Below are 54,559 nucleotides of genomic sequence, written 5' to 3' on the forward strand. Positions count from 1 at the left end.
AATCTCCGCAGCCATTGCAACGGTTGCCCTTCTGCTGGCCATCATTGGCTTGCAGCGGCTGTGGTCGGTGGGCGCAAAAGGCGGGCTATGGTCGCTTTCCGCGCTGCTGCTCTGCGCCATACCGCTTGGAACGATTGCATTCGGCGCGTTTCTCTATTGGCAAAAACCGCAGCTCTATGACGTTTCCACCGATATCGTCGATGCACCCAATTGGCTGTCCATTCCCACCGCCAATCAGCAATGGCTGCCGCGCCCGGCTATCGTTTCCAAAGCAGACCGCGATATGCAGGCTGCGGCCTATCCAAGCCTTGCCGGTCACCGCTACGAAGGTGCGATCGACCGGGTTTATACGGCAGCCCGCAAGGTCGCCAAGGCACAGCGCATCCGCATCGCCCACACGCAAGGCCTGATAGGCTCGCTGCCGGACGTGCAGCCCGGCATGCCGCGTCAGGATCAAACCGAAGGCGCGACGGACACGCCGATCGAGGAGTTGCCCACCAATGTGCCCGTGCCACTGGCACGACCAGCGGACGCCCCCGCGCCGACCTTCTTCGATGGCAGCGGCGTAGTGATGCTACAGGGCGAGACGCGCACGCTGATCTGGGGCCTGCGTTTCGACGTCATCATCCGCCTGCGCGAAGACACGGAGACCACCTTGGTGGACGTCCGCGTCGCGTCTCGCTTCGGTCCGAATGATTTGGGCATGGGTGCCGAAATCGCGGAAGCCTATCTCGACGCACTGGATGCTGAAATGCAGGGTCTCAACGACAATTGAGCCACCAGCACGTTCCCGTTGAGGAAATTGATTGAGTGCACTATATTGCCTTCGATGCTGGATGGAGAAGCGTGATGGCAAGCATGACGATCCCAAACATGGACGAAGTGTTAACGCGACGACTGGTCGTTCGTGCCGCTTCTCATGGGCGCTCGATTGAGGAAGAGGCGCGTGACATCTTGTCGGCGGCCCTTTCTGTCAATGAGCCACACTCCATGAATCTCGCAGAAACTATACGTGCGCGTTTGCCAAAAAACGGCGTAGAGTTTGAGGCTCAACCTCGCGAAGCTATCCGTTCAGCACCTGATTTCGGTGATACGTGATTGTCCTCGACACGAATGTAATCTCAGAAATTTTGAGACCTCATCCTGCCCGCTCCGTTCTTGATTGGTTTGCAAGGCGGTCTTCCTCCTCGCTTTTTACAACAACTGTGACAGAGGCGGAAATCCTTTATGGATTGCGTTTACTTACAGAGGGTCGCCGTCGAAAAGAACTGGAGATCGCGATATTGCCGATATTTTCAGAGGATTTTAGAGGGAGAGTTTTGCCGTTCGATAGTGAGGCTGCGAATGTCTACGCAAACATCGCGGCCGATCGTCGTATGCTCGGCAGACCCATCAGCCAGTTCGATGCGCAGATTGCCGCCATTGCTATTTCACGCGGTGCCATGCTTGCAACGCGAAATATAGGCGATTTCGAAATGCTTCCGATTGAGATCATCAATCCTTGGGATGTAGACTGAGAGTCACATCTGGCTGGGAAAATAAAGCCCACCAAGGAATGGCGGGCCATCAGTCTGCACTTCGCCTTTCTCGATCAGGTCTTCGATATGGGCAAGAACGGAAAGGGCAGCGGCTCCGTGCAGACGCGGGTCGGTGCTGCGATAGATGACTTTCACCATATCAGCGATGGTTCTGTCTCCGGCCTTGATGCGGGCCAGCACAGCTTTTTCCCGCATGCGCCGGTGGGCGCGAAGCCCGCGCATGAAGGCGGTCGGATCGTTCACCGGTCCGCCGTGACCGGGTAGAAACAACCGGTCTTCACGGCGCAGAAGTTTTGCAAGCGAGGCCATGTAATCGCTCATCGAACCATCCGGTGGTGCGACGATTGTCGTCGCCCACGCCATCACATGGTCGGCTGAAAACACGATGCCGGTACCATCGAGCGCAAAGGCTGAATGGTTAGCAGTGTGGCCGGGCGTGTGCAGGGCGGTGAGCGTCCATCCGTCGCCGGAAACGCTTTTCCCATCACCCAGTGCGATATCAGGCACGAACTCCGTATCGGAGCTTTCCGCGAAGGGGTTGCGCTCACCTTCATGCAAAGGTCGTGCGGCGCGATGCGGGCCTTCGGCAACGGTCAGCGCACCGGTTTCCAGCTTCAGCCGTGCAGCCAGCGGTGAGTGGTCGCGATGCGTATGGCTGACGAAGATGTGCGTCACTTCCCGCCCGGCGAGCGCGGCCATCAATGCCTGAAAATGCGCTTCGTCGTCTGGTCCGGGATCTATAACGGCAACGGATGTGTCGCCGACAATATAGCTGTTGGTGCCGTGAAAGGTGAAAGCGGATGGATTGTTGACCGTCAGGCGCTGCACGCCATCCGCCACGGGTACGGCGATGCCATAGGCGGGGTCGAACTCACGGTTGAATTCCGGGTCTGCCATAGTCTCGGTCAATGCCCTTATTTGTATTCGATCTCGATGAAAGACATCGGCTCGTCGCCAGCATTGACGACATTGTGCGAAACACCGGCCTCACGACGGTAGGGCATGCCCCGCGTCGAATCCACCCGACGGCTGCCACTCTCGTCTTCGATTAGGAAATGACAATCCGTCATCGGCACCACGACATAGCCCAGCCCATGCGTGTGGTGGCCGGTATCGGCACCCGGCTCGAAATCCCAGCGAATGATCCGCACCACGGCATCATCCAGCAATGTCGTAGGTATGGCAGGGGGACGGGCACTATATTTGCTCATGGACACATTCACCGGAAAAGGCCTGAAAATTCGTCTGTTTTCTGACCTAACATGAAGCATTGGCCGGACACACAATAAATATTGCCGATCCAGCAACTTAATCATTGCCGCTGCCGTCTCGCTTTGCTAATCAGGCGCCGTTCAGGCATTGGCGTTTCGCCAATCTGCCCTGTTGGGGCGTCGCCAAGCGGTAAGGCACCGGTTTTTGGTACCGGCATTCCCAGGTTCGAATCCTGGCGCCCCAGCCATTGTCGAAACAGGTCCATCCTGCGGCAAACCGCAAGAGCCAAATCAACCTTTTGTTGATTTTTGTCGGCGAAGTGATTAGGTTGACTGCATGTTGAACCCAATCCACCGCGGGGAGTTTCGATTATGAATATAAAATCAGCCGCTCCTAAGCCGGTAGATAAGCCCAGCTACGAACCACGCCCGCAAAAGGGGCCGGTGGATTATGAAGCTTTAGGCCAGTTGGCAATCAAGCGTTTTCCTAAGACTTTGGCCGAACTTGCCAAGTGAGCCTTATTGGTTGCCCGCTGAGGCAATTATCAAGTTCAATAGGCAGCAAGTCGCGTTAACAGAAGAAAACTATGCGCTCCTGTTCCCCGAGAAGCTTGATGGTGCCATCATGCGACCTCAAAACAGCTTCTATTACGACGGAAATTCAGACGTCGTTTCTCTGTCCGTAAATCTTATGCTTTCAGTTGCAAGCGCTCATGCGTTTGAGCAGGGCAATAAACGAACCGGCTTCGTTTCAGGATACGCGTTTCTCTTGTCAAACGGCTATGATATTCGTGCTGATCTATTGGACAGCGCGTATTTGGGTCAGGCTTTCACTGATTTAATCAAGCGCGTCCGTACCGCTTCGGAATTCGAAGCCATTCTCAAAGCCAACGTTTTCGCTGTGTGAACCAGGCACTTAGTTTGATTGATTTATACATACAAAGGCCCGCCCGAAGACGTGCCTTTGTATTCGAATATTTTACAGGCAGTGATGCCTGCCAAAATCGATTGTTATAGCGCCATGTCCGGGCGCTTCACGGCGGGTTCGCTCGTTGTTGCGCCCGACGCTGCGTTGATCGCCGCCATATCAATCTGCGGCGGTGTCGGCAGTTGCAGGTGTTCGCTTGTGTAAGCCCATTCCTGCATGACCTTTTCCGGGTCGGCATTCAGCTTCGTGCCATAGCTTGGAACGATCTCGCGGATCTTGGCCTGCCATTCCGGGCTGGCGACCTTGTCCTTGAAGACCTTCTCGAGCACGTTGAGCATGATCGGCGCTGCCGTGGACGCGCCCGGGGATGCGCCGAGCAGAGCGGCGATGCTGCCGTCCTTGGCGCTGACGATTTCTGTGCCGAGCTTCAGTACGCCGCCCTTGTCCTTGTCGCGCTTGATGATCTGTACGCGCTGTCCTGCCTGCCACAGACGCCATTCGCTCTGCTTGGCACCGGGGAAATATTCCTGAAGCGCTGCAAAACGGTCGTCGTCGGACAGCATCAGCTGACCAGCCAGATATTCCACCAGCGGATATTCATCTATGCCGACGCTCATCATCGGCCATGCGTTGCTCAAAGTGGTCGATGTCAGCAGGTCGAAATAGGAGCCTTCCTTGAGGAACTTGGTAGAGAAGGTCGCGAAGGGTCCAAACAGCACCACACGCTTGCCGCCGATGACGCGTGTATCCAGATGCGGGACTGACATGGGTGGGGAGCCGACGGATGCCTTGCCGTAAGCCTTGGCCAGATGCAGCATGGTGACATCGGGGTTTTCGTTGACGAGGAAGGAGCCGCCGACGGGGAAGCCCGCATAATCGTCACCTTCGGGAATGCCGGACATCTGCAGCAGGTGGATAGCGCCGCCGCCAGCGCCCACGAAGACGAATTTCGCATCGACGGTGCGCTCGGAATCGTCCTTGAGGTTGCTGTAGGTCACGCGCCATGTGCCATCGGTATTACGCTCGATGGCCGTGACTTCGCTGGAAACCTGAAGGTTGAAGTTCTGCTGCGTCTTCAAATGCGCAACGAACTGGCGGGTGATTTCGCCGAACTCCATGTCGGTGCCGAGCGGAGACCATGTCGCGCCGATTTTCTGGCCAGGATCGCGGCCTTCCATCATCAGCGGAACCCATTTCTTGATCTGCTCCGGGTCGCTGGAATATTGCATGCCGGCAAAAAGCGGGCTCGCCTTCAGCGCCTCGTAGCGCTTTTCCAGATAGGAGATGTTCTCATCGCCCCAGACGAAACTCATATGCGGCGTGTGGTTGATGAAGGAGCGCGGGTTCTTCAGAACGCCGTTGCGCACCTGCCATGCCCAGAACTGGCGCGAAATCTGGAACGCTTCGTTGATTTCGACGGCCTTGGAAATGTCGATGCCGCCATTGGCGGTTTCCGGTGTGTAGTTTAACTCGGCAAGGGCGGAGTGTCCGGTACCGGCATTGTTCCAGCCGTTGGAGCTTTCCAGTGCCACGGCATCCAGACGCTCCAGCATCTCGATGGACCATGTCGGCTCCAGCTCATGCAGCCAAACGCCAAGCGTGGCACTCATGATGCCGCCACCAATCAGCAGCACATCTACCTGTTTATCGGCAGATTGCGCCAAAGCAGGCACGCCCGGCAAGGCCGCAGCGGCGAGACCGGCAAACGCCGTGCCCAGCACCTGGCGACGGTTCATGGTAAAGTTGTCGTGCGAAAATCCGTCGGTCAGGCCATTGCCCTTATCGTTTTTAATCACGTCTTTTCCTAAACTAATGATGGTTTTAAATTTGTGCGGCGCAATAACGCAAACCATCCTGTAAGACAACGCCGTCAAAATATGACTAACGAGGCAGCGTGAGAATTTGGGGTGGCCACAGCGCTCCGTCTGCCCGCCAAAATTCCGCCTCAGAAAAAACACCGACTGCGACATTTTGCCTTAGTTTTCCGCACCATAGGGCGGGGTGCGCGTTCCAGGCATAGGCTGGATCGAGATGCGCGCACGCGGCTTTAAATCGTTTAGATTGCGCGTTATGCGCCATTTGCATAACAGCCGTGCAAGCCGGGATTGAGCCATGCACTGGGTAAAAAGCTATGCCAAGCGAGCTCTGCTCAGCAAAAAGCCCGCCGGAAAATCCGACGGGCTTTTTGATAACTGAGGATATCAGGACTTATTCGCCGCCAAGAAATTCGGCGCAATAGCTCGGTCCGTTCACGCCAGGGCGGTCCGACACGGTGCGGATGGAACGGATCGTGTAGTCGCTGCCGACAACCAACTGCACGGTGCAGGATAGATAGACCTTGCGGGCAGACGACGTCTGGCGGCCGCGCTTGCCGTCCTTGGCCTCGTCAAACTTCGCAGGAATGGTGGTGGTCTTGTAACCGCCGCGCCAGTTGTAGGTCGTCGTGTTGCCGGAATCGACATCGCTCAATGGTGGGCCATATTTGGCAAAGAATACGCCAGCCGACTGACCAACCCAGCGGGTTTCCACGGCGCTTTTAGGAGCAAGCGAAGGGGTTGTGGTGGTGCAAGCGGAAAGGGCAATCGCCAGCCCTGCCAATGTTACACTGCGAAATCGCATGTCGAGATATCCTTGTTGTGCCGTTTCCGGTGTTTTCGCGGGAGATGATGTTCCCCTAGCAGATTTATAGGCAAACGGCAGTGGCGGCAGACGCCACAATGAATATTTTTTGCCACAATTGTTTTTTTGTAACGATTGGGGTGTCTTAAACCTGCATCGAGCGGCTGTGAACGGGGCCGCAGGTTCGAATCGTCTCACTCCGGCCATTTGGAACACCAGTCTTGCAGGGCTTCTGGATCTCTATTGCCCGTTCAAGTAACTCCGTTCTCCGAAAGCAGGCTTGTGCACATCTTCACAATGTGTTCCGCTTCCATGGGTTACAACTTGCGCGACTATTTTTGGGCTAGAAGCAAATTCCGTCGCTTTTAACGTGAAAGTCGGTGGCGGTGTCGCGGATGGAATATGGTGTATTAGTAAAATTGATATTATGCTTTTCGTCGTCTTGCTTATGAAAAACGTCCAGCTGTAACGTTTCAGTTTATTCTTCGGCTTCGCCTGACAGATAAGGTAAATGGATGCCGCACTCTCGTAGACGAAAAGCGACCGTAAAAGTCACATTGCAGGATGTTGCAAAGGAGATAGGCGTCAGCGCGATTACAGTCTCGCGCGCGTTGCGTGAGCCGGACAAGGTTTCGGAGGCCTTGCGGGCGCATATTCTCAGCGTCGTGGACAAAATGGGGTATGTTCCTGATTTCAACGCCAGAGCCTTGGCCAGTGGGACCAGCACATTCATTGGTGTTCTACTGCCGTCCCTGTCCCATCCCGCCATCAGCGCGATTCTGAACGGCATAGAAGCGCGGATAAGGGGCACCGATTACCGAATTCAATATGCAAATACCCATTATGACGCTGAGGAGGAGGTCAGGCAGTTGCGATCTTTCGCAGCGCATAGCCCGGCGGGTGTCATCGTTGCGGGTACGGATCGACTCGAAAATCTGGATGCTATCGTCAACGAGGCCGGTTGCCCGGTTGTCCAGACCATAGATATTTCGCTGAAAATCAACGGCGTTGCTCTCGGCATCAACCATAAACAGGCCGCCATGGTCGCCACCCGACATATGCTGTCCCAGGGGTATCGTCGAATTGCCATGCTTGGCTGCGGTAACGACATTAGAGTTCGCTTACGGCAGGCGGGCTATTGCGAGGTCATGCAGCAAGCGGGTTTGTTCGATGAGAGCCTGATCATCTGGCAGGATGCCCCACCCAGTATTCATCTGGGCTCTCGTCTGATCCGTCGCTTCCTCGAGGAAAGGCCCGATGTGGATGCCGTGATTTGCCACAGCGACGACTTGGCTCTCGGCGTCATTTTCGAGTGTCAGCGCTTGGGCATTCGTGTGCCGGAAGATTTCGGAATCTGCGGTTTCAATGATTTGGAATATGCTGCTACGACGGAGCCGCCGCTAACCACCATTCGCGTCCCGCGCTTCGATATAGGCTATACCGCCGCAGATATCGTCATCACGTTAGGGCAGGGCGGAAGCATAGGTGAGCGGACCTTGGATTTGGGTTTCGAATTGGTCGAGCGCCAAACCACCCGCCGCTCCAAGGCTGTCGCTTCCGCTTAGATATTGCCTGAAGCCCTGCTGTCGTCAGAGCCCGCAATGGCAGGCGAACGATATTTTCCTCAAGGAACCTTTGACCACGAGCATGCGTTAGGTCAACAAGGTGAAAAGGAGAAAAATATGCTAAAAGCTATGGTTCTGTGGGCAATGGGCGTGCCGCTGGTCGTCGTCGTTCTGATCTGGATGTTCTTCTTCTGATCATGAACTTGACGTGAGAATATAACCGAAAAAGCGCTGGTCTTAGACCGGCGCTTTTTGTTTGTTCTCTTACTTTTAGGCCGATCACGAGGTGTTTAGTTCAAGCCACCCGGAGTTGATGGTCTGCGAACATCGATGATCAATCCCGTCGAGTTGGCGGAGATTGCCGTTAAGGTGGTGCGAGCTACTTCCTCCGGGTCGAGAAGTGTAAGAGGGTCTTCAATCCCAAAATTAGCGGTCCGCATTGGCGTCTTCGTGCGTTCTGGATTGATGCAATGAACGCGGATGCCGTCATTGTGCCATTCCTCGGCAAGCGCCTGAGTCAGGTTCACAATCGCAGACTTTGTGGACGAGTAGATTGCGTAATACGCGCGACCGCGCGTGTAAGAACTCGATGTGAAATTGATGAGGGCTCCCCGTGATCTCATCAGATGGTCGCGAGCGGCATAGGCAACGTTGATGGCACCGTAATAGTTGATCGCAACCATCTCGTTGATTTGCTGATGGGTCATCTGCGAGAGCGGACGCTTGATCAATATACCAGCGGTATTGACGATAGCGTCGATCGGGCGATCGTCGGACGCGACTTTCGCAAGGAAACCATTGACGGAATTGAAATCTGCGACATCGACACTGTTGGACGAGCGGCTGGCGACAATCGCTTCGGCACCGTTGACGAGCGCCATCTCCCGAATGGACTTCCCGATGCCGCTGCTGCCGCCAAACAGAACAATTCTCTTTCCGGCCAGTGATCTGAGATCAGCCTCATTCGTCAAGGCGCTGGTGCGGGATTGCATGAGTTTTTCAGCGAGAAAAAGATCTGTCGGGGTGGTGACCTTGATGTTGGTATCTGCACCATGAACCGTGGCGACGGGAAGGTGAGGGAGCATTCCACGCACGACACCACAATCGCACGTAAAATCTTTCAGTCCGCCGGCGATTGCTTTTTCATATGCCTGCTTCAGGACGCCAAGCGTGAAGGCTTGAGGCGTCTGCCCTCGGCGCATCGTGCTTCTTGGTGGGATACTGGAGATGCAGCCGTTGTCGTGGACTGAAACGATTGTGTCCGAAGAGGGAATCACCACGTCGACAGCGGGAAATACGTCCAGTGCCGTAACGCACCGGTCCAGAATTTCCTCGGTAACAAAAGGTCGGACAGCGTCGTGCAGCACGACTTTCGTGCCATCGTCAAAATCGCCTAGAGATTTGATTGCAGAGTATGTCGAGTCCATCCGCTCCTGACCGCCGACGATGACTTTCGTGACCTTCGACCAGCCATTCAGATTGACCAGATGCCAACATTGGTCGACATAGTCCAAGCGTGTGACGACGATAATCTCGTCGATATGCGGGCTTTTTTCAAAGACGTCGATCGTATGCTCGATGATCATACGACCTGCCAACTTCAAGAACTGTTTGGGGGTGGCTGCGCCAAAGCGCGCGCCAACGCCGCCACCTAAGATAACACCAACAGTCTTCATTTATGGCTCCGCTTGATTATGTTTGACGTATCGCGTCGAGAGTTTTGACGCCTAGTTTAAACCGTCCCTGATGCCTTCGGCGATCGTGTCGAGAATGACGGCAGAGGCTTGCCCACGATGAGGGATGATGCTGTCGAACAGCGCTTTTCGCTCGTCTTCAAACTCCCACGCCTTGCCATTCTTGTATTCGAGAACGGCATGCTTAAGCTGATCGAACGTGGTAACGCGTCTGGAGGCGGCTTCTGCCAATTTTCCCAAGTCGTTGAATTCGACGTGGTTCTGTGAGTCAAAAAAGACCAAGGGCTTATTGAAAAGCGGGTATTCCGCGAGGAAGGATAGCCCATCTGAAATCATGAGGTCCGATGCGGCAAAGAGCGGGCCATACTGCTCCTCTGAAAACGCGCAGTTCGGCATATTATTCCAGGCGTTGCGGAACATCGTCCGCGCCTCGGGGTTGAGGACGCTGCCGAAAAGAGCCGGATGAGGTTTTAAGACAAAATCGATATCCGGACTTTGTCTGGCCCAGGACAGCATCTGTTCCCAGATACGGTCGAATACGCCAAAACCCAGGCCTCCTCCCTTGCCCAGGGAATAGTGTGGTGCCCATACGACCTTGAAGTTCTGACGATCTTGATGGGAGATCGGCCAGAATGGCGTTTTGACTTCACCAAGCAAGCTGTCAAATTTTGGAAAGCCGCTTGTTATGAATTTCTTCGGGTCCGAATGCTCGAATGAACGGAAATACTCTTGTATTTTGGGCGTTTCGCAAAAAATCCGCCAGGCCGCCCGGTGAAAGGGCTGATCGAAGCCAAGCGCCGAAACGTCCGTTACGACGGGATCACCCAACGAGGCTGCGAGACTGAGCGCATAGGGAACGTAGCAAAGGCGAGTGAAGGTCAGTTCCTGCGTCCGAAATGCAGGCTGCACACCCATATCCCACTGCTGCTGGCGGAATATGACGGCTGGCTTCAACGCTTTGAGAATATCCAGTGCCGCATAGGAATCGTCCATATTGAAGCGAAGATGGGGAATTCCCTTCTCCGAAAAAGCACTGCTGACCTTGTCCTCACCCTCGAAAACCCCGCGCCCGAGAATTCCAACATGGATGGAGATGATGATCGGATCAAACCTGTCATCCGCTACCATGGCGTCATAGACGTCAGAAAGTGCATCCCACATGGGTATGGACTGAATGAGGAAGACGGTGCGGATTGGAAAAATGCCGCGCGTCTGCTCGCGCAGAGCCATGTTCGCGGTTTGCTTTAGGGAGGCGATATCAATCGTCTTTTGTCTGCTGTCATGCACGATGGCGAGACCGATTTTCGACAGGTCACTGCGAAGACCACCGTCGGCCGTCGTCGTGACGGCGTTGGACAACTCGTCTACTTTGCTGTCCATATCCAGTTGGGCATTCTGCATGTGCTGCAGCAGCTTGACCACTTCAATTTGAATTTCGCCATTCATTTCGTTGTTTTGTATCAAGGCATCCAGCCTTGAGCCAACGTCTTCGATTTTTGAGGCGAGAGCATCAAGCCGGTCAGTCAATTGCACAGAGATTGAAGCGTCCATATAGCCCGTTCCGAGTTTTACTGTGAATTCCGTGAGCGGCATCGGCGCACAAACGGATTTGGACAGTGAATATACTAGTGACGGAAGTACCTGACTGAACTGTAGTGGGGCTTGCGTGGCAGCGTTCATCGATGAGATCGGAATGCGCACCGGCGGCGGCTATCTTAAAACGCAAAAGGCACCGGGGTTGACCGGTGCCTTTTACATTTACGAAACCAGCATTTTAATCCAGTTCGTCCAGCAATCTGGAGGCCGTTGCAGCATTGGTGCGACGGACTTCGATCTCGTCTCGTCGGCTGGAAAGCTGCTCGCCGGCCAGCAGCGCTTCGGCCAGATCGGCTGGAAGCGAGATGATGACGCGTTCGCCCTGGGAAATCTTGCCCGTGTCGGCGCGTTTGCCGATAATCATGCCACCGGCGACAGTGTTGTTGGTATCGGGGTCGATCAGGATGAAAGAGCCGGTGGAGCGGTTCTGTTCGTAGGGGTCGAAGATCGCCGTTTCGTCGAAGGCGAGGCGAACCTTGCCGATGGCGTTCATGGCGAGTGTGTCGGTATGGGCCGCCCACTGACCGTTCTTCAGGTCGAGCTGAGTGACCGGCTGAACTGTCACGCGCTGGCGGCGGCTGCCACTTTTCAGCCAGTAACGCTTGCCGGGCTCGATGCCACCGGGCTGAAGCGCCACGATCTGCGCATCAAAGGCATGGCCGGTCTGCGGCTGCGCCTCGATAGACACGATCATGTCGCCACGCGAGACATCCACCTGACGGTCGAGAACCAGTGTAATGGCATCGCCTGAGACGGCGGCATTGCGCACCAGATCGAAGGTAACGATCTGTTTGACGTTGGCCACCATGCCGGATGGCAATATGACGACGGAATCGCCCGGCTTCACAGCGCCACCGGCAACCGTACCCTGATAGCCGCGGAAGCTTTCGCCAGGGCGTGATACGCGCTGCACCGGCAGGCGGAAACCGCCGGTCTGCGTGGAACGAGCAGTTGCCAGTTCCAATGTTTCGGCCAGCGTCGGGCCTTCATACCACGGCATGGAAGGCTTGCCGGAGAGAACGACGTTCTCGCCCTTCAGCGCCGACATGGGGATGGAGGTGATCTGCTTGATGCCGAGCGACAGCGCGAATTCTCTGAAATCATGGGCGATCAGCTCGAAACCGGCCTTGTCGTAGTTCGTCAGGTCGATCTTGTTGACGGCCAGCACGAATTGCCGAATGCCCATCAGTGCGGCAATCGTTGCGTGGCGGCGGGTTTGTTCGAGAATTCCGGTGCGCGCGTCGACCAGCAGCACGGCGAGATCGGCAGTCGATGCGCCGGTGGCCATGTTGCGGGTATATTGTTCATGGCCGGGTGTGTCGGCAACGATGAAGGCGCGCTTGTCGGTGGCGAAATAACGATAGGCGACATCGATGGTGATGCCCTGTTCGCGCTCTGCCTGAAGACCGTCCAGCAGCAGCGCGAAGTCGGGCAGGCCGAGATCGTTCTGCTTGCCACTGTCGCGGTGCAGCGTGGCGGCCTGATCTTCCTTCACCGCCTTGGTGTCCCAAAGCAGCCGGCCGATCAGCGTGGATTTGCCATCATCGACACTGCCACAGGTAATCAGACGCAAGGGTCGCGTATCTCTCAAGGCTTTTGCAGGCTCCACAAACGGCAGGATGGTGGCGGATTGAGCTGTGGTGTTCTGGGTCATCAGAAATAGCCCTCGCGCTTTTTCTTTTCCATGGAGCCGGACTGATCACGGTCGATAGCGCGGCCTTGGCGTTCGGAAACGGTGGCGATCTCAAGTTCGGAAATGACCTCATCCAGTGTCGTTGCCTCCGAATTGATCGCACCCGTCAGCGGGAAGCAGCCCAGCGTGCGGAAACGGATCATGCCGTGCTGAATTTCTTCACCGGGCAGCAGCTCCAGCCGCTCATCTTCAGCCAGGATCATCATTCCGTCGCGCTCCACATAAGGGCGCTCAGCTGCGTAATAGAGCGGCACGAGCGGAATATTTTCAGCCTGAATGTAACGCCAGATATCGACCTCGGTCCAGTTGGATAGCGGGAAGGCGCGCACGCTTTCACCTTGACGAACCATGCCGTTATAGATGTTCCACAGTTCCGGGCGCTGGTTGCGCGGATCCCATTTATGGTCAGGCGTGCGGAAGGAATAGATACGCTCCTTGGCGCGGCTGGCTTCCTCATCGCGGCGCGCACCACCGAAGGCAGCGTCGAACTTGCCCGCATCCAGTGCCTGGCGCAGCGCTTCCGTCTTCATGATGTCCGTATAGAGCGCCGAACCATGGGTGAATGGCGTCACGTTTTCGCTCGCGCCACGCGGGTTGGTGTAGGATATGAGGTCGAGATCGTATTCCCTGACGATGTTGTCGCGGAACTCGATCATCTCCTTGAACTTCCAGCCCGTATTGACGTGAAGCAGCGGGAAGGGGATGCGACCCGGAAAGAACGCCTTGCGCGCCAGATGAAGCAGCACGGACGAATCCTTGCCGATGGAATACAGCATGACTGGATTGTCGAATTCCGCCGCAACTTCGCGGAAAATGTGAATGGCTTCGTTTTCGAGGGCCTTCAGGTGGGGATCGAGCGGCTGCTTTGGTGTGCTGACATTGCTGCCTTCCGTCTCCGGAACTGCATTGGACATTGTAAACTCCGGCAATCTGATAAAAGTCTAGGATTGTTGTGAGGCGGCTGAGATGGATGAGGCTTGAGGGGCCTCGGCCACGTGCAGACCGCATTCGCGCTTCTCGTCATTTTCCCACCACCATCGACCGGCGCGTTCTGTTTCGCCGGGCTTGATGGCGCGGGTACACGGCTCGCAACCGATGGATGGATATCCACGGGCGTGGAGAGGATTGACGGGAATGTTTTCCGCTATGACATGCGCGTTGATCACATCGATATCCCAGTCCGCAAGCGGATTGATCTTGATCAGATTGCGCTCGGCATCATATTCGGCAAAGGGCGTTGCCGCCCTGTTGCCCGACTGGCGCCGGCGCAGGCCGGTAACCCAGAAGCTTGCGCCCTCAAGCGCTTTCACCAAAGGCACCAGCTTGCGCACATGGCAGCAAGCGTGGCGGGCTTCTACACTATCGTAAAAACCGTTGAGGCCGAATTTCGCGGCATAGGCGTCGATATCATCCTGCGCTGGGTAAAAACGCTTGATGGCTATATCGTAGCGCTCTTCGGTTTCGCTGATGAGGTTGACGGTCTCTGTAAACAGCCGTCCTGTCTCCAAGGTGGCAACCTCGACTGGCAGACGATGTGTGCCGATTGCCGCAGTAATGACCTGATCCTCGATACCAAGGCTCGTCGTAAAGACCGCTCGTCCACCCAGGCCAGCAATGAAAGCCAAACGACCTGCCAGATCAAGATCAGCAAGCGTGTTGTCTAACGATGTGACATCGTGGGCGGAAAGGATATGCGAGGCGGTATTGAGGGTCATTCCAAGGGTTCCGAACTCTACTGCTCGGAATATCTCTGAATTCGGCGTCTTTTGACAGGAATGGCTATGCTTGTGTGGATCGTCAGAGAGCAAATATCTCTCGTGTGCGCACAATATGCGCAAAAGACACCCACAGATGCAGTATTGGCGCATCTTAGCCGCTGCATAAAATCGTTTTGCCGCCAAAAAGCAAGATCAATTTGCGATATATTCGCTAATTTTTGTAGATTTCTACTGCCGTGGGCGCTGGTGAACGGTCCGGATGGTGCCAGTCGCCCAGAAAAACATTCCCGCCAGCTAAATTTTTTCCGTATTCGCGGCGGAATTATGGTAAAAATGCGAACTGATTTTGCGTTCGCCGCCCGTTTTCCGTGCGTCCTGTTGCGTGTTTTGTTAGACTGGCGGCGTGTTTGTTGCCGTTCAAGCAACCCCAATGGAAACACTTTTGCGATTGGATCGCACCTGATTGACCAGCCGGGCTTTACAAGTAGTGTGAGGCGCAGAGCATCTAGGAGGGTTACGATGTCCAAATTACTATCCAGCCTCAGCGCTGTCGCGCTCGGCCTGTCTGTCACTCTGGGTGCTGTCGGAACGGCCTCGGCAGACACCAAACTGTTGAACGTCTCTTACGATCCGACCCGCGAACTCTATAAGGACTTCAACGAAGCCTTCGCGAAAAAATGGAAAGCCGACACCGGTGAAGATGTCACCATCCAGCAGTCGCATGGCGGCTCCGGCAAGCAGGCCCGCTCGGTGATCGATGGTCTTGAAGCCGATGTGGTAACACTGGCACTTCAGAGCGATATCGACGCCATCGTCAAGAACAGCGGCAAGATCAACGCCGACTGGCGCACCCGTCTTCCGCACAATTCATCGCCTTACACCTCCACCATCGTGTTTCTTGTGCGCAAGGGCAACCCGAAGGGCATCCACAATTGGGGTGATCTCGTGAAGGGCGATATCCAGATCGTTACGCCAAACCCGAAAACATCGGGTGGTGCGCGCTGGAACTATCTGGCCGCTTGGGCTTGGGCCAACGAGGAATACAAGGGCGATCAGGCCAAGATCAAGGCTTACGTGGGCGAACTCTACAAGCGCGCTCCGGTGCTTGATACGGGTGCCCGTGGATCGACCGTGACATTCGCACAGCGCCAGATCGGTGATGTGTTGCTGGCCTGGGAAAACGAGGCCTATCTGGCCGGTGAGGAATTCGGCAAGGACGAGTTCGAAATCGTCGTTCCGCCAATCTCTATCCTCGCTGAACCGCCGGTCGCTGTCGTTGACAAGAACGTCGATGAGAAGGGCACCCGCAAGGCAGCCGAAGCCTACCTGCAATATCTCTACTCCGACGAAGGTCAGAACATTGCAGCCAAGCACTTCTACCGTCCGTCCAATCCTTCGGTCGTCTCCAAGGATCTGCTGAAGCAGCTGCCGGATATCAAGCTCGTCACCATCGATGATCCGCAGTTCGGCGGATGGGCGAAGGCGCAGCCGGAACATTTCGGGGATGGCGGCATTTTCGACCAGATTTACAAGCCCGCCAAGTAAGCGGATGATGTAAAACGCCAAACAGGCCGCGCCATCGCGACCTGTTCGGATCGGAGACACGATCGACCGGCCTTGGGGCCGGTCGATGGCGCATAAGAGGGCGGCTGACGATGGCCCCCGTTTTACCCGGAGCCTTGATGAGCAATACCCCATCGCCAACGAAGTGGAAGTGGCGTCAATCCAGTGTCCTGCCGGGCTTCGGTCTGACGCTCGGTTACACCATCACCTACCTATTTCTGATTATTTTGATCCCGCTCGCCGGCTTGGTCTGGTCCACCGCTAGGCTCGGTCCCGGAGAATTCTTCGCGATTGCGACCGATAGCAGAACGCTCAACGCGTTGCGCATCTCGTTCACCACCGCGTTTCTGGCAGCGCTCGTCAACGCCGTCTTTGGCGTCCTCATCGCTTGGGTGCTGGTGCGCTATCGCTTCCCCGGCCGTCGCTTCGTGGATGCCATCGTGGACCTGCCGTTCGCGCTGCCCACAGCCGTTGCCGGTATTGCGCTGACCGCGCTCTATTCCAACCGTGGCTGGGTCGGGCAGATGTTCGAGCCTTTCGGCATCAAGATCGCTTTTACGCCGACCGGCATCGTCATCGCTCTCATCTTCATCGGCCTGCCTTTCGTCGTGCGCACTGTGCAGCCGGTCATGGAAGAAATCGACCGTCAGGTGGAAGAGGTGGCCGCAACGCTGGGTGCCAACCGTTTCCAGACCATCACCCGCATTCTGCTGCCCGGTCTAACGCCCGCCATCCTCACCGGCTTTGCACTGGCCTTTGCGCGCGGCGTGGGGGAATACGGCTCGGTCATCTTCATTGCCGGGAATATTCCCTATGTCTCTGAAATCGCACCGCTTCTCATCGTCATCCGGCTGGAAGAGTTCAACTACCCCGCCGCCACCGGCATCGCCACCATCATGCTGATCATTTCCTTCTCCATGCTGTTCGTCATCAATCTCATTCAGGCGTGGAGCCGCAAGAGGTACGGTTATGCCTGATAACGCGCGCACCATCTCATCCAGACCCTTTCGTGATCCGGCCAGCGAAGGCTTGCCCGCAAAGCTGGTGCTGATCGGCCTTGCATTCCTGTTTCTGGCGCTGTTTCTCGTCCTGCCGCTGGTCGCCGTCTTCGTGGAGGCCTTCCGCAAGGGTGGCGAATATTTCTGGGAATCGATCATCGAATCGGATGCGCTATCGGCTATCCGCCTCACGCTTCTCGTCGCTGCCATTTCGGTGCCGCTCAACGTCGTCTTCGGCGTTGCCGCCGCCTGGGCGATCGCGAAATTGGAGTTCAAGGGCAAGGCGTTTTTGATCACCCTGATCGATCTGCCATTCTCCATCTCGCCGGTCATCTCAGGCCTCGTCTACGTCATCCTGTTTTCGTCCCACAGCGTGCTGGGGCCATTCCTCAAAAGCTATGGCATCGAAATCCTCTTCGCCGTACCGGGCATCGTGCTCGCCACCATCTTCGTGACGTTTCCCTTCGTCGCGCGCGAGCTGATTCCGCTGATGCAGGATCAGGGAACCGGTGACGAGGAGGCGGCGATTTCGCTCGGTGCTTCCGGCTGGCAGACCTTCTGGTTCGTCACCCTGCCAAACATAAAATGGGGCCTGCTCTACGGCGTGCTGCTGTGCAACGCCCGCGCCATGGGTGAGTTCGGTGCCGTCTCGGTGGTGTCAGGCCATATCAGAGGCGAAACCAACACCATGCCGCTGCATGTCGAGATCCTCTACAATGAGTATAATATCGGTGCGGCCTTTGCCGTCGCAACATTGCTGGCTGGCCTGGCGCTGGTCACGCTTGTTCTCAAAACCATTCTTGAAATACGCTTTGGCGCGGGCAACGCCGCCGGCAAGCATTGAAGGGCATGTCCATGGACGTCAAAGTTTCCAACATTACCAAGCAGTTCGACCGCTTTCCGGCATTGGACAATGTCTCTCTCGATATCCGTTCCGGGGAATTGATCGCATTGCTCGGCCCTTCCGGCTCCGGCAAGACCACGCTTTTGCGTCTGATTGCCGGACTGGAGCAGCCCACCGATGGCCAGATATTCTTTGGTGATGAAGATGCCTCCCACCGCTCTGTGCAGGAGCGCAATGTCGGCTTCGTCTTCCAGCACTATGCCCTGTTTCGCCACATGACGGTCGCCGATAATATCGGTTTTGGCCTGAAGGTGCGCCCATCCTCTAAACGTCCGGCGAAATCCGAAATACGCAAGCGGGTCTCCGACCTCTTGGATATGGTGCACCTTTCCGGCCTCGAAAACCGCTATCCTAACCAGCTCTCCGGCGGCCAGCGTCAGCGTGTGGCGCTGGCCCGTGCGGTTGCCATCGAACCCAAAGTTCTGCTGTTGGACGAACCTTTCGGCGCGCTGGATGCCAAGGTCCGTAAGGAACTGCGCCGCTGGCTGCGCGAGTTCCACGACCGCACCGGCCACACGACAGTGTTCGTGACGCATGATCAGGAAGAAGCGTTGGAGCTGGCCGACCGTGTGGTCGTTATGAGCCAGGGCAAAATCGAGCAGGTCGGCACTGCCGACGATGTCTACGACACCCCCAACTCGCCCTTTGTCTTCTCCTTCATCGGAGAATCGTCCAACCTGCCGGTCACCATCCGCGATGGGCACATGCTGTTTCAGGGAGAAAACATCGGCGTACGTGATGCCTGCGAAGGCGACGGCGATCTGTTCTTCCGCCCGGAAGATGTGATCCTGACCGATGACCGCGATGCGCTCTACGGCAAGGTTACCATCTGCCGCCGTCTGGCGGGAACGCGTATCGCCGAAATCGACATCGCCAACAACGGCCACGAACCGCACCACTTGGAAATCGAAGTCCCGCTCGACGCAACAGTCGCCGTCGGCAACGAAGTCCGCTTTCGCCCAACGCGCTGGAAAGTCTTCCGCAAGTAAAGCCCAGAATAGGAAAAGGGCCGCTTGTGGCGGCCCTTCCATGAGTTTGGTCTCGTTTCAGACCTGGAAACGTTTAACAACGTCCCGCTGGAAGGCGGATCAAGCCGAGGGCTGCCTCGTCAAAATCAAATCCTTTCCATTGCCTGCTACGAAGACCGAAATCTCATTAGACATTGGATCACCTTCCTTTCACTACGTTGAACATGAGAAGAAGGTAATACGATTCGGCGAGATTGCAAGGGGTGAGAAAATTCACGCCGCCTTTTCTGCTTTCATGTCGAATGACTGGACGAACGAGGTTTATGTTTCGCTCCCTAGCGCTTAGCCAAAGCAACTCTACCCTTGATCATCGTTTCGCGAAGCTTGGTTTTGATTGCTTGGAAAAACTCTGGAGGAATCATGCCGTAATCATAACGGCTCGGATTGGAGGGAAGCGGCCTGAGATGGTTTCCTGGCCACTCAAATCTGTTGACTTCGCTCAAACGAATCCAGTTGGTTTGCTCATCCAGGCCAAGCTGGTCGCAAAGTTCGACAGGAACTTCGATTGATAGGTCCTCCTCGCCAATTTCGGGAGGAGAATGTGTGATGGGCACGACAATCGTGTCGTTGTTCGTGGAATGATAAAGGATAATAGCGCAGGGCCTGTCCTTGCTTCCGGTAGACAGGCCTTGGCTTTTTTCCTTATCCCACAAATAGTTGTAACGGACGACAAGGCCCGGGACGGGAATTGGGTAACTCACTCTGATACTTTGCCATACTCGGCGTTCATGATCAGTGTCATGGTTTCATCATCTAATTCGCTTACCCGGATGACCTGGCGTTCGCGCCTTTTCAAATCTTGATAGTGAAGGAGCTCGGAAGCAGACAAAAACGCTCCGATCGTACGGTTGTGGGCCGTAACTTCAATGACCCCTTCAGATTGCACCTGTTCCCTGAATGTCGTAAACTTACGAGCGAAGTCAGTTGCTGAAACGCGCAAAGTTTGAGCCATGGCCGGTAATCTCCTTCTTGTGTAAAATACGAATTTTACACATTTTGTCAAGCGGATGAGACGGCGAGTATGTTCGCAGACGTTACAGTCTCATCACGATCTTGCCGATATGGCTGCTCGACTCCATCAACCTATGACCATCTGCAACGTGGTCAAAGTCTATGATATCATGAATAACCGGCGCAATTTCACCAGCTTCCAGCAGCGGCCAGACCTGCGTTACCAACTCATCGCGGATGGCGCGTTTTTCGTCTGCGGTGCGCGGGCGCATGGTGGAACCGGTGACCGTCAGGCGTCTGACCATGATGGGGCGCAGATCGACTTTTTCGGCCATATTGCCGCCCAGGAATGCGATGATCGACAGACATCCGTCCTTGGCAAGCGAGGCGAGGTTCTTCTGGAAATAGGATGCGCCGATCATGTCGAGAATGACATCGACGCCCTTACCGTCGGTCTCGGACTTGATGACTTCGGCGAAGTCCTCTTCGCGGTAGTTGATCGCTCTTTTAGCACCGAGCTTTTCACAGGCCTCGCATTTTTCCTTCGAGCCCGCAGTGGTGTAGACATCAGCGCCGAAAGCCTTGGCAAGCTGGATGGCCGTTGTGCCGATACCGCTGCTGCCGCCGTGGATCAGCACGGTTTCACCTTCCGTCAGCCCTGCCATCTGGAACAGATTGGCCCAGACGGTGAAGAAGGTTTCCGGCAGTGCGGCGGCCTTCACCGCGTCATATCCTTTCGGAAAGGGCAGGGCCTGGCCCGCAGGCACCACGCAATATTGCGCATAACCACCACCATTTGCCAGTGCACAGACCTGATCACCCAGTGCGAACTCGTTGACCCCTCCGCCCAGTGCCACGACTTCTCCGGCAATCTCCAGCCCTAGAACCGGGCTAGCATCCTTGGGCGCTGGATATGTGCCCTGCCGTTGCGCGACGTCTGGTCGGTTGATGCCCGCCGCCTGCACCTTGACGAGAATCTCTCCAGCTTTGGGGGCTGGCAAAGGCCCTGTCGCGAAGGTCATGACGTCGGGTGCGCCGAAGGTTGGCAGGTCAACAAATTTCATCGTTTCGGGCAAAGTCATCAAGGGCCTCCGTCGGGTTTCATTGCCCTGAACTTAGGTCACATCTGCGGCACTTAAAAGAAGGCGCATTGTCGCTGAGCTCAAATAGTCTCGCCGTAGGTGCGCATGACAAGGCCAAAGTCGTTTTCCTTGGCAGCCTTCTTGATCGTGGCGATCTCGCCGCCGATCCGCTCCGGGTCGCCAATGATCAAGCCCTTGGACAGTTGAAGCACGCCGATGGAGCAGCGCAGCAGGGCAAAGTCCCGCTCGTTGCCAAACCGGTCGTGGCCCTTGATCTGTCCCGCTGCGCGGTCCTCGTCCGAATAAAGCTGCACCACGTCGTCGTGAAAATCGCTCAGCAGGCGCTCGAGAATTTCCGTGACTTCGTCCTGCGTCCAGTCGCGAACGCCGATGAAGAAATCGTCGCCGCCGATATGGCCAAGGAAACAGTCGCCGGAAAAGAAATAGCGTTTCATCAGGGCCGAAAACAGCGTGATGGCATGGTCGCCAACATGGAAGCCGTATTTATCGTTGAAGGGTTTGAAATTGTCGAAATCGCAATAGCAGAAGAAGCGGTTATCGTCGCTGTCGCCACAGCTGTCTTCGATGAAGCCGCTGATGGCGCGGTTACCGGGCAGGGCCGTCAGCGGGTTCTGTTCCTGCGCCAGCTTCAGCTGCTTTTCATTGATGACCTTGATCAACGATGCGGCGGACACCACGCCGATATAGCGCATGTTTTCGGTCAGAATAACGCACGCGCTGCCACCTGTATTGGCAAAGACGTTCATCAACTGATCAGCATCCGCATCCAGCCCGACGATGGGCGCGCCATCGACGAAATGCGAAATTGTCCGCTCGTAAACCTTGTTTTTGAGAAGATCGCGACCGAACGGCTGGTAGATGTATTCTTTCAGGTGGTGTTCGTTGATAACGCCGCGCGGCTCTCCATTGGCGTTGAGAACCGGAAAGAAGGCCTGTGCCGGGTTGCGGCGGAAGAGCTCGAAAACGCTGTCGATGGTATCGTTTTCAAAAACAGTCGGCAGACGCTCGATCTGCCGGCGGATGAGGATTTCGTCCAGCGTCTGGCTGCTGCGGCGCGTTTCGCCCAAGTGCTGGAGATGTGGAAAACCGCTCTGCAACTCGCTGACAAAGGTCGTGGGGCGGGAGATGAACCAGCCCTGTACCAGATCAACGCCATGTTCGCGGCAGGCCAGAAATTCCGCTTCGGTTTCGATGCCCTCGGCAATCACCCGCACACCCAACACATGCGCGATGTTGACGATGTTCTTCACGAGATGACGCTTGCGCGGATTACGGTCCACACCGGAAATAAAGTATCGGTCGATCTTCAGATAATCGACCGGAAAATCGCACAGAAGCTTCATCTCGCCGTGGCCGACGCCGAAGTCGTCGATTGCCAGTTTGAAACCTTCCTTGCGCATGCGCCCGATCAGCGCACTGAATTCCGGCACGCTGGTATTGTCGAAACGTTCTGAAAGTTCAAAGCAGATGGAGGACGGCGGAATGGATGCCTTGGCGAGATGCTCCAGAAGCTTGTCCAGAATGGCATCGCCATGCGGTATCAAGCGAACATCGAGATTGAGAAACAGAGTTGCTGAGGAGAATTCCGGCAAGGTGGAGAACTTCGCCAGCGCCCGTCCGGCCAGCATCTGTTCCACGGTCAGAAGCTGCCCATCTTCGGCAATCTGGTCCAGAAGATCCAGCGGGCTGGAAAAGCCGATGCGATCGAAACCGCGCATGAGCGACTCATAGCCGAATACGGTGCCGGTAGACGCTTCGACAATGGGCTGAAACGCTGTTTCAAGAACAAGTTTTGCCATAGAAGCCATTTGCCCGCTAGCAAAACGCCTGATGACGTCCGGGTCGATCGCCGTCGACATTATGATCTTCTCCACCGACGCGCCCTGTTTTATGGTTTTGGCGGGCGCTCTTGCGCAGGAGAATGTCCGAAAGTTCTCAACAAAAACTTTCTCGTTGATGACGCTTCTTTGAATTTTTTATGACAGCACTGCAACCCGCTAAAATAGCTTTAGCGAAACAGCATCAGTGTTTTAGCCATGCCGCCTTTTCAGGGCGTGGGCTGCATAAAGCTCTGCAACGTTCAGGTGTTCGCCCGCTGGGGCGAAAGAGTTACCTCGCTTTGAAGCCTCGTTTCGACCAGCAGTCTCAACCCAAAGCCGAAGAGCTGCACGAACGACTTCGCTTCCGGATGCGTAGTCTCCGCAGTCGACTGCCTCGCGCATCTTCGCAGCTTGTTCCGGGGAAATAGATACAGTTACCATAGGCATCATGCTTCTCCCTGTTTGATCGTTCCGCGCTGCACAGATGTGAGAGCGAACCGTCATGGCCGTTTTAAATGTTCGTCACTGGCCAATCGTGAGCGAACTTGCGTGATTATTATATTAGCACAAATGTGAAGTGCGCCCGAAGAAACGCCGACCTCCCTTTTATGTTCCAAGTGAATGTTCGTTTTACAAAACGGGAAAGTGCAGCAAAAACCGCCGCGCAGCCAAGCGCAGCGCGCCAGCAACTTCCGTTCATCAAGCGAATGCCATGGGTCATGCGTACGACCTCTCATCTGCCAGTGAGCATAACCTACCACATTTGCGGTAACGGACAAGGTTTCCAACCACGTTGGAGACGGCGCAAAGAACACGTTCGCGTGTCGCATTTATTATTGATTGATCAGTCAATCAATAATAAATTGCCTTCCAAAGGAGAGTGCCAATGCCCAAACTCGGAATGGAGCCGGTGCGCAAGAAAGCGCTGATGGACGCTGCACTTCGCACCATCGGTCAGCAGGGCTCCCTGAATGTGACCATGTCGGATATCGCCCGTGAGGCAGGAGTATCGGCGGCGCTTGCGCATCATTATTTCGGCAGCAAGCAGCAGCTTCTGCTGGAAACCATCCGCAGTCTGCTGCGCGCCCTTCGTGTCGACGCGATTGCGGCGCTGAGCCGGGCATCAGGCCCTCGGGCACGGCTAAGCGCCATCGTGCGGGTCTCGTTCCAAAGTGACCAGTTCACCAATGAAACGGTTGCCGCATGGCTTGCATTTTATGTGGAATCCCAAAGATCCGAAGACATGCGCCGCCTGCTGGTCATTTATAACAGACGCTTGCGTTCCAATATCGTGGATAGCCTCAATCGTCTGTGCCCGCCGGATGATGCAGCCCGCATTGCGGAAGGGGCGGCGGCCCTGATCGACGGGCTCTATATCAGGCACAGTCTTCAGGCCGCACCACTCGGCATCTCCGCAGCGCCAGCGCTGGTGGAGAATTATTTCGACACACAGCTCAAACCTTTTGCGGACGCCAAGCCGTCCATTCGCCTTTTGTAAGGACCACATAATGACATTGAAAGCCCAGCCGAAAGCCTCGCATTTCATCGATGGAGATTACGTCGAAGATGCTGAAGGTACTGTATTCGAAAGCATTTACCCGGCCACTGGGGAAGTCGTTGCGAGGCTGCATGCTGCCACGCCCGCTATCGTGGAACGCGCCATTGCTTCCGCGAAAAAGGCACAGAAGGAATGGGCGGCCATGAGCCCCACGGCGCGCGGCCGCATCCTTCGCCGTGCCGCCGATATCATCCGCGAGCGCAACCGCGCTTTGTCGGAGCTTGAAACGCTGGATACGGGCAAGCCCATTCAGGAAACCATCGTCGCGGATTCGACCTCCGGCGCGGATGCCTTCGAATTCTTCGGCGGCATCGCGCCCTCTGCATTGAACGGCGATTACATCCCGCTCGGCGGTGATTTTGCCTACACGAAGCGCGTGCCGCTGGGCGTCTGCGTCGGCATCGGTGCCTGGAACTACCCGCAACAGATCGCCTGTTGGAAGGCCGCACCTGCGCTGGTTGCTGGTAATGCCATGGTTTTCAAGCCATCGGAAAATACTCCGCTCGGTGCGTTGAAGATTGCGGAAATTCTGGTGGAAGCTGGTTTGCCGAAGGGCCTGTTCAATGTCATCCAGGGCGATAGGGACACCGGCCCGCTGCTGGTCAACCATCCGGATGTCGCGAAGGTTTCGCTCACAGGCTCCGTGCCAACGGGCCGTAAGGTGGCCGCGGCTGCTGCCGGGCATTTGAAGCACGTAACCATGGAACTGGGCGGCAAGTCGCCGTTGATCGTGTTCGATGATGCCGATATCGAAAGCGCCGTCGGCGGTGCCATGCTGGGCAACTTCTACTCGTCCGGCCAGGTCTGCTCCAACGGCACGCGCGTATTCGTACAGCGTGGTGCAAAGCAGCGTTTCCTCGACAACCTCAAAGCCCGCACCGATGCGATGATCATTGGCGAGCCTATGGATGAGGCGACCCAGATTGGCCCGCTTGTTTCCAAGGCGCAGCAGGAAAAGGTGCTGGACTATATCGAAAAGGGCAAGGCCGAGGGCGCCACGCTCATCACCGGCGGCGGCATTCCCAACAACGTGCCGGGTGAGGGCGCTTACGTGCAGCCGACGGTGTTTGCCGATGTGACCGACACCATGACAATCGCCCGCGAGGAAATCTTCGGACCGGTCATGTGCGTACTGGATTTCGATGAAGAAGATGACGTCATCGCCCGCGCCAACGCCACCGAATTCGGCCTGGCAGGCGGCGTCTTCACAGCGGACATTAACCGCGCGCACCGCGTGGTGGACCAGCTGGAGGCGGGGACGTTGTGGATCAACACGTACAATCTTTGCCCGGTTGAGATGCCGTTTGGTGGGTCGAAACAATCAGGGTTTGGGCGTGAGAATTCAGCGGCGGCGCTTAGTCATTATAGCGAGTTGAAGACGGTGTATGTTGCAACGGGGAGGGTGGATGCGCCGTATTGATCGAGATCAGAGGCTCATCCTCGTCCTTCGAGGCCCGTTTCACGGGCACCTCAGGATGAGGATGAGAGCACGCGTTTCGGCATTCAGCACTCCACAGCAACGCACGTTTTCAACGACAAAACGCAACGTCTCTCCACCTCATCCTTCGAGGCTCATTTTATGGGTACCTCAAGATAGGGATGAGAGCAGGCGTTTCGCCCTCAGGCACCCGAGCACTCACGTTCTTCAACGAAATAAATGCACAACCTCTCTCCACCTCATCCTGAGGTGCCCGTGAAACGGGCCTCGAAGGACGAGGTGGCTACAGCAAAGAGCAACCACAATGCAAAACGCAGATTTCGTCATCGTCGGTTCGGGTTCCGCAGGCTCTGCCATGGCTTACCGCCTGTCGGAAGACGGCAAATATTCCGTCATCGTCATCGAAGCCGGCGGTTCCGATTTTGGCCCCTTCATCCAGATGCCAGCCGCCCTTGCATGGCCGATGAGCATGAAGCGTTACAATTGGGGTTACCACTCAGAGCCAGAGCCGAACCTCAACAATCGGCGCATCACCGCGCCGCGCGGCAAGGTCATTGGCGGCTCATCCTCCATCAATGGTCTCGTCTATGTTCGCGGCCATGCGGAGGACTTCAACCGGTGGGAGGAGCTTGGCGCTCACGGCTGGTCCTATGCGGATGTGCTGCCCTATTACAAGCGGATGGAAACCAGCCATGGCGGCGAGGAAGGTTGGCGCGGGACGGATGGACCATTGCATGTTCAGCGTGGGCCGATGAACAATCCGCTCAACCACGCCTTCGTCAAGGCCGGTGCGCAGGCGGGATTTGAACTGACGGACGACTATAATGGCTCCAAGCAGGAGGGTTTCGGCCTGATGGAGCAGACCATTCACAATGGTCGCCGCTGGTCTGCGGCCAATGCTTATCTGCGGCCCGCGCTGAAACGTAGCAATGTTAGGCTCGTGCATGGCTTTGCGCGCAAGATCGTCATCGAAAACGGCCGCGCCACGGGTGTCGAGATCGAGCGTCGGGGCGGGGTGGAAACCATACGCGCCGACCGAGAGGTGATCGTCTCGGCCTCGTCCTTCAATTCGCCCAAGCTGCTGATGCTCTCCGGAATCGGCCCCGCCCAGCACTTGCAGGACATGGGCATCGAGGTGATAGCGGATCGCCCCGGTGTCGGTGCCAACCTTCAGGACCATATGGAATTCTATTTCCAGCAGGTCTCCACCAAGCCGGTCTCGCTCTACTCATGGTTACCATGGTTCTGGCAGGGCGTTGCAGGCGCGCAGTGGCTGGTGACGAAGGGCGGCCTCGGTGCATCCAACCAGTTCGAGGCCTGCGCCTTTCTGCGCTCCGAGCCGGGCCTCAAACAGCCTGATATCCAGTTCCACTTCCTGCCCGTTGCCATCTCCTATGATGGCAAGGCGGCGGCGAAAAGCCACGGCTTTCAGGTCCATGTCGGCTTCAACCTGTCGAAATCACGCGGCAGTGTCACGTTGCGATCGTCTGATCCAAAGGACGATCCGGTCATCCGTTTCAACTATATGAGCCACGCCGAAGACTGGGAAAAATTCCGCCACTGTGTGCGCCTGACGCGGGATATCTTCAGCCAGGCGGCATTCGATGATTATCGTGGGCCGGAAATCCAGCCGGGGGAGGCGGTGCAGTCCGACGAAGACATCGATGCGTTCCTGCGTGAGCATCTGGAAAGCGCCTACCACCCCTGCGGCACCTGCAAAATGGGCGACCGAAGCGACCCAATGGCGGTCGTAGATCCCCAATGCCGGGTCATCGGCGTGGACGGCCTGAGGGTGGCAGACAGCTCGATCTTCCCGCACGTCACTTATGGCAACCTCAACGGCCCTTCGATCATGACAGGCGAGAAGGCGTCGGACCATATTCTGGGGAGACAGCCGCTGCCGCGCTCCAATCAAGAGCCATGGGTCAACCCGCGTGCGGAGGTAAGCGACCGGTAAGCGTCAGTGATAGTCGTCTTCGCGTTGATGGCGTACGGCCGCGACGGTTACTATCTCGGGGCTGTCGATGCGGAATAATACGATATATCCCGACGATCCAAACGGTACGAGAAGTTCACGTACGACACCGTTGCCGCCTTCGACCTTTCGGCAACTGAGGGGAAACTCGGTCAAGGTTTGCAGACCCGTTTTCACGGCGAGGATAGCCCTTTCGGCAAGATCGACATCGTAGACGACAAGAAAGTCGTAAATCCTGTCAAAATCTGCCAACGCGTCTGTGGTGAAGCGCAGCGCGTAACTCATCCGGCTTTTTTGGTTTGGGCGGCCTTGGCAGCGTCAAGCTTTCGTTTCATCATCGATAGGACGTCTTCAGTCGTATAATAAACGCCTGTTCGTTCGGCCTCTTGCAATGAAGCAAGCCCGCGCGCAATGAACTCTGCTTGCGATTTCCGAATCTCGACCTGGCGTCGTACGGAATCCTCAACGAAGGACGAGAGCGTTTCACCTTCCTTCAAAACGCTTTCGGCTGCTTCGCGAAAATCCGAGGTTACCCTCAGTGACGGTATCGTTGAGCTTTTCATAGCCGGCTCCATGCAGTGCAATTGCGATGCGCGATCCTGCGCCATTCCATAGCAATTGTCAAAGACGAGGTTGCAATCGTGGTCTGTCAGTCCGATAAGTGAGCCCTCTCCCCGGACGACAGAAAAGTTGCCATGCCTTCCAAATACAAGAAAATGAAGATGTTTCGCCGCTCCCGCGTCATGTGGGGTTCGTGGCGTGTGTGGAAACCGCGAGCCGTGTTCTGGACCGGCGCTCTGGCCGTCGGTGTCATCAGCGTTGCATTCGCAAAGATGGCGGATTGGGCGCAGCATCTGTTCTTTTCCGTCACCTCGTCGGGAGAGTGGGCCTTTCTTCTGCCGTTGATCATCACCCCGCTCGGTTTTGCGCTCTGTGCGTGGCTGGCCATCACGGTGTTTCCCAATTCCGGCGGTAGCGGCATTCCGCAGGCCATCGCGGCACGGCACTTTCATGATGATGAGGACCGGTCACGGTTGTTGTCTCTGAAACTGGCCGTCGGCAAAATCGTGCTGACCATTGCCGGTCTACTGTCCGGCGCTTCCATCGGGCGTGAGGGGCCAACCGTGCAGGTCGGCGCATCGATCATGCTTCAGGCGGCACGCATTGGTGGCATGGCGCAGGCGCGGGGATTGATCCTCGCGGGCTCCGCTGCGGGCATCGCCGCGGCCTTCAACACGCCTCTCGCTGGTATCGTCTTTGCCATCGAGGAAATGAGCCGGACCTATGAGGCGCGTTCCAACGGTCTGGTGCTGACGGCGGTCATCCTGTCGGGCCTCGCATCGCTGGGTCTTGTCGGAACCTACACCTATTTCGGAACGAGCACAGTTGTGGCCCAGACGGCGGCGGATTGGGGTCTGGTGCTGGTTTGCGGCATCGGTGGCGGTGTGTTCGGTGCGCTGTTCAGCGCCGGTGCGCTCAAAGCCTCGCAGCGCATTCGTCGCTGGAGCCATAGCGTGCCGTTGAAGCGGATGCTGATCGTGGCGGCCGGTTGCGGTCTAGCCTCCGCCATCATCGGTGTGGCAACGGGTGGTGCGACTTTCGGCACTGGCTATGAGCAGGCGCGTTCCGCCATCGAAGGGCAGGGCGCTCCGACCTTCTTCTTCCTCGAAAAGCTGGCATCGACCTTTCTTGCGATGATGTCGGGCATTCCCGGCGGTATTTTCGCGCCTTCTCTGTCGGTCGGTGCCGGTTTCGGCAGCACGGTGTCGTCCATTCTCGGCACCAGCATCGGGCTTGGTGCCATTCTCGGCATGGCCGGATATTTCGCCGGGGTCGTGCAGGCACCGATGACGGCCTTCGTCATCATTCTGGAAATGACCGGCAACCACGAGGCGGTCATCCCCATCATGGCGGCGTCCATGCTGGGCTATATCACCTCGCGGATGATTTCGGCGGAACCGCTTTATCACGGCCTGTCACGGGTCTTCATCGCGCAGGGTATTCGTGCCAAGCGCGCGCACCGTACGCCAGATGATCATACGCCCAACGTCGATGCCGTGCCGAAATAGCCGAGCCCCGGTATTTTGATGCCGGGGTTCACGATGTCGATCCCGGCGACGAGACCGAGGAAATTGATCTCGAAACCACTTCTGGCACCTGCGGAGACGCCGAGGAAGCCACCGAGCGAAACGCTGACATCCTTCCAGTCTTCGGCAATGTGGATGAACTCTCCATTGGGCAGATAATCGCGCCCGACAGCATCGGGCGGCAGCACCACACCCAGTTCCGGCACGTGGCGCAGCACATGCGCCACGAAGGTGTTGGAGTTGGGACCCGGATAGATGTGATAGCCGCCCGGCTTTCCATAGGGGTAATCGGCGATTGCCTGCTCGATTTTCGGGATCAACCGTTCTGCTTCCTCGCCGTGCAGTTCCACGACGCGGCGCGGCATGTTGGAGTACCAATAGGCATCGGGCGCATAGGCATTGCGGCGAATGGGATTACCCCAGCCCACCTTGTCGTAGCGCTCATACGTGGATGCCCCTTCTTTTTTCACCACGATCCAGGCATGGCTGGCAATCGAGCCTTTGAAGCCGCCTGTCATGGCGGAATAGACGTAGATGGCCGCAGGCTTATCGGCCTGTGCCTCCGGCAAAATACCCGCCGAAGACCAGCGGGCATTGCGATAGCCGGTGGGGTGCTCCTTCATGGCCCACAGCCCTGCCGACGCCAGCGCCGGCAACAGGTAGATGACGAAGACGGCGACTAAAAAACGTTTGGCAAATTTCAATGCGGCAACCTCGTGCATCGTGACGACAATTCCTTTAAACAACGATCCCAAATTCGCATTTTTTGAGGCCATACCCATGCACAACCCCGTTACCGTCGAAGTCTTCAGAGGAAATCTCGTTGAAAGTCGTCATCGCGGCATGGCCGTCGTCATGGATGGTGCAGGCGAGGTCGTGTTCTCGGCGGGTGATATCGAAGGTGGCGTGTTTCCGCGCTCGGCCTGCAAAGCGATGCAGGCGCTGCCACTGGTGGAAAGCGGCGCGGCGGATGCCTATGGTTTCGGGGCAAAGGAGTTGGCATTCGCCTGCGCGTCTCATTCGGGTGAAGATGCCCACGTGCAGCTTGCGGCGAGTATGCTGGCGAAGGCTGGTAAGGACGTGGAGACGCTGGAGTGCGGCGCGCATTGGTCTTCCGATCAGAAGACCATCATCCATCAGGCTCGCACATTGGAAAAACCATCGGCACTTCACAACAATTGCTCAGGCAAGCATTCCGGCTTCGTCTGCACCTGCGTCCATACGGGCATGGAAACCAATGGCTATGTCGGCTACGACCATCCTCTCCAGGCCGAAATCCGCGCCACGATGGAAAGCCTGACGGGCGCGGCCATCGGTCATGATAATTGCGGTATCGATGGATGCTCCATTCCCACCTATGCCATTCCGTTGAAAGGTCTGGCGCATGGCTTTGCCAAAATGGCAACGGGGCAGGGGCTGGAACAGGCACGGGCAAAGGCCTCACGCCGCTTGATCGATGCCTGCATGGCGCAACCCTTTTACGTGGCTGGAACGGGTCGTACCTGCACGCGGCTGATGGAGATCGCACCCGGTCAGATTTTCGCCAAGACCGGTGCCGAGGGCGTGTTCGTCGCCGCCCTTCCGCAGCAGGGCATTGCCATGGCCGTCAAGTGCGAGGATGGCACGACGCGCGCAGCAGAAGCCATGATTGCCGCGCTGCTGGCGCGTTATTTTGAAAAGGATAGCCCCGAACAGCAGACGCTGTTGAGCATGGCAAACCGCTCCATGAAAAACTGGAACGGCATCCATGTCGGCGACATCAGAGTGACCACCAGGCTATAGGCCGGTTCACGCCGCTTCGTTGTTGCGGGCGTCCCACATGGCCTTGAACGCGGGGCGGGACTGGCAGCGTTCCAGCCACGCCTTGACCGACGGGTTGGCATCGAACAGCGGCGCATGCGCCTGCGCGTAGCGCACGACTTCGGCAGCGTTGATGTCTGCGACGCTGAACCGGTTGCCGACCAGATAGTCTTTGCCGGATAGATGCTGCTCGAGAACCTTGAACGGTCGGCGCAACATGCGCGCCGCCACTTCAATCACTGCCTGTCCGGCGTCGCTGTCGGCCAATCCTTCGGCGGCAGTGGAGGAAATCTTCAGCGCGTTGGTCTCTATTTCGGTGGCTGCGAAGAAAGACCATTGCATCATCTGCGCGTCTTCAACGATATCCGCCGGGGCCAGGGCTGTGCCATGCTTGCGCGCAAGATACAGGTTGATTGCCATCGACTCGTAAAGAACCATGCCATCGTCACCGATGCAGGGAATGGTGCCCATGGGGTTGATCGCCAGATAGGACGGCGTCAGCGTGTTGATGGGCGCATCCGCTGCCAGAGGATCGCTCAACCGTCTGGCCTGGATGACGGGCACATGCGTGAATTCAAGCCCGAGTTCTCCGGCCAGCCATAACGTGCGCGTGGCTCTAGAGCGATAAACTCCATAGATCGTCAACATCAGCAATTCCCTTCGATTTGTGGAGGTAAACTATTGCTGACATTTACAAAACGGAAGCCGGAATATCGCACGGGGGCGTGTTTTTTTCTGATAACCAAATGCATCTTTCGATTGCATTTTAAGTAGAATAGAGTTAATTTCGGATATATTGTACCCATATTGTTCAGCCGTAAATCTATTTGCAGATATTGACAGTGTTACGGCTTATTTTAATCGGGCATAAGTAATTTTGCTCTATGTTCCGTAGTCGCTGATCTCTGTCCGTGAAATATGGTTTCCGGCTGTTCAGAGCAATGGACAAATGGGGAGAGTAGCGTTGGTAGGGAGCGTTGCACGATGCGTGAAGAAAATGGCGCTCGTTCGTTGAGCACACAAGCATTGGCGATGGATCTGCTCAAGACCGGCCTTTCCGACTCCAGACTATCCTATCTTCTCGACAACATACCGGAGATGGTTTTTTTCAAAGATCTCGACGGCCGCTATAGCTACATGAATGCGGCGGCACTTGCATGCCTGGGTCACGAGGTCAGTTTCATCAAAGGCCGTCAACTGACGATTTTCGACATGGCCCCGCCAGATGTCGCGCGCCGGATCGATGAGATGGACCGGCGCATCATGGCGACTGGCGAGGGATTGTATGAGGCTGAGGAGCGTATCTCCAGGGATGGCCACGTTCGTTGGTATTCGGGCACCCGCATCCCGATCCGCAATGACAAGGGCGAGATTATCGGTCTTGCCGGGGTTTCCCGCGATATAACCGCCGCCAAATGGCAGGAATCCCTGCGCCACAGCCACGCCGCCCTTCTGGAAATGATCGTCCATGGGCAACCCTTGCCAAAGATACTGGAAGCCATCGTCAGTACGGTGGAAAACCTTTTGGACAATATCACCGGTTCGATTTTGCTGGTGGAGCAAAACCGGCTGCGTAATGGCGCTGCACCATCTCTTCCGGAAAGTTACACATCGCTGATCGAAGGTGTGGAGATCGGCCCGGCGGTCGGCTCCTGCGGCACGGCAGCGTGGCGGCGCGAAGCCGTTTATGTCAGCGATACGTTTCAGGACCCGTTGTGGAAGGACTTCGTGGAGGTCGCCATGCGGCATGGCCTTCGCTCTTGCTGGTCCACACCCATCATGGGGCACGGCGGCGCGCTGCTCGGTACATTCGGCCTCTATTCCGGTACGGTGCGGGAGCCCACGGAGATCGAAAAAGAAATCATCGATATGGCGACCAACATCGCTGGCATCGCGATTGACCGCCGCCGCGCCGAGGAACGGGTGCACTTCATGGCGCATCACGATCCGCTGACGGGGCTTTCCAACAGAAACCTGTTCTGGACACAGTTCCGCCGCGCCATTCACGAGGCAAAGCGCGAAGACAGGCTGGTGGCGATCACCTATATCGATCTCGATAACTTCAAGCAGATCAATGACGTCCACGGACATGCCGTCGGCGACGAGGTTCTGCGCAGTCTGGCGGAGCGCATCACCAGTTGCATTCGCGCCTCCGACATTGCGGTGCGGCTGGGCGGAGACGAATTCGCCATCATATTCAGCAATCCCAGACACGATGAGCCGGGGATATTGCGGCGGCTGGAAAGCATTCGTGAGCGCACAGCCGAGCCGATTGCGCTGGAAAACGGTTCTGTCAGGGTAACCTGTTCGTCAGGCACGGCCTTTTACCCCAGCGACGGTGAAACGCCGGAAGCCCTGTTGGCAAAAGCTGATGCGGCCATGTACGAAGCCAAGAAGAATGGTCGCAACACCGTGCGCGTCTTCGAGCAGTCCTTTGGTGCCGGTATCTGATCACGAGGTCGCTCTAGCGGCCCGTATCCGCCTTTGCCGCAGCCTGAAACGCAACGGCATCCGGCGCAAGGCGCTTTTCGAAACGCCCGATGAACCTGTCGAACAATCTGGCAAATTCCGCGATATCTTCGCTTGGCCAGTCGCTGACCACCTCGCGAATAATGCTGATTTTGGCGCTGCGCATCTCCTCCAGAATGCTGTGGCCCAGCGGCGTGATATTGATGACGCTCCGTCGCCCATCCTCCTGGGAGGCCTCTCTTTTAAGAAGTTCGCGACCGACCATTTCCGCCACCACGCGGCTTCCGCGAGAGGGGTCCAGGCGCATGGCTTCGGCAATTGCTCCGACAGTCGCCACGCCGCCTGCGCGGTTGACGATGTCAAGCACATCGATATGCGATAGCTCCAGCCCGGGTGCCAGCTTGGCAATGGCCATACGCCCGATCACGCGACGCCCGATCATCAGCCGCATGCGCGTCATGGTGTGGCTGATGTTCAGGACCTCGTCGCGGTCGACTGTGTCAGCATCTTCCGAAAACGATGTCGGCGCATTCATTCCTGCAATTCCCCCGATACTTCATGTGACGCTATCACGTAAATAAAAATATGTCATTGACACATATATGCGAAAGGCACATAAATTTCTCATCAAGTGTGAGATCTCCTATGAATATGTCCGTTACGCCCGTGGTGCCGCTGGTTCCAGATCGCCGCCGCAGGCTTGTCGTGTTTTCCTTTCTGATGTTGGCGATGTTCATGGCCACGCTCGACAACCAGATCGTATCGACGGCGCTGCCGACGATCGTCGGTGAGTTCGGCGCGCTGGAACGCTTCGGCTGGATCGGCTCAGCCTATCTCCTCGCCACCAGCGCCGTTATGCCTGTTTATGGCAAGTTGGGTGATCTGTTCGGCCGCAAATATGTAATGATGGCCGCCATCGTCATCTTCACCCTCGGGTCGCTGGCCTGCGGCTTGGCGTGGTCGATGGATTCCCTGATTGCCGCGCGCGTGCTGCAAGGCTTTGGCGGTGGCGGTATCATGGTATCGATCTTCTCCGTCAATGCCGATCTGTTCGAAGCGCGGGAGAGGGCTCGTTACCAGAGCTATTCCAGCCTCGTCATCATGGCGTCGGGCAGCGTCGGTCCGCTCCTTGGCGGCACGATGAGCGATGTGTTCGGATGGCGCTCGATATTCCTGATCAACCTTCCCATCGGCATCGTGGTCCTCACCGGCCTTGCATTCATGTTGCCTTATCGTCGTCCTGAACGTCAGCCGAAGATCGATTATCTCGGTGCGTTGCTGCTGGCTCTGACGATTTCCAGCGTCGTCCTTTGGGCTGACAGTTCACAACTCTTCGGCTCCATCTTCGCGTGGAAAAGCCTGTGCATCGTCGCCTTTGCCGCTATCACCGCATATTTGTGGGTGCAGGTGGAACGCCGCGCGCTCGAACCTGTCGTACCCTTGCGGTTGTTCAAGGACAGCACATTCCCGCTGTTCATGATTATCTCGCTGGTCAGCGGCGGGCTCGGCATCGGCATGGTCAATTATTACGCTCTGTTTCTGCAAACGACTACCGGCCTTTCGCCATCGTCTGCCGGGCTTTTCTTCATCGCCATTACCGGCGGGATCGTCATGGGTTCGCTGTCGGCGGGGCGCATGATCTCCAAAACCGGCAACTACAAACCCTTCTCCGTGGCTAGCCTGAGCATTGGTGTGGTTGCCATGCTGCTGTTTTCGCAAATGCATGCCGGAACGCCGCTCTACATCATTGGTGCCATCATGTTCGTTCAGGGGCTGGGTGTCGGTCTGGGTCAACAGGCACCCATTATCGGCGTACAGAACTCGGCACCAAAATCCGATATCGGTGCAGCCAGTGGCGCGGTAACGCTGACCCGCATGGGCGGAGCCGCGATTGCGATTTCCGTCTATGGTGCAATCGTAGCGTCCAGTCTCAAGGGCCTCGCTGTCGATATTCCAGGCGTCGGCAGGATACAGGAACTGACGCCAAAAATGCTGGCGGAATTGCCGGCAGCCTCACAAACAGCCGTTGCCAATCTCTATGCTGGCGCTTTCACCCCGCTGTTTTATGCGGCGGCCGCAACAGCTGCTATTGGTTTGGTGGCTGCACTGGCATTGAAGAATGTCCGGCTTCCCGCAACGGTCACGGAAAAGCCCGTCGCCGCGGTGGAATAGGACAAGCGCTGAAAACATTGTGGTGCGAGGAACGTGTTGCTGCGGCGCGCGTTTCTTCGTTCAACGCCGTGAATGATAGCGCATATGAAGCCAGAGAAATTGCTCAATCCCACGCCGAAAGGGCTCTATTGCCCTGTCGGTGATTTCTATGTGGATCCTGTGCGCCCCGTGCCACGGGCGCTGATCACCCACGGCCACTCCGACCACGCCCGCGCTGGCCATGAAAAGGTTCTGGCCACCCGCCAGACGCTGGATATCATGCGCATTCGTTATGGTGAGGATTTCACCGGCAGCGAACAGGCGATCGGCTTTGGCGAAACAGTCGAGGTCAATGGTGTCACCGTCGGCTTTCATCCCGCCGGTCACGTTCTGGGTTCGGCGCAGATTTCCATCGAACATGACGGCACGCGCATTGTCGCATCCGGTGATTACAAACGCGGCATAGACCCGACCTGTGCTCCCTTCGAACCAGTGCCATGTGATGTCTTCATCACCGAAGCAACCTTCGGACTGCCGGTGTTTCATCACCCGAAGCCCGCCCGAGAGATCGCCAAGCTTCTGACGTCGATAAAACAGTTCCCGGAGCGTACCCATCTGGTCGGTGCCTATTCGCTTGGTAAAGCACAGCGGGTGCTGCGTTTGCTGCGTGACAATGGATATTCCGACCCGGTCTATATCCACGGTGCGCTGGCAAAGCTGTGCGACTATTATATCTCGCAAGGCATCGACCTTGGCGATCTGCGTCCAGCAACGCTGGAAAAGAGCAATCCCGCCCAGTTCAAGGGTGCCATCGTCGTCGGTCCGCCCTCGGCCTTTCAGGAAAAATGGGCCCGCCGTTTCAACGAGCCACTGATTTCCTTTGCATCCGGTTGGATGATGGTGCGTCAGCGCGCCAAGCAGGGTGGCGTCGAGTTGCCGCTTGTTATCTCCGACCATTGTGACTGGCCGGAACTGCTGGAAACCATAAGGGAAGTTGCACCGTCGCAGGTGTGGGTGACGCATGGGCGCGAAGAGGCACTGGTGCGCTGGTGCGAGCTGCAGGGCATTCCGGCCCGACCGCTGCATTTGGTGGGCTATGAGGATGAGGGGGATTGATGGTGCGGAGTTCGTGGTTTACCCCCCTCTGTCCTGCCGGACATCTCCCCCTCAAGGGGGGAGATCGACTCGTCGAGACGTCTCGCCCATCTGCAACGCTGCGTATAGAGTATAGAGGGTACGTCTTGCCGATCTCCCCCCTTGAGGGGGAGATGTCCGGCAGGACAGAGGGGGGTATCCCACCCACAGTTCCCAACGTCGGGGAGCGCCCCCTCCCATGAAATCCTTCGCAACCCTCCTAGACCGCCTCGTCCTCACCCCGTCCCGCAACGGCAAACTCAAGCTGCTGACGGATTACTTTCGCGACACGCCCGACCCCGACCGGGGCTACGGCCTTGCCGCTATTGCTGGCACGCTAGACCTCAAAAGCGTCAAGCCTGCCATGCTGCGCGAGTTGGTCATGGAGCGCATGGACGAGGTGCTGTTTCGGTATTCCTACGACTATGTCGGCGATCTGGCAGAAACCATCGCGCTGGTCTGGGATACGAGCCAGAATGCCGACGTGGCGCAGGCGGATGATCCTGGCCTTGGCGAAGTCGTCGGCCTGATGAACTCGCTGGGCCGAACCGAAGTCCGCTCTGCCGTGCGCGATCTTCTGGACAGGCTGGACACGTCCTCCCGTTTCGCATTCCTCAAGCTCGTCACCGGTGGCTTGCGCATCGGTGTATCCGCACGGCTCGCGCGTCAGGCGCTGGCGGATTTCGGGGGCAGGGACATCACGGAAATCGAAACGCTGTGGCATGGTCTGAGGCCGCCCTATGAGCCGCTTTTCGCATGGCTGGAAGATAAGGCCGAACGCCCCGTTCTGGCCACGCCCGCCATTTTCCATTCCGTCATGCTGTCCACGCCTGTCGGCGACAATGATCTGCAAAATCTCGATCCGCAGGACTTCGTTGCCGAATGGAAGTGGGATGGCATTCGCGTCCAGCTGTCCCGCTCTGGCGAAACCCGCAAGCTCTATTCCCGCTCCGGCGATGATATCTCCGGCGCGTTTCCCGATGTGCTGGAACGCATCAATTTCGAAGGCGTCATGGATGGGGAACTGCTGATTGGCGGCACGGCCCGCTCCAACATTGCGACCCGCACATTTTCCGATCTCCAGCAACGACTGAACCGCAAGACCGTGACGGGTCGCATGCTGGAGGAATATCCCGCCTTCATCCGCGCCTATGACCTGTTGTTCGAGGGCGAAGAAGACATTCGTGCGCAGACATTTCTGAAGCGCCGCGAAAAGCTCGAGCATCTCATCGACAACGCCCCGCATGACCGGTTCGATCTTTCGCCGCTGGTGCCGTTTGCCAGCTGGGATGAGCTGGAAACCTTGCGCAAAGCACCGCCCGACCCCGTCATCGAAGGCGTGATGATCAAGCGCAAGGACAGCATCTATCAGGCCGGGCGCGCCAAAGGGCCGTGGTTCAAGTGGAAGCGAGATCCCTTCAACATCGACGCTGTCATGATGTACGCCCAACGCGGACACGGCAAACGCTCCAGCTATTATTCGGATTTCACCTTCGGCGTCTGGTCGGAAAGTGAGGATGGCGAGCAACTGGTGCCAGTAGGAAAAGCCTATTTCGGCTTTACCGATGCGGAGCTGGAAGTGCTGGACAAGTTCGTGCGCGACAACACGGTCGAGCGCTTCGGGCCTGTCCGTGCGGTGCGCGCCACGCCGGATTTCGGCTTCGTGCTGGAAGTGGCATTCGAAGGCATCAATCGCTCCAATCGTCACAAATCCGGGGTTGCCATGCGGTTTCCCCGTATTGCGAGACTAAGGGCTGATAAATTACCGTCTGAAGCGGATCGGTTGGTCACACTTATGGCGATGATCGATGAGAAGGCTGGATAAATTGTCGCCAGTTTTCTCGAAACAGTGAGTGGACAATCGAATGGGTCAATGGTGAAATTGAAATGTGCGCAACGTTGTTCTTGGTGATCGCATATGGAAGATGATTCCTCCTCGCAAACAGTTTCTCGCACTGGCGTCACGCGCCGCCACTTGCTGGTAGGGGCGGCCGGGCTTTCCGCTTTGGCACTCGTCCCTACGCGGACAAGCGCCAGCTTGAGCATGCCAAGCAGCCTGCCGCTGGAAGAGCTCGATTACGCCGCTGCGCGCAGGCGGTTCCGCACCCATTTGCTGCGCAAGATTTCCGCGCCGGAAAAGTCCGCGCCGCTCGGCACGCCTGTGGACGGAACGCGTGTGACATATTCCGGCGGACCGAACGGGTCCATCGAACTGGTGGCATGGCTTTCGAACTATACGCCGTCCAAGAAACTGAAGCCCGCCGTGCTTTTTCTGCACGGTGGTAACGCCACGGGCGACGGCCATTGGGCTTTGATGAAGCCCTATTGGGAAGCGGGCTTCGTCGTCCTGCTGCCGTCTTTCCGTGGCGAAAACGGCCAGAAGGGCAATTATTCAGGTTTTTACGACGAGACTTCGGATGCGCTGGCCGCGGCCTCCTATCTAGAAAGCCTGCCGGGAATAGACCCGGACCGCGTCTTTCTAGCCGGTCACTCCAACGGCGGGACTTTGTCCTTGCTGGCATCCATGACGCGAAAATTCCGTGCGGCGGTGCCTATTTCCGCCGGGGTCAATTCATGGCGTTACTTCAATCGCTATACGGAAGAGGTTTGTTTCGATGACAGCAATCCCCAGGAATTCGTCATGCGTTCGTCCGTCTGCTTCGGGCCGAGCCTCAAATGCCCGACATTATTATTGCGCGGCACGGAAGAGCGTCCCTTTGATGCCGACCACAAACTGTTGATGGAGCGGGTTCAATCGGTGGGAATGCGGATAGACAACATGCTGTTGCCAGGCAATCATAACGGTGTGGTGCCGGGTGCGGTGGTGGAAAGCATTCGTTTCTTCAACCAGTTTGCCTGATCCCATCTAGAACTGACCATTCCTCCAGCTTCGCGCCAGCCGGGTAGGTCATTGTTGCCGCAACGATCACTCCCTGTGAAGCGGTTCAATGACAGTTCTATCCTTGAAACACTGCCGTCGCCTTGTGTCCTTTGCGGTGCTTTCCCTCATGCCGATTTTGAGCGGTTGCCTTTTCGTAACGGATACGAGCCGCATGAACCCTGACGTGTTTGTGCAGGAGACGGCACCTGTCTTCAATTACAACAATGTCGGCTCCATTCCACGACCACCGCTTCCGCCGACGCCGGGTTCGATCAACAGCCGCCCGCCTGATCTTTTCCGCTCGCAGTTCCAGCAGCTTTACGGCCCGCCTTCGACGGCCCAGCCGACAGGGTCTGGCCTGTCGCCCGCTTACAGCAACCGGACCGTTGGCTACGGCCTGCCGGTATCCAACCCGCTGCACCGCGCCATGTACGACCAGATCAGCGATGAAGGTCACACGCTGCCCGCCATTCCCTATTCCCGCGTCGATCCCCGCTTCCTGCGCCAGGACGTAGACTACCAGACCGCAGAAGCGCCAGGCACGATCGTGGTCGATACGAAGCAGCATTTCCTCTATCTCGTTCAACCGGGTGGAAAAGCCGTTCGTTACGGCGTCGGTCTCGGGCGGGATGGCTATGCATGGGCCGGTCGCGGCAAGATACAATGGAAGGCGAAGTGGCCGCGCTGGACGCCGCCGGACGAGATGGTGCAACGACAACCGGAGCTGGCGTCGATATCGGCTGCCAATGGCGGCATGATTCCCGGTCTCAACAATCCGCTCGGTGCCCGGGCGCTTTACATTTTCAAGGACGGCAAGGATACGCTTTACCGCGTTCACGGCACGCCGGACTGGCAGTCGGTGGGCAAGGCGACGTCATCCGGCTGTGTGCGCATGCTCAATCAGGATGTGGTCGATCTCTACGACCGCGTGCCGCAGGGCGCGCCGATTGTGGTTATTTGATCACGCGCGAAAAGAATGCTTTGCGAATGGGCCTATGTTGCAGACGCGCAACTGGCCTTTAGGTATGTATTAACCACTATACCAATACGTGATCTGTCGTTGAACAAACGACGTACAGCGAGATTGATGGATGGTTCTGCAAACCCGCGTAACATCCGCCCCAGTCGCTTCGATGTGAGAAAAACGGCCTTATGATGAGCACCGACACAGACTTTTCCAGACGTACCTTCCTTTCCCTTCTTGGCCTCTCCTCTGCATCGCTTCTGGCGGGCTGCGCCTCTTCCGGTGTCAGACCCTTCAACAGCGTTGAACCGGGCAGCCTAGCCAGTAACTTTGCGGGCGATTTCCGCTCGATGTTCGCGGGCGGCATTTCCGATGCAGAGCTTGCCGTCATGTATGGCACCGTCGAGGATGGCGGCTATGTCATCCCCGCCATTCCTTATCAGAAGATCGATCGCCGCTATTATCGCCAGCGCGTCGTTGATCCGACCGGCGAGCCAGCAGGCACCATTGTTGTCGATACGCGCTCGCGTTTCCTCTACGTGGTGGAGCAGGGCGGTTCCGCCATGCGCTACGGCGTCGGCATCGGCCGCGAAGGCTTTGCATGGTCGGGTGAGGGCGTGATCCAGTGGCGTCAGAAGTGGCCAAAGTGGACACCACCAGACGAAATGGTTGCCCGCCAGCCGGAACTGGTCAAGTTCTCCTCCAAGAACGGCGGCATGCCACCAGGCCTGAAAAACCCGCTCGGTGCCCGCGCGCTCTACATCTTCCAGAACGGCAAGGACACGCTGTACCGTCTGCACGGTTCGCCAGAGTGGAATTCCATCGGCAAGGCCGTGTCTTCCGGCTGCGTCCGCCTGATGAACCAGGACATCATCGACCTTTACGACCGCGTGCCGAACAAGGCGCGGGTTGTGGTTTGGCAGTAAGCTGAACGACATACGCTGAACCAAAACCCAGGCGGCTTATCGAGTCGTCTGGGTTTTTTGTTGTAGCGATTTTTAAATTCAATTTTTGATTGATATTTTCGTCATCGACGCGATAATCCTCCTGCAAATACGTCTGGAGAATGCGTCATTGGTCAATGTGCCGAAAATTTCACGCAGCGCTGGTAACACTTCAGCTCAAGCGCCGTACTGGACGAAGCTTCCCGATCGCAAGATCACATGGGTAGCCTATCTTCTTCTTTTAATGGGCGGCGGTGGATTTCTAGGATTTCACCGCTTCTATCTGGGTTACAAGAAATCTGCAAAAATCCAGCTCGCTCTGGGTGTGACCGTGCTGTTCCTGCCGTTTTTCATAGGCTGGAATCTGGTTTTTGAGTGCCTGTATTACGTCGCTATCACATGGTATTTCGTGGATGTGTTTCTGATACCGAAGATGGTGCGTGAGGCCAATGGGACTTTGATCGTGGATGATCGCTGACGCCAGATTTCATCGAGGTCTACGAGGAGCGGGTTGCAGCCGTCTACCGCTTTGTTGATTCTATTAGGTCACAGCACGTCTGTCTTCCGGTATACGATATTCTTTTCCGTCGTAGACCAGACGCAATGTCTGCGGCTTGCTGGTGACGGTCTTGTCCTCGCAACTATTGTCTTTTCCAACAAAGTTGGTCTTGGTAGACCCCGTCTCGACAACCGTGATGTCTGCATAGCCATGGGTTCTGTTAGAGCTCATCGAAAGCGTGCTCTCACTCGACTGAAACTCACCGGCGCAATTGGTGTCCCATTCCCCCGTATTTTTTGACACGATCATGCCATCGAGCAGTGGGTGAAGTGATCCCTTGTCGATGGCGTAAAGCCACAAGCTCACCTCATCGTAAGGGTTTGGCCTTGAACTGCCGTTTGTCGATATGCGCAAGCCGAATGCCGTCTGTTCTCGGCTCAGCCTGTAACGCGCCGTGTCAAATTCGACCGCACTGATACGGATGGCGTCGTCAGTCATTCTGTCGGCAAGAAGCAGGCGCTTTCTTACTGCAGAAGTGCCGGTGTCGACCACCAGAAGCTCTAGGTCGCCCACGGTCCCGTCTTCATTCGCGGACTTGATCAAAGGCACCGCAACCAGCGTGAGTTGCGGATTTGCTGGCCAGACTCGGCATGTCATCATGTGCGGCGCGTCGATACCGGCTTCGCGGTCGTTGATCGAGATTGTCGATTCCCCGACCTGGAATGTTTCGTCGTCATTCTTTGTCGCATCAGGGTAGGCGTTGTGGACGATGACCTCAGCCCTGCCATCGCAACTTTCGCTCCCTCTTGCTCCCGCCTTGTCGAGCGCAAGAAAGCCCAGGATAGCGAATAATGAAACGACCCTGATAAATTGAGCAAACATTGGTGCATTCCATGAGGCTTGATTAGGCGTTTGCGTGACAGTATCGGGATCATGCCACGTTTCAAACCTAGTCTTTCACCAAATTCTCCTTCAGGGCATTCAACCGATCCCGCAACTGCCCAAGCTCCTCCAAACTACACCCCGTCGCCTCACCAATCGAGCGCATGACGTTGGCGGCTTTTTTCTTCATTTCGGCACCTTCTGGTGTCAGCGCGATCAGCACCTGGCGTTCATCCACCGTGCCGCGTTTGCGGGTAATCATGCCCGCCTGTTCCAATCGCTTCAGAAGCGGGGAGAGCGTGCCGGAGTCGAGACCGAGCATTTCGCCCAACACTTTCACGGTTGCCGTTTCCTTTTCCCATAGCGCCATCAAAACGAGATATTGTGGATAGGTCAGGCCCAGTGGGTCTAGCAAAGGTTTATAGGCGCGGTTAAAGGCATGCGCTGCGCCGTAGAGTGCAAAACATATTTGCAGGTCGAGCCTCAAAAGGCCTTCCATCGTTCCGTCATCCATTGTGTGGGCTCCAAATATGCGGCTGGAGAGGGAACAATTTATCCCGTCACTCGGTTCCTGCCACATGCAAAAGGCAACGCAATCTTCCAAATTGTTATGTCAGAGATCGAAAAATATCTCAATGTGCAAAATTATATTGCGCACAATTCAATTGTGAGCTATATGAAACTCAACATCAACCGAAGGAAGTGAATGACATGGCTATTCTCTACACCACCCAGGCAAGCGCAACCGGCGGCCGTGCAGGCAACGCCAAGTCCGCAGACGGCGTTCTCGACGTCAAGCTGACCGTTCCAAAGGAACTGGGCGGCGATGGCGCGACGGGCACCAACCCTGAGCAGCTGTTTGCAGCCGGTTACTCTGCCTGCTTCCTCGGCGCGTTGAAGAACGTCGCTGGCAAGGAAAAGGTAAAGATCCCTGAAGACACCACTGTGACAGCAAGCGTTGGCGTTGGCCCGCGTGAAGATGGCGGCGGTTTCGGCATCGACGTATCGCTGAAGGTCAACATCCCCGGCCTCGACAAGGCAACAGCTGAGGATCTGGTCAAGAAGGCGCATATCGTTTGCCCTTACTCCCACGCGCTGCGCACCTCCACCGAGGTTCCTGTTTCTGTCGAGTAATCTCGTCCCCCGTGATTTTCGACGCAGCAAGGGCTGGCAAATTGCCAGCCCTTATTGCTTTCAGAAATAAATCAGCTATATTCTTTCCATGGAAAGGATATGACATGAATATCCAGATCAAACCCGTTGTTGATCCCGCTGAACAGGGCAGGGTCGTTACCAAGGCAGTTGTCTCAGCCGCAGAGCGTCTCGGCCTGAATGCGGCCCGCATCGCCGATATTCTCGGTGTCTCAGCGCCCACCGTTTCGCGCATGAAAAGGCTCGATTTCATTCTCGAGCCCGGCAGCAAAGCCTTCGAACTTTCCGTTTTGTTGATCCGCGTCTTTCGCTCGCTCGATGCTATCGTTGGCGGCGATGAAACGGTGGCGCGCACATGGCTGCGCAATCACAACGATGCCCTGGCTGATGTGCCGGCAGAAAAACTCACAACGATAACTGGATTGCTCGATGTCCTTGCCTATCTGGACGCCAGACGCGCTCCAATCTGAAAAGCGTGACATATCAGGCCCTTGGTGGCGGCTTGTGGAAGCGCAACATCAGGTTTCCACCATGAAGCTTGTCGATACCGTGGACGAGCAATCGCTGCTGGAAGATATTCTGGAAGGCAGCAAGCGGCAGTTCCCGCCGGAATGCGCTGGCCTGGATTATCTGCTGGCGACACCGTTTCGCTATGATTCAGCCTATCCGCACGGCTCACGCTTTCGCCGGGCAGGGTGGACCAAGGGCGTTTATTACGCCGCCGCAAGCGTGGAAACGGCGCTGGCCGAAATGGCCTTTTATCGCCTGCTGTTCTACGCGGAATCCCCCGCCACGCCGCTGCCTGCGAACGCGGCTGAATACACCGCCTTTTCCGCCGAGATTGGCACATCCTCCGCAATCGATCTAACGAAACCACGCCTTTCGGATGACAAGTCCATCTGGACGCATCCAACGGATTATGATCCCTGTCAGACGCTGGCAGAGACGGCGCGGGCGGCGGATATCGAGGCGGTCCTTTACCAGTCTCTTCGCGATCCCAATGGTGGATTGAACATTGCACTTCTGACGCCACGGGCCTTTGTCCGGAAGCAGCCGGTGGAGCGGGTCAGCTGGCGCATTCGGCTGGCGAAGACCGGAATACAGGCGCTGTGCGAATTTCCCATGCGGCGTATTGGTTTTGCGGTGCAAGATTTTGCGGGAGACCCGCGCATTGCCGCGTTGTTGAGGGGGTAGGTTGCCCCACCCATGCAACTCCCTCATTCCTGTGCTTGTCACAGGAATCCAGTCAGCCCAAGTCCTTGGGCTGAAAAGACTCTTCCCGCCGCAGACGCGCGACGACTGGATTCCTGTGACAAGCACAGGAATGAGGGGAGTAGGGGATGGTCGGCTGAGCTGGCTGGTCGGAGTATCTACCCTAAATCCACAAGATCCCGCCGCAACCGGTCGGCATCGCCGCTCTCGATCTGGGCCTCAACCTCGCCATGCGTTCGGGTCCAGATGGGAACGGCGGAGGCGAGAATTGCCACGCCTTCCGTCGTCAATTTCAACCGCCTGCCGCGCTTGTCTTTCGGGTCGGGTTCGATGGAGAGCAGGCCGCGCTTCTGCAATGGCTTCAACGCCGCCGTCAGCGTCGTTCGGTCCATGGCCAACAGGTTCGCCACTGGTCCCATGGGCGGCGGCTCCGGTCGGTTGATGGACATCAGCAGGGAAAACTGCCCATTCGTCAGCCCCACCGGCTTCAACGCCATGTCAAAACGGCGTGCCAAGGCGCGTGCGGCGCGCTGCGCGTGCAGGCAGAGGCACGTATCGCGGACCAGAAGCGTGGTTGAAAAAGGAATCACCGTTGCGTTTGACATAGGGAATATATGTTGATATCAACGTAAATAGTCAAGCACATTCGTTTTCGTCGCTCGGCAGCATTTTATACGCCAATCAAGCCAGGGCCGCGTGACGAACTTTGTTTTGCAGATGATAGATCGAGGAGGATCGGATCATGCCGCATGCTGTCGTTTCCAGAGAGGAGTGGCTGGAGGCCCGCAAGGCGCTTCTGGTAAAGGAAAAGGAGCTGACCCGCGCCCGTGACAGGCTGAACGAAGCGCGCCGCGCTCTGCCTTGGGAACCGGTGACGAAGGAATATATCTTCGAAACGCCGTCCGGCCCCAAATCGCTGGGCGAGTTGTTCGGCAATCGCAGCCAGCTCATCGTCTACCACTTCATGCTGGCACCGGATTGGGAAGAGGGCTGCGTCGGCTGCTCGTTCTTCGCCGACCATGTGGACGGCGCAATGGCACATTTGGAGGCAGGCGATGCCGCCTTCGTGGCCGCATCCCGCGCGCCGCTGGACAAGATCGAGGCTTACAAGGCGCGCATGGGCTGGAAATTCCCCTGGGTTTCCGCTGAAGGAAGTGATTTCAACTATGATTATCAGGCCTCGTTTCGCGATGAAGACGTCGCGTCCGGCATCATCCATTACAATTACACGGATATGCCCGCCATGGGCGATCTGAAGGATCTGCATGGCACCAGTGTTTTTGCGAAAGGTGAGGATGGCACAATTTACCACACCTATTCCACCTATGCCCGTGGTGCCGAACAGACACTGACGACGCTGATGCTGCTCGATCTGGTGCCAAAGGGCCGCAACGAGGAGGGCACCATGAACTGGGTGCGCCGCCACGATCAATATGAGGATGCCCCGAAGGGTGCCAGCTGCTGCCATTAACGCCACGAGGAGGAAGCCAGAGATGGAAAGCGCAAAGCCGCAAAAGGAACACGCATTTCTCGAGCGCCTTGTCGGCGAATGGGTGATGATTTCAAGCACGGGCTATGAGGGATACGACCCTGACGACGCCGAGCAGCGTTTTACCGAAAGCATCAAATCCGTCGGCGGTCTGTGGATTGTCAGCGATGGCAGGGGAAAGATGCCGGACGGGACGCCGATGGCGGCGATCATCACGCTGGGTTTCGACCCGGCAAAGGGTCATTATGTCGGTTCGTGGATCGGCTCCATGATGACGACGCTGTGGGTCTACAAAGGCTGGCTGGAGCCTGATGGCAAGACGCTGGTGCTGGAGGCGCAGGGTCCGAAGTTCGATGGCAGCGGCGAAATCGCCACCTATCATGATGTTCTTACATTGCACGATGATAATAGCCGCACTTTCTCCGGCAGCGTGCTGCAGCCGGACGGAAGTTTCAAGCAGTTCATGTCTTCGGAATTCCGTCGCAAGCAATAATGGGAGTGAAGCAATGTCTGATACACATGGGAAATTCATCTGGGCCGAACTGATGACGCCCGACAAGGATGAGGCAGGCCGCTTTTACAGCCACGTCGTTGGCTGGGGGTTGAAGGACTTCGGTTCGCCGGAGATGGGTTATAAGATATTCGAGGCCAATGGCGTTGGCGTCGGCGGCATGATGGAGCTGACCGACCAGCATAAAGGCGAAGGCATTCCGCCGAACTGGACGCGTTATGTGGCAGTGGATGATGTGGACGCCTCGGCCAAGCTGTTCGAGGAAAAAGGGGGAAAAATCATGCGCCCGCCGCAGGACATCCCCGAAGTCGGCCGCTTTTCTGTCGTGACAGACCCTTACGGTGCGGTGTTGTGCATCATGAAGCCGCTGCCGATGGATAGTAGCAGCGGCTTTACGGAAGATACCCACACACTCAACGGCCATGTCGGCTGGAACGAGCTTTTCACGGATGACGTGGACGGTGCCATGGATTTTTACGGCGATGTCTTCGGCTGGACCAAGGACCACGATATGGACATGGGTGAAATGGGTCCGTACCGCATCTTCGCCTATAATGGCCAAGTCATTGGCGGCATCATGAAATCCCCGCCACAGGTACCCGTTTGCCACTGGGCCTATTACTTCAACGTCGATGGTCTGGACGACGCTATTACCCGCGTCAGTACCGGCGGCGGCAAGGTCGTTCACGGACCGATGGAAGTTCCCGGCGGCTCCTGGATCGTCAATTGCCAAGACCCGCACGGGGCTTATTTCTCGCTGGTTTCACCGCGGAAGTGATTTTGACAAGCATAGGAATGAGGTGAGGGGTGGGGATCATCCACCCCTTGGCAGTCGCACATGGTCGATGAAGGCGCGAAGCTTGGGTGCCAGGTTGCGGCGGCTGGGGTAGTAGAGATAGAAACCCGCGAAGCTGTGGCAATAGTCTTCCAACATCGGTACCAGTTGCCCGCGCTCGATATAGGGCCGAAACGTTTCTTCCATTCCGAAGGTAATGCCGGCACCGGCGCAGGCCAGCTTGATCATCAGCTGCATGTCGTTGGTGGTAAATTCCGGCTGAACCGCCACGGCAAATTCACGGTCGTTTTCCGCAAATTCCCAGCGGTATGGCGCAACGCCGGGGCGCGGACGCCAGCCGATGCACTTGTGGCCAATAAGGTCTGCGGGGTGGGATGGCACGCCGTGACGGTCTCTGTAAGCGGGCGAACAGACCGGAAGCTGACGTTGTTCGACCGATACGGGCACGGCGATCATGTCCTGTGCAATCAATTCGCCCAGCCGCACGCCCGCATCATATTGCTCAGTCACGATATCGAATTCCTCATCGGTCACGATGATATCCAACTGAACGTCTGGATAGGCTTCGGCAAAGCTGGCAAGCAACGGGCCGGAGAGAAATCGTTCGGCAATGGTGGACACAGCCAGCCGCAATTGCCCGCGCACGGCCCCGCCGAGTGACGAAGTGGCAAGCGCTGCCTGCATGAGATTGGCGATGGATGGAGACACCTGCGCATAAAGCTGTTGCCCCGCTTCCGTCAGGCTGACACTGCGGGTCGTGCGTTGCACCAGCGCTATTCCCATCCCTTCTTCCAGCTTGCGGATGGTCTGGCTGATAGCGGACCGGGTAACGCCCAAACGATCAGCGGCGGCGCGGAAATTACGCTCGTTTGCCACCATGCAGAAAATCGAGAGAGCGTTGAGATCGATATTCACTGGTTAGATTCTCTATCCATTGACGTTAGTATTGAGGCAGTTATCACGACAATGCCACTGAACTATCTTCGCTGCAACAGCACCGCTCCAACGGGCGGTCTGGCAAACAAGGAGATAAATCATGGCATTGAACAAAGTCGTTCTCATTACAGGTGCATCGAGCGGCATCGGCGAAGGCATCGCGCGCGAACTGGCCGTCGCGGGCGCAAAACTCGTTATCGGCGCACGTCGCACGGACCGTCTGGAAACATTGGCGAATGAACTTCGCCAGCTGGGCGCAGAAGTCGTCGCTCACCCCCTCGACGTGACGGACAGGGAAAGCGTTGCAGCCTTTGCCGACGCGGGCCGCAAGGCATTCGGCCACATCGACGTCATCGTCAACAATGCCGGCATCATGCCGCTGTCGCTGATGTCATCGCTCAAGGTCGATGAATGGGACCGTATGATCGATGTCAATATCAAGGGCGTGCTCTACGGTGTTGCTGCGGTTTTGCCGGAAATGATCAGCCGCAAATCCGGCCAGATCATCAACATCGCCTCCATCGGTGCGCTGGCAGTATCGCCAACGGCTGCGGTCTATTGCGCCACGAAATTTGCGGTGCGTGCCATTTCGGATGGTTTGCGTCAGGAAAACAAGGATATCCGCGTGACCTGCATTCACCCCGGCGTGGTGGAAAGCGAACTGGCCGGAACAATCACCGATCCCGCTGCTGCAGAATTGATGAAGGGTTATCGCGCCATCGCGCTGAAGCCTGCCGCCATTGGCCGCGCCGTGCGCTACGCCATCGAGCAGCCAGATGATGTCGATGTCAACGAAATCGTCGTTCGCCCGACCGCTGCGTGAGGGGAGCAACCGATGAACATGGTCTCGACCTCGGTCGCCATCGCACTGGCAACCGCCGCCATTGATGGCATTTCACCCGCAGCCAACACCACCAGGGAGGTACGCATGACGAACCCGACATCCCAAAACCAAACTCACCCCTATCTTGGCATGTGGGTGACGGGCGACGGCCAAATCCGTCAGGAGCTGTTGCCGAATGGACGATATGACGAAGCGCGTGGAAGCCGAAAAAGCGCCTATCAGGGGCGCTATGAGGTCAACGGCGATCATATCGACTATTGGGACGATACGGGTTTTACCGCCGATGGGGAGTTCGTGGACGATGTGCTGTACCACGGCGGCATGATTTTCTATCGGGAGAAGTAAGCGTCCCCTCCACCGTCACCCCGGCCTTGAGCCGGGGCCCAGTTGCCGCGCGTCTGCGCGGCAGAAAGAGTCTTTTGCGATCAAAGACTTGATCGCACTGGATCCCGTATCAAGTACGGGATGACGAAGGGTGGAGCACCCTACCGCCGCAAGCTTCCCAAAATACCCCGCACCAGTGCCCGTCCAACAGAACTCGCCACGGTCCGGGCGGCACTCTTCATCGCCGCCTCGATCACCGTTTCGCGCTGATAGCCGCCAGCCTTGCGTTTTGCTCCAGTGGTGGAAGCCTGTGTCGGCTCATCATCGCCAAAGCCTGGTAGTTTCCAGCGGCTTGCGGCGCTGTCGGCGGGCTGATTGTCCTGTTCTTCGGCGGCACGTTTGGCCGCTTCTGCGTCCGCTGCTTTCTGTGCACGAGCGGCCAGCAGTTCGAAGGCCGATTCGCGGTCCAGATCGACGTCATAGATGCCCGCAACTGGGCTTGAAGCCATGATGCTCTTGCGTTCCTCGTCGCTGACAGGGCCGACGCGACCGGAGGGTGGGCGAACCAGCGTGCGTTCCACGATAGACGGTGCGCCCTTGTCGCCAAGTGTCGAAACCAGCGCTTCGCCGGTGCCGAGCGTGGTGATGGCATCTGCCGTGCTGAAAGCCGGATTCTGGCGGAATGTATCGGCAGCGGTTTTAACGGCCTTCTGCTCACGCGGCGTGTAGGCGCGCAGCGCGTGTTGCACCCGGTTGCCCAGTTGTGCCAGCACGGTTTCCGGCACGTCCAATGGGTTTTGCGTCACGAAATAAACGCCGACACCCTTGGAGCGGATGAGGCGGACAACCTGCTCCACGCGCTCCGTCAGCACTCTCGGCGCATCGTTGAACAGAAGGTGGGCCTCATCGAAAAAGAAGACCAGCTTCGGCTTGGTCGGATCGCCCACTTCCGGCAGTTCCTCGAACAGTTCCGATAGCATCCACAGCAGGAAAGTACCGTAAAGGCGCGGGTTCATCATCAGCTTGTCGGCCGCCAGAACCGAAATCGTGCCGCGTCCATCGCTGGTGGTGCGCATGATATCGGAGATTTTCAGGGCCGGTTCACCGAAGAAATGTTCCGCACCCTGCTGTTCCAGCACCAGCAGCCCACGCTGAAGCGAGCCAACGGAAGACTTGGAAATCAGGCCATATTGGTTGGAAAGTTCAGAGGCATGCTCGCCCATATAGTTGAGCAGCGCCTGCAAATCCTTCAAATCCAGCAGCGGCAAACCGCCCTGATCGGCAATCTTGAAGGCAATGTTGAGCACGCCTTCCTGCGCTTCCGATGCATCCATCAGGCGGGCCAGCAGCAAAGGCCCCATCTCGGCAATGGTGGCGCGAACGCGGTGGCCTTTTTCGCCGTAAAGATCCCAGAAAATCACCGGAAACTGCTCGAAGGTGAGGTCGGTGAAACCGATCTGCTCGGCGCGTTTCGTGACCCAGTCTTTCGCTTCGCCATTGGCTGCGATGCCGGACAAGTCGCCCTTTACGTCGGCGCAGAAAACCGGCACGCCCGCCTTCGCAAAGCCTTCCGCCAGCACCTGAAGGGATACGGTTTTGCCCGTACCGGTCGCGCCGGTAATGAGACCATGGCGGTTGCCGAATTTGAGATCGAGATATTCGCCCTTGTTCAGGCTGTCGTCGGCGTTGCGGCTCGTGCCGATGTAGAGCTTTCCGTCCTGCAGCATCTGGCGATTCCTCCGGTATAGCGGGCAGTGGCTGCCCTTTATCCAATCTTTGCAATATACTTATAGGAACTGTTGGAAGGCTCAACAACTGTTTGATAAAGCTGTCAAAGGGCAGCACGCAAACTTGGCCGCGGCGTCATTTCCCACCTTGTATCCAAACTTCAGTTGTTTTACGTTGACGTTAACGTCACTTATTTGTTCGGAGGAAAAAAATTATGAGCGATATCGTCACCCAGGTTGCCGATAAGGTTGGTATTGAACACGACAAGGCTGAAAAAGCTTTGGGCATGATGCTGGGTTTCCTTCAGCGCGAGGCAGATGATGCCCCGGTTGCGAAGATGATCGAAGCTATTCCCGGCGGACCTGATCTGGTTGCCCGCTTCAACGGCGAAGGTCAGGGCGGCGGCGGTCTGCTCGGTGGCCTGATGAGCGCCATTGGTGGTGGCATCATGGGTCTCGGCCAGCAACTGATGAGCCAGGGCCTCGGCATGAGCGAAATTTCCGCGCTGGCCAAGGAAACCATCGCCATTGCCCGCCAGCACGCAGGCGACGAAGTGGTTGATCAGGTCATCGCATCGGTTCCGGGCCTCAGCCAGTTCGCTTAATATGTGACTAGACTGCCGGGCGCGGAGGGTGTTCGCTGAACAGTTTCCGCGCCTTTTCTATATCCGCATGGTGGGTTTCGGCCCATATCCAGACGCCGCAGAAGGCGCTGCCGAGGCTTTTGCCCAGCGCTGTGAGACTGTAGTCCACATGCGGCGGAATGACCGGGTGGATAACGCGTTTCACCAACCCATCGCACTCCATCTGCCGCAGGGTTTTCGTCAACATTTTTTGGCTGATGCCGCTGACGTGGTGGCCGATCTGCGTGAAGCGCAACGTGCCATTTTCTTCCAGAACCTCCAGAATCAGCATCGTCCACTTGTCAGCGACCTTCGCGATAATGTCGCGCACCAGCGCTTCGATGACCGGATCGGTCTCTTCCGGTGGCGGCGACTTGCGCTTTTCTTCGATGACCTCATCGGCCAGATGCCTTTTCATGCAGACACTCTCCTTTGGGTGCGTATAAATCTTTCGGGTGCCTACTACCCTTTGGAGAGTAATCTACCTAGATTTTATCCAGACAACAAGGAAGGGCATTCCCATGAACGTCACAGGCAACACCATCCTCATCACCGGCGGCGGTACCGGCATTGGCCGGGCGCTGGCGGAAGCGTTCCACGCGCTTGGCAACAAGGTCATCATCTCCGGTCGCCGCGAGGCAGTCTTGAAGGATGTCACGACGGCCAATCCAGGCATGGCAGGGGCCACAATGGACGCGACGGATGCCGAGGGCATTCGTACCTTCGCCGATAAGCTCATAGCCGACCATCCAGACCTCAATGCCGTCATAAATAATGCCGGCATCATGAAGAATGAGGATATCAAAGCCGCACCTGACTATCTGGAGATCGCCGAAGAAACCATCACCACCAATCTTCTGGCCCCCATTCGCCTCACAGCAGCGCTGCTCCCGCATTTCCTGACGAAGCCTAATGCGGCGGTGCTCACCGTCTCATCCGGCCTGGCCTTCGTGCCCATGGTGGCCACCCCCACCTACAGCGCCACGAAATCCGGCATCCACGGATATTCTATGGCCATCCGCGAACAGCTCAAGGGCACCTCGGTCGACGTCATCGAAATCATCCCGCCCTATGTGCAGACCACATTGCAAGGCGACCACCAGGCTACCGACGAACGCGCCATGCCGCTCGATGCCTATATTGCCGAGGTCATGGACATCCTGACCAACCAGCCGAATGCAACAGAAGTGGTGGTGGAGCGCTGCAAGCCGCTCCGCTTTGCCGCGCAGAACGG

General features: G+C 56.9%; 59 protein-coding genes and 1 tRNA gene (2 of these 60 running past the window's edge). 35 read left to right on the top strand and 25 right to left on the bottom strand.

The window, feature by feature from the left end; translation table 11 throughout:
* The 3 genes from DSM25558_RS08355 to DSM25558_RS08365 form a co-directional block, all read left to right on the top strand.
* Window positions 1–775 carry the 3' portion of a DUF1499 domain-containing protein gene (locus DSM25558_RS08355; protein ID WP_077103672.1) on the top strand. It extends 146 nt beyond the left edge of the window, so the window shows 775 of its 921 coding nt (coding positions 147–921); the start codon falls outside the window, past its left edge; the stop codon is at window positions 773–775.
* A gap of 74 nt (window positions 776–849) precedes the next feature.
* Window positions 850–1,098: a FitA-like ribbon-helix-helix domain-containing protein gene (locus DSM25558_RS08360; RefSeq protein ID WP_077103674.1), complete on the top strand. Its 249-nt coding sequence runs from the start codon at window positions 850–852 to the stop codon at window positions 1,096–1,098.
* Window positions 1,095–1,517 (top strand): type II toxin-antitoxin system VapC family toxin, encoded by a 423-nt coding sequence (locus DSM25558_RS08365; RefSeq protein ID WP_077103676.1) that lies wholly within the window; start codon window positions 1,095–1,097, stop codon window positions 1,515–1,517. The genes DSM25558_RS08360 and DSM25558_RS08365 overlap by 4 nt, the downstream gene beginning before the upstream one ends.
* A gap of 3 nt (window positions 1,518–1,520) precedes the next feature.
* Here the strand turns inward: DSM25558_RS08365 and DSM25558_RS08370 are convergent, their stop codons facing one another.
* Window positions 1,521–2,435 carry an MBL fold metallo-hydrolase gene (locus DSM25558_RS08370; RefSeq protein ID WP_077103678.1) on the bottom strand — a complete coding sequence of 305 codons (915 nt, stop codon included), beginning with the start codon at window positions 2,433–2,435 and terminating at the stop codon, window positions 1,521–1,523.
* 17 nt (window positions 2,436–2,452) lie between these two features.
* Window positions 2,453–2,749 (bottom strand): cupin domain-containing protein, encoded by a 297-nt coding sequence (locus tag DSM25558_RS08375; RefSeq protein ID WP_077103680.1) that lies wholly within the window; start codon window positions 2,747–2,749, stop codon window positions 2,453–2,455.
* A gap of 173 nt (window positions 2,750–2,922) precedes the next feature.
* Between DSM25558_RS08375 and DSM25558_RS08380 the strand changes: the two genes are divergently transcribed.
* The 3 genes from DSM25558_RS08380 (at window position 2,923) to DSM25558_RS08385 (ending at window position 3,656) form a co-directional block, all read left to right on the top strand.
* Window positions 2,923–2,997: transfer RNA gene (locus DSM25558_RS08380), tRNA-Gln, on the top strand.
* A gap of 124 nt (window positions 2,998–3,121) precedes the next feature.
* Window positions 3,122–3,265 carry a hypothetical protein gene (locus DSM25558_RS28780; protein ID WP_159442481.1) on the top strand — a complete coding sequence of 48 codons (144 nt, stop codon included), beginning with the start codon at window positions 3,122–3,124 and terminating at the stop codon, window positions 3,263–3,265.
* Window positions 3,266–3,275: 10 nt separating this feature from the next.
* Window positions 3,276–3,656, top strand: a complete 381-nt coding sequence (locus DSM25558_RS08385; RefSeq protein ID WP_077103683.1) for a type II toxin-antitoxin system death-on-curing family toxin — start codon at window positions 3,276–3,278, stop codon at window positions 3,654–3,656.
* A gap of 104 nt (window positions 3,657–3,760) precedes the next feature.
* On the opposite strand, the gene mqo is transcribed toward DSM25558_RS08385, so the two are convergent.
* Window positions 3,761–5,413: a malate dehydrogenase (quinone) gene (gene mqo / locus DSM25558_RS08390; protein WP_200800736.1), complete on the bottom strand. Its 1,653-nt coding sequence runs from the start codon at window positions 5,411–5,413 to the stop codon at window positions 3,761–3,763.
* A 472-nt stretch (window positions 5,414–5,885) separates the two neighbouring features.
* Window positions 5,886–6,296 (bottom strand): hypothetical protein, encoded by a 411-nt coding sequence (locus DSM25558_RS08395; RefSeq protein ID WP_077103687.1) that lies wholly within the window; start codon window positions 6,294–6,296, stop codon window positions 5,886–5,888.
* Between the two features lie 515 nt (window positions 6,297–6,811).
* On the opposite strand from DSM25558_RS08395, the gene DSM25558_RS08400 reads away from it, so the two are divergent.
* Complete coding sequence (locus DSM25558_RS08400) at window positions 6,812–7,861, top strand: LacI family DNA-binding transcriptional regulator (RefSeq protein WP_077103688.1); 1,050 nt, start codon at window positions 6,812–6,814, stop codon at window positions 7,859–7,861.
* A 36-nt stretch (window positions 7,862–7,897) separates the two neighbouring features.
* The gene (locus DSM25558_RS28785) at window positions 7,898–8,056 is read left to right on the top strand and encodes a hypothetical protein (protein WP_159442482.1); all 159 of its coding nucleotides are present in this window, start codon (window positions 7,898–7,900) and stop codon (window positions 8,054–8,056) included.
* A 95-nt stretch (window positions 8,057–8,151) separates the two neighbouring features.
* Here the strand turns inward: DSM25558_RS28785 and DSM25558_RS08405 are convergent, their stop codons facing one another.
* The 5 genes from DSM25558_RS08405 to DSM25558_RS08425 all read right to left on the bottom strand — a co-directional run bounded on the left by DSM25558_RS08405 (window position 8,152) and on the right by DSM25558_RS08425 (window position 14,559).
* Window positions 8,152–9,537 carry a bifunctional cytidylyltransferase/SDR family oxidoreductase gene (locus tag DSM25558_RS08405; RefSeq protein WP_077103690.1) on the bottom strand — a complete coding sequence of 462 codons (1,386 nt, stop codon included), beginning with the start codon at window positions 9,535–9,537 and terminating at the stop codon, window positions 8,152–8,154.
* Between the two features lie 51 nt (window positions 9,538–9,588).
* Window positions 9,589–11,106, bottom strand: coding sequence for a hypothetical protein (locus DSM25558_RS08410; RefSeq protein ID WP_077103692.1), 1,518 nt, complete (start codon window positions 11,104–11,106; stop codon window positions 9,589–9,591).
* Between the two features lie 223 nt (window positions 11,107–11,329).
* Window positions 11,330–12,805 carry a sulfate adenylyltransferase subunit CysN gene (gene cysN / locus DSM25558_RS08415; protein WP_077103694.1) on the bottom strand — a complete coding sequence of 492 codons (1,476 nt, stop codon included), beginning with the start codon at window positions 12,803–12,805 and terminating at the stop codon, window positions 11,330–11,332.
* Entirely contained in the window at window positions 12,805–13,758 is a 954-nt protein-coding gene (cysD, locus tag DSM25558_RS08420; protein WP_077103696.1) for a sulfate adenylyltransferase subunit CysD, read from the bottom strand. The genes cysN and cysD overlap by 1 nt, the downstream gene beginning before the upstream one ends.
* Window positions 13,759–13,785: 27 nt before the next feature.
* Window positions 13,786–14,559, bottom strand: a complete 774-nt coding sequence (locus tag DSM25558_RS08425; protein WP_077103697.1) for a phosphoadenylyl-sulfate reductase — start codon at window positions 14,557–14,559, stop codon at window positions 13,786–13,788.
* A 522-nt stretch (window positions 14,560–15,081) separates the two neighbouring features.
* On the opposite strand from DSM25558_RS08425, the gene DSM25558_RS08430 reads away from it, so the two are divergent.
* The 4 genes from DSM25558_RS08430 to DSM25558_RS08445 all read left to right on the top strand — a co-directional run bounded on the left by DSM25558_RS08430 (window position 15,082) and on the right by DSM25558_RS08445 (window position 19,016).
* Complete coding sequence (locus DSM25558_RS08430) at window positions 15,082–16,107, top strand: sulfate ABC transporter substrate-binding protein (protein ID WP_077103699.1); 1,026 nt, start codon at window positions 15,082–15,084, stop codon at window positions 16,105–16,107.
* Between the two features lie 137 nt (window positions 16,108–16,244).
* A complete protein-coding gene (cysT, locus tag DSM25558_RS08435) occupies window positions 16,245–17,102 on the top strand; it encodes a sulfate ABC transporter permease subunit CysT (protein ID WP_077103701.1) in 858 nt (285 codons plus the stop codon).
* Window positions 17,095–17,967 carry a sulfate ABC transporter permease subunit CysW gene (gene cysW, locus DSM25558_RS08440; protein ID WP_077103703.1) on the top strand — a complete coding sequence of 291 codons (873 nt, stop codon included), beginning with the start codon at window positions 17,095–17,097 and terminating at the stop codon, window positions 17,965–17,967. Before cysT ends, cysW begins: the two co-directional genes overlap by 8 nt.
* Window positions 17,968–17,978: 11 nt before the next feature.
* Window positions 17,979–19,016 (top strand): sulfate/molybdate ABC transporter ATP-binding protein, encoded by a 1,038-nt coding sequence (locus DSM25558_RS08445; protein ID WP_077103855.1) that lies wholly within the window; start codon window positions 17,979–17,981, stop codon window positions 19,014–19,016.
* A gap of 314 nt (window positions 19,017–19,330) precedes the next feature.
* On the opposite strand, the gene DSM25558_RS08455 is transcribed toward DSM25558_RS08445, so the two are convergent.
* The 5 genes from DSM25558_RS08455 to DSM25558_RS29235 all read right to left on the bottom strand — a co-directional run bounded on the left by DSM25558_RS08455 (window position 19,331) and on the right by DSM25558_RS29235 (window position 23,376).
* Complete coding sequence (locus tag DSM25558_RS08455; protein ID WP_077103707.1) at window positions 19,331–19,756, bottom strand: hypothetical protein; 426 nt, start codon at window positions 19,754–19,756, stop codon at window positions 19,331–19,333.
* The gene (locus DSM25558_RS08460) at window positions 19,753–20,007 is read right to left on the bottom strand and encodes a hypothetical protein (RefSeq protein ID WP_077103709.1); all 255 of its coding nucleotides are present in this window, start codon (window positions 20,005–20,007) and stop codon (window positions 19,753–19,755) included. The genes DSM25558_RS08455 and DSM25558_RS08460 overlap by 4 nt, the downstream gene beginning before the upstream one ends.
* Before the next feature lie 82 nt (window positions 20,008–20,089).
* Window positions 20,090–21,088, bottom strand: coding sequence for an NAD(P)H-quinone oxidoreductase (locus DSM25558_RS08465; protein ID WP_077103710.1), 999 nt, complete (start codon window positions 21,086–21,088; stop codon window positions 20,090–20,092).
* Window positions 21,089–21,168: 80 nt separating this feature from the next.
* Window positions 21,169–22,968, bottom strand: a complete 1,800-nt coding sequence (locus DSM25558_RS08470) for a GGDEF domain-containing protein (protein ID WP_371479669.1) — start codon at window positions 22,966–22,968, stop codon at window positions 21,169–21,171.
* Between the two features lie 171 nt (window positions 22,969–23,139).
* Window positions 23,140–23,376: a ribbon-helix-helix domain-containing protein gene (locus DSM25558_RS29235; RefSeq protein ID WP_077103712.1), complete on the bottom strand. Its 237-nt coding sequence runs from the start codon at window positions 23,374–23,376 to the stop codon at window positions 23,140–23,142.
* A gap of 439 nt (window positions 23,377–23,815) precedes the next feature.
* Between DSM25558_RS29235 and betI the strand changes: the two genes are divergently transcribed.
* From betI to betA, 3 genes are all read left to right on the top strand, one after another.
* Entirely contained in the window at window positions 23,816–24,427 is a 612-nt protein-coding gene (gene betI, locus DSM25558_RS08480; RefSeq protein ID WP_077103714.1) for a transcriptional regulator BetI, read from the top strand.
* A 16-nt stretch (window positions 24,428–24,443) separates the two neighbouring features.
* Complete coding sequence (betB, locus tag DSM25558_RS08485) at window positions 24,444–25,907, top strand: betaine-aldehyde dehydrogenase (protein ID WP_200800737.1); 1,464 nt, start codon at window positions 24,444–24,446, stop codon at window positions 25,905–25,907.
* Between the two features lie 322 nt (window positions 25,908–26,229).
* Window positions 26,230–27,882 carry a choline dehydrogenase gene (gene betA / locus DSM25558_RS08490; RefSeq protein WP_077103718.1) on the top strand — a complete coding sequence of 551 codons (1,653 nt, stop codon included), beginning with the start codon at window positions 26,230–26,232 and terminating at the stop codon, window positions 27,880–27,882.
* A 3-nt stretch (window positions 27,883–27,885) separates the two neighbouring features.
* Here the strand turns inward: betA and DSM25558_RS08495 are convergent, their stop codons facing one another.
* Together DSM25558_RS08495 and DSM25558_RS08500 are read right to left on the bottom strand one after the other, a co-directional pair.
* Entirely contained in the window at window positions 27,886–28,185 is a 300-nt protein-coding gene (locus tag DSM25558_RS08495; RefSeq protein ID WP_077103720.1) for a type II toxin-antitoxin system RelE/ParE family toxin, read from the bottom strand.
* The gene (locus DSM25558_RS08500) at window positions 28,182–28,463 is read right to left on the bottom strand and encodes a YlcI/YnfO family protein (RefSeq protein ID WP_077103859.1); all 282 of its coding nucleotides are present in this window, start codon (window positions 28,461–28,463) and stop codon (window positions 28,182–28,184) included. The genes DSM25558_RS08495 and DSM25558_RS08500 overlap by 4 nt, the downstream gene beginning before the upstream one ends.
* A 132-nt stretch (window positions 28,464–28,595) precedes the next feature.
* On the opposite strand from DSM25558_RS08500, the gene DSM25558_RS08505 reads away from it, so the two are divergent.
* Window positions 28,596–29,969, top strand: coding sequence for a chloride channel protein (locus tag DSM25558_RS08505; RefSeq protein ID WP_077103722.1), 1,374 nt, complete (start codon window positions 28,596–28,598; stop codon window positions 29,967–29,969).
* On the opposite strand, the gene DSM25558_RS08510 is transcribed toward DSM25558_RS08505, so the two are convergent.
* Complete coding sequence (locus tag DSM25558_RS08510) at window positions 29,936–30,691, bottom strand: DUF3750 domain-containing protein (protein ID WP_077103861.1); 756 nt, start codon at window positions 30,689–30,691, stop codon at window positions 29,936–29,938. The two genes, DSM25558_RS08505 and DSM25558_RS08510, sit on opposite strands and share 34 nt — an antisense overlap.
* A 76-nt stretch (window positions 30,692–30,767) precedes the next feature.
* Here DSM25558_RS08510 and DSM25558_RS08515 point away from each other — a divergent pair, with 76 nt between their 5' ends.
* Entirely contained in the window at window positions 30,768–31,769 is a 1,002-nt protein-coding gene (locus tag DSM25558_RS08515) for an asparaginase (RefSeq protein WP_077103724.1), read from the top strand.
* 6 nt (window positions 31,770–31,775) lie between these two features.
* Here DSM25558_RS08515 and DSM25558_RS08520 read toward each other — a convergent pair whose 3' ends face one another.
* The gene (locus DSM25558_RS08520; RefSeq protein ID WP_077103726.1) at window positions 31,776–32,435 is read right to left on the bottom strand and encodes a glutathione S-transferase family protein; all 660 of its coding nucleotides are present in this window, start codon (window positions 32,433–32,435) and stop codon (window positions 31,776–31,778) included.
* A 336-nt stretch (window positions 32,436–32,771) separates the two neighbouring features.
* Between DSM25558_RS08520 and DSM25558_RS08525 the strand changes: the two genes are divergently transcribed.
* Window positions 32,772–34,238 carry a sensor domain-containing protein gene (locus DSM25558_RS08525; protein WP_077103728.1) on the top strand — a complete coding sequence of 489 codons (1,467 nt, stop codon included), beginning with the start codon at window positions 32,772–32,774 and terminating at the stop codon, window positions 34,236–34,238.
* A gap of 13 nt (window positions 34,239–34,251) precedes the next feature.
* On the opposite strand, the gene DSM25558_RS08530 is transcribed toward DSM25558_RS08525, so the two are convergent.
* Entirely contained in the window at window positions 34,252–34,791 is a 540-nt protein-coding gene (locus tag DSM25558_RS08530) for a MarR family winged helix-turn-helix transcriptional regulator (protein ID WP_077103730.1), read from the bottom strand.
* A 110-nt stretch (window positions 34,792–34,901) separates the two neighbouring features.
* On the opposite strand from DSM25558_RS08530, the gene DSM25558_RS08535 reads away from it, so the two are divergent.
* From DSM25558_RS08535 to DSM25558_RS08570, 7 genes are all read left to right on the top strand, one after another.
* Complete coding sequence (locus tag DSM25558_RS08535) at window positions 34,902–36,428, top strand: MDR family MFS transporter (RefSeq protein WP_077103731.1); 1,527 nt, start codon at window positions 34,902–34,904, stop codon at window positions 36,426–36,428.
* Window positions 36,429–36,512: 84 nt separating this feature from the next.
* Window positions 36,513–37,523 carry a ligase-associated DNA damage response exonuclease gene (locus DSM25558_RS08540; RefSeq protein ID WP_077103733.1) on the top strand — a complete coding sequence of 337 codons (1,011 nt, stop codon included), beginning with the start codon at window positions 36,513–36,515 and terminating at the stop codon, window positions 37,521–37,523.
* Window positions 37,524–37,740: 217 nt separating this feature from the next.
* Entirely contained in the window at window positions 37,741–39,366 is a 1,626-nt protein-coding gene (locus DSM25558_RS08550) for a cisplatin damage response ATP-dependent DNA ligase (RefSeq protein ID WP_077103735.1), read from the top strand.
* A 93-nt stretch (window positions 39,367–39,459) separates the two neighbouring features.
* On the top strand, window positions 39,460–40,401 hold the full coding sequence (locus DSM25558_RS08555) for an alpha/beta hydrolase family protein (protein WP_077103737.1): 942 nt from the start codon (window positions 39,460–39,462) through the stop codon (window positions 40,399–40,401).
* A gap of 88 nt (window positions 40,402–40,489) precedes the next feature.
* The gene (locus tag DSM25558_RS08560) at window positions 40,490–41,383 is read left to right on the top strand and encodes a L,D-transpeptidase (RefSeq protein ID WP_077103739.1); all 894 of its coding nucleotides are present in this window, start codon (window positions 40,490–40,492) and stop codon (window positions 41,381–41,383) included.
* 191 nt (window positions 41,384–41,574) lie between these two features.
* Window positions 41,575–42,312: a L,D-transpeptidase gene (locus DSM25558_RS08565; protein WP_083716366.1), complete on the top strand. Its 738-nt coding sequence runs from the start codon at window positions 41,575–41,577 to the stop codon at window positions 42,310–42,312.
* Between the two features lie 148 nt (window positions 42,313–42,460).
* A complete protein-coding gene (locus DSM25558_RS08570; RefSeq protein ID WP_143240044.1) occupies window positions 42,461–42,808 on the top strand; it encodes a TM2 domain-containing protein in 348 nt (115 codons plus the stop codon).
* Between the two features lie 63 nt (window positions 42,809–42,871).
* Here the strand turns inward: DSM25558_RS08570 and DSM25558_RS08575 are convergent, their stop codons facing one another.
* Together DSM25558_RS08575 and DSM25558_RS08580 are read right to left on the bottom strand one after the other, a co-directional pair.
* A complete protein-coding gene (locus DSM25558_RS08575; protein ID WP_083716367.1) occupies window positions 42,872–43,711 on the bottom strand; it encodes a PA3715 family protein in 840 nt (279 codons plus the stop codon).
* A gap of 67 nt (window positions 43,712–43,778) precedes the next feature.
* Window positions 43,779–44,225, bottom strand: a complete 447-nt coding sequence (locus DSM25558_RS08580) for a MarR family winged helix-turn-helix transcriptional regulator (RefSeq protein ID WP_077103741.1) — start codon at window positions 44,223–44,225, stop codon at window positions 43,779–43,781.
* 197 nt (window positions 44,226–44,422) lie between these two features.
* Between DSM25558_RS08580 and DSM25558_RS08585 the strand changes: the two genes are divergently transcribed.
* From DSM25558_RS08585 to DSM25558_RS08595, 3 genes are all read left to right on the top strand, one after another.
* The gene (locus DSM25558_RS08585) at window positions 44,423–44,845 is read left to right on the top strand and encodes an organic hydroperoxide resistance protein (RefSeq protein WP_077103742.1); all 423 of its coding nucleotides are present in this window, start codon (window positions 44,423–44,425) and stop codon (window positions 44,843–44,845) included.
* Window positions 44,846–44,949: 104 nt separating this feature from the next.
* Entirely contained in the window at window positions 44,950–45,333 is a 384-nt protein-coding gene (locus DSM25558_RS08590) for an MbcA/ParS/Xre antitoxin family protein (protein WP_077103745.1), read from the top strand.
* Window positions 45,293–46,057, top strand: coding sequence for an RES family NAD+ phosphorylase (locus tag DSM25558_RS08595; RefSeq protein ID WP_077103747.1), 765 nt, complete (start codon window positions 45,293–45,295; stop codon window positions 46,055–46,057). Before DSM25558_RS08590 ends, DSM25558_RS08595 begins: the two co-directional genes overlap by 41 nt.
* A gap of 176 nt (window positions 46,058–46,233) precedes the next feature.
* Here DSM25558_RS08595 and DSM25558_RS08600 read toward each other — a convergent pair whose 3' ends face one another.
* Complete coding sequence (locus DSM25558_RS08600) at window positions 46,234–46,680, bottom strand: MarR family winged helix-turn-helix transcriptional regulator (RefSeq protein ID WP_077103749.1); 447 nt, start codon at window positions 46,678–46,680, stop codon at window positions 46,234–46,236.
* A gap of 137 nt (window positions 46,681–46,817) precedes the next feature.
* Between DSM25558_RS08600 and DSM25558_RS08605 the strand changes: the two genes are divergently transcribed.
* From DSM25558_RS08605 to DSM25558_RS08615, 3 genes are read left to right on the top strand one after another with little or no spacing between them, the layout of a single operon-like run.
* On the top strand, window positions 46,818–47,546 hold the full coding sequence (locus tag DSM25558_RS08605; protein ID WP_077103751.1) for a DUF899 domain-containing protein: 729 nt from the start codon (window positions 46,818–46,820) through the stop codon (window positions 47,544–47,546).
* A 22-nt stretch (window positions 47,547–47,568) separates the two neighbouring features.
* The gene (locus tag DSM25558_RS08610; protein WP_077103753.1) at window positions 47,569–48,057 is read left to right on the top strand and encodes a DUF1579 domain-containing protein; all 489 of its coding nucleotides are present in this window, start codon (window positions 47,569–47,571) and stop codon (window positions 48,055–48,057) included.
* 13 nt (window positions 48,058–48,070) lie between these two features.
* Window positions 48,071–48,853: a VOC family protein gene (locus DSM25558_RS08615; protein ID WP_077103754.1), complete on the top strand. Its 783-nt coding sequence runs from the start codon at window positions 48,071–48,073 to the stop codon at window positions 48,851–48,853.
* Window positions 48,854–48,889: 36 nt separating this feature from the next.
* On the opposite strand, the gene DSM25558_RS08620 is transcribed toward DSM25558_RS08615, so the two are convergent.
* Window positions 48,890–49,786 (bottom strand): LysR family transcriptional regulator, encoded by an 897-nt coding sequence (locus tag DSM25558_RS08620; protein ID WP_077103756.1) that lies wholly within the window; start codon window positions 49,784–49,786, stop codon window positions 48,890–48,892.
* Window positions 49,787–49,907: 121 nt separating this feature from the next.
* On the opposite strand from DSM25558_RS08620, the gene DSM25558_RS08625 reads away from it, so the two are divergent.
* Together DSM25558_RS08625 and DSM25558_RS08630 are read left to right on the top strand one after the other, a co-directional pair.
* Window positions 49,908–50,630 carry an SDR family oxidoreductase gene (locus DSM25558_RS08625; protein ID WP_077103758.1) on the top strand — a complete coding sequence of 241 codons (723 nt, stop codon included), beginning with the start codon at window positions 49,908–49,910 and terminating at the stop codon, window positions 50,628–50,630.
* 12 nt (window positions 50,631–50,642) lie between these two features.
* A complete protein-coding gene (locus tag DSM25558_RS08630) occupies window positions 50,643–50,996 on the top strand; it encodes an Atu4866 domain-containing protein (protein WP_077103760.1) in 354 nt (117 codons plus the stop codon).
* A gap of 140 nt (window positions 50,997–51,136) precedes the next feature.
* On the opposite strand, the gene DSM25558_RS08635 is transcribed toward DSM25558_RS08630, so the two are convergent.
* Window positions 51,137–52,702 (bottom strand): helicase HerA-like C-terminal domain-containing protein, encoded by a 1,566-nt coding sequence (locus DSM25558_RS08635; protein WP_077103762.1) that lies wholly within the window; start codon window positions 52,700–52,702, stop codon window positions 51,137–51,139.
* Window positions 52,703–52,917: 215 nt separating this feature from the next.
* Here DSM25558_RS08635 and DSM25558_RS08640 point away from each other — a divergent pair, with 215 nt between their 5' ends.
* Window positions 52,918–53,307, top strand: coding sequence for a hypothetical protein (locus tag DSM25558_RS08640; RefSeq protein WP_077103764.1), 390 nt, complete (start codon window positions 52,918–52,920; stop codon window positions 53,305–53,307).
* A 7-nt stretch (window positions 53,308–53,314) separates the two neighbouring features.
* Here DSM25558_RS08640 and DSM25558_RS08645 read toward each other — a convergent pair whose 3' ends face one another.
* Window positions 53,315–53,743, bottom strand: a complete 429-nt coding sequence (locus DSM25558_RS08645) for a winged helix-turn-helix transcriptional regulator (RefSeq protein ID WP_077103766.1) — start codon at window positions 53,741–53,743, stop codon at window positions 53,315–53,317.
* A gap of 103 nt (window positions 53,744–53,846) precedes the next feature.
* Between DSM25558_RS08645 and DSM25558_RS08650 the strand changes: the two genes are divergently transcribed.
* Window positions 53,847–54,559, top strand: the 5' portion of a protein-coding gene (locus DSM25558_RS08650) for an SDR family oxidoreductase (RefSeq protein ID WP_077103768.1). It continues 46 nt past the right edge of the window; 713 of the gene's 759 nt are visible here — the first part of the coding sequence; it begins with the start codon at window positions 53,847–53,849; the stop codon falls past the right edge of the window.

Origin of the sequence: Agrobacterium sp. DSM 25558 (genome assembly GCF_900100825.1) — a bacterium.
In the GTDB taxonomy this organism is placed as follows: domain Bacteria; phylum Pseudomonadota; class Alphaproteobacteria; order Rhizobiales; family Rhizobiaceae; genus Agrobacterium.

Bases quoted from the DNA above. Each gene is read 5' to 3' on its own strand.
- DSM25558_RS08360 (WP_077103674.1), top strand. From the start codon at position 850: ATGGCAAGCATGACGATCCCAAACATGGACGAAGTGTTAACGCGACGA.
- DSM25558_RS08370 (WP_077103678.1), bottom strand. From the start codon at position 2,435: ATGGCAGACCCGGAATTCAACCGTGAGTTCGACCCCGCCTATGGCATC.
- DSM25558_RS08375 (WP_077103680.1), bottom strand. From the start codon at position 2,749: ATGAGCAAATATAGTGCCCGTCCCCCTGCCATACCTACGACATTGCTG.
- DSM25558_RS28780 (WP_159442481.1), top strand. From the start codon at position 3,122: ATGAATATAAAATCAGCCGCTCCTAAGCCGGTAGATAAGCCCAGCTAC.
- mqo (WP_200800736.1), bottom strand. From the start codon at position 5,413: ATGAACCGTCGCCAGGTGCTGGGCACGGCGTTTGCCGGTCTCGCCGCT.
- DSM25558_RS08395 (WP_077103687.1), bottom strand. From the start codon at position 6,296: ATGCGATTTCGCAGTGTAACATTGGCAGGGCTGGCGATTGCCCTTTCC.
- DSM25558_RS08400 (WP_077103688.1), top strand. From the start codon at position 6,812: ATGCCGCACTCTCGTAGACGAAAAGCGACCGTAAAAGTCACATTGCAG.
- DSM25558_RS28785 (WP_159442482.1), top strand. From the start codon at position 7,898: ATGGCAGGCGAACGATATTTTCCTCAAGGAACCTTTGACCACGAGCAT.
- DSM25558_RS08405 (WP_077103690.1), bottom strand. From the start codon at position 9,537: ATGAAGACTGTTGGTGTTATCTTAGGTGGCGGCGTTGGCGCGCGCTTT.
- DSM25558_RS08410 (WP_077103692.1), bottom strand. From the start codon at position 11,106: ATGGACGCTTCAATCTCTGTGCAATTGACTGACCGGCTTGATGCTCTC.
- cysN (WP_077103694.1), bottom strand. From the start codon at position 12,805: ATGACCCAGAACACCACAGCTCAATCCGCCACCATCCTGCCGTTTGTG.
- cysD (WP_077103696.1), bottom strand. From the start codon at position 13,758: ATGTCCAATGCAGTTCCGGAGACGGAAGGCAGCAATGTCAGCACACCA.
- DSM25558_RS08425 (WP_077103697.1), bottom strand. From the start codon at position 14,559: ATGACCCTCAATACCGCCTCGCATATCCTTTCCGCCCACGATGTCACA.
- DSM25558_RS08430 (WP_077103699.1), top strand. From the start codon at position 15,082: ATGTCCAAATTACTATCCAGCCTCAGCGCTGTCGCGCTCGGCCTGTCT.
- cysT (WP_077103701.1), top strand. From the start codon at position 16,245: ATGAGCAATACCCCATCGCCAACGAAGTGGAAGTGGCGTCAATCCAGT.
- cysW (WP_077103703.1), top strand. From the start codon at position 17,095: ATGCCTGATAACGCGCGCACCATCTCATCCAGACCCTTTCGTGATCCG.
- DSM25558_RS08445 (WP_077103855.1), top strand. From the start codon at position 17,979: ATGGACGTCAAAGTTTCCAACATTACCAAGCAGTTCGACCGCTTTCCG.
- DSM25558_RS08460 (WP_077103709.1), bottom strand. From the start codon at position 20,007: ATGGCTCAAACTTTGCGCGTTTCAGCAACTGACTTCGCTCGTAAGTTT.
- DSM25558_RS08465 (WP_077103710.1), bottom strand. From the start codon at position 21,088: ATGACTTTGCCCGAAACGATGAAATTTGTTGACCTGCCAACCTTCGGC.
- DSM25558_RS08470 (WP_371479669.1), bottom strand. From the start codon at position 22,968: ATGTCGACGGCGATCGACCCGGACGTCATCAGGCGTTTTGCTAGCGGG.
- DSM25558_RS29235 (WP_077103712.1), bottom strand. From the start codon at position 23,376: ATGCCTATGGTAACTGTATCTATTTCCCCGGAACAAGCTGCGAAGATG.
- betI (WP_077103714.1), top strand. From the start codon at position 23,816: ATGCCCAAACTCGGAATGGAGCCGGTGCGCAAGAAAGCGCTGATGGAC.
- betA (WP_077103718.1), top strand. From the start codon at position 26,230: ATGCAAAACGCAGATTTCGTCATCGTCGGTTCGGGTTCCGCAGGCTCT.
- DSM25558_RS08495 (WP_077103720.1), bottom strand. From the start codon at position 28,185: ATGAGTTACGCGCTGCGCTTCACCACAGACGCGTTGGCAGATTTTGAC.
- DSM25558_RS08500 (WP_077103859.1), bottom strand. From the start codon at position 28,463: ATGAAAAGCTCAACGATACCGTCACTGAGGGTAACCTCGGATTTTCGC.
- DSM25558_RS08505 (WP_077103722.1), top strand. From the start codon at position 28,596: ATGCCTTCCAAATACAAGAAAATGAAGATGTTTCGCCGCTCCCGCGTC.
- DSM25558_RS08515 (WP_077103724.1), top strand. From the start codon at position 30,768: ATGCACAACCCCGTTACCGTCGAAGTCTTCAGAGGAAATCTCGTTGAA.
- DSM25558_RS08520 (WP_077103726.1), bottom strand. From the start codon at position 32,435: ATGTTGACGATCTATGGAGTTTATCGCTCTAGAGCCACGCGCACGTTA.
- DSM25558_RS08525 (WP_077103728.1), top strand. From the start codon at position 32,772: ATGCGTGAAGAAAATGGCGCTCGTTCGTTGAGCACACAAGCATTGGCG.
- DSM25558_RS08530 (WP_077103730.1), bottom strand. From the start codon at position 34,791: ATGAATGCGCCGACATCGTTTTCGGAAGATGCTGACACAGTCGACCGC.
- DSM25558_RS08535 (WP_077103731.1), top strand. From the start codon at position 34,902: ATGAATATGTCCGTTACGCCCGTGGTGCCGCTGGTTCCAGATCGCCGC.
- DSM25558_RS08540 (WP_077103733.1), top strand. From the start codon at position 36,513: ATGAAGCCAGAGAAATTGCTCAATCCCACGCCGAAAGGGCTCTATTGC.
- DSM25558_RS08550 (WP_077103735.1), top strand. From the start codon at position 37,741: ATGAAATCCTTCGCAACCCTCCTAGACCGCCTCGTCCTCACCCCGTCC.
- DSM25558_RS08555 (WP_077103737.1), top strand. From the start codon at position 39,460: ATGGAAGATGATTCCTCCTCGCAAACAGTTTCTCGCACTGGCGTCACG.
- DSM25558_RS08560 (WP_077103739.1), top strand. From the start codon at position 40,490: ATGACAGTTCTATCCTTGAAACACTGCCGTCGCCTTGTGTCCTTTGCG.
- DSM25558_RS08565 (WP_083716366.1), top strand. From the start codon at position 41,575: ATGATGAGCACCGACACAGACTTTTCCAGACGTACCTTCCTTTCCCTT.
- DSM25558_RS08575 (WP_083716367.1), bottom strand. From the start codon at position 43,711: ATGTTTGCTCAATTTATCAGGGTCGTTTCATTATTCGCTATCCTGGGC.
- DSM25558_RS08580 (WP_077103741.1), bottom strand. From the start codon at position 44,225: ATGGATGACGGAACGATGGAAGGCCTTTTGAGGCTCGACCTGCAAATA.
- DSM25558_RS08585 (WP_077103742.1), top strand. From the start codon at position 44,423: ATGGCTATTCTCTACACCACCCAGGCAAGCGCAACCGGCGGCCGTGCA.
- DSM25558_RS08590 (WP_077103745.1), top strand. From the start codon at position 44,950: ATGAATATCCAGATCAAACCCGTTGTTGATCCCGCTGAACAGGGCAGG.
- DSM25558_RS08595 (WP_077103747.1), top strand. From the start codon at position 45,293: ATGTCCTTGCCTATCTGGACGCCAGACGCGCTCCAATCTGAAAAGCGT.
- DSM25558_RS08600 (WP_077103749.1), bottom strand. From the start codon at position 46,680: ATGTCAAACGCAACGGTGATTCCTTTTTCAACCACGCTTCTGGTCCGC.
- DSM25558_RS08605 (WP_077103751.1), top strand. From the start codon at position 46,818: ATGCCGCATGCTGTCGTTTCCAGAGAGGAGTGGCTGGAGGCCCGCAAG.
- DSM25558_RS08610 (WP_077103753.1), top strand. From the start codon at position 47,569: ATGGAAAGCGCAAAGCCGCAAAAGGAACACGCATTTCTCGAGCGCCTT.
- DSM25558_RS08615 (WP_077103754.1), top strand. From the start codon at position 48,071: ATGTCTGATACACATGGGAAATTCATCTGGGCCGAACTGATGACGCCC.
- DSM25558_RS08625 (WP_077103758.1), top strand. From the start codon at position 49,908: ATGGCATTGAACAAAGTCGTTCTCATTACAGGTGCATCGAGCGGCATC.
- DSM25558_RS08630 (WP_077103760.1), top strand. From the start codon at position 50,643: ATGAACATGGTCTCGACCTCGGTCGCCATCGCACTGGCAACCGCCGCC.
- DSM25558_RS08635 (WP_077103762.1), bottom strand. From the start codon at position 52,702: ATGCTGCAGGACGGAAAGCTCTACATCGGCACGAGCCGCAACGCCGAC.
- DSM25558_RS08640 (WP_077103764.1), top strand. From the start codon at position 52,918: ATGAGCGATATCGTCACCCAGGTTGCCGATAAGGTTGGTATTGAACAC.
- DSM25558_RS08645 (WP_077103766.1), bottom strand. From the start codon at position 53,743: ATGAAAAGGCATCTGGCCGATGAGGTCATCGAAGAAAAGCGCAAGTCG.